Below are 54,737 nucleotides of genomic sequence, written 5' to 3' on the forward strand. Positions count from 1 at the left end.
TCCCCGGACACCGCGCCACCGGTCTCCCGGATCCCGGAGACGGTGCTGATGATCTCCTCCGACGCCTGCTGGTCCTGGTCGGCGGCCTCCAGACGCTCCAGATCCGCGGCCGAGACCAGCGCCGCGAGCGGCTTCCCGTGCCGGGTGACCACCACCCGCTCCTCGCCGTAGACGACCCGATTGATCAGCTCCGCCAGTTCGGCCCTCGCCTGCGTCACCGGAATCTCGTAAGCCATGTCCGCCATTCTAGGGCCGCCCACGGAACCGCAGGTCAGAGCTGGTATGCGGCGTACCGGGGGAAGAGTGTGGGCTGTCGGCACGGACCCGGGAGCCGGGCCGGGGTGCTTCGCCCGCAGCGGAATGCCCCCTGCGCAGGGGGCTGTTGGCGCCCGCTCATGGCACGCTACTCAACGTACATTCTGTACGTCCTGTACGTTTCTCGCGTGAGAGTGGAGTGCGACGCCATGCGGAACCAGCCACCAGCACCGACAGCCCGGTACGTCCTGCCGGAGTTCACCGAGCGCACCAGCAGCGGGACGCGGACGTTGGATCCGTACGCGAAGCTGCTCCAGGAACGGATCGTCTTCCTGGGCAGCCCGATCGACGACACCTCCGCCAACGACGTGATGGCACAGTTCATCCACCTCGAGCACGCCGCGCCGGACCAGGACATCTCCCTCTACATCAACTCACCGGGCGGCTCGTTCACGGCAATGACCGCGATCTACGACACGATGCGGTTCGTCAGCTGCGACATCGAGACCGTGTGCCTGGGACAGGCGGCCTCGGCCGCCTCCGTGCTGCTGGCGGCCGGGGCCCCGGGCAAACGGCTCGCGCTGCCGGGCGCGCGCATCCTCATCCACCAGCCGTCGCTTCCCGAACCCGTGCGCGGGCAGGCCGACGACCTCGAGATCCAGGCACGGGAGATGGCGCGCACCCGCGAACTGCTGGAGGAGCTGTACGCGCGCCACACCGGCCGGCCCCGCGACCGCATCAGCCAGGACCTCGAACGCGACACGATCCTCACGGCGCGGCAGGCCGTCGACTACGGCCTCGTCGACCGGCTGACCGCCACCCGCAAGCCGGCCCTCTCCCCGGCGCGGGGGTGAACCGGGGTGCCCCGCGACTGGCCGCCGGGCCTGCCGCCGCTGCCCGCGCTGACCCGTGCCGAGAGCGAGGTGGTCGACGCCTATCTGGAGGCGCTGGACCTGGTCGGCCGGATCAACCCGGCGCGCGGCCGCGACACCTACGGAGCACTGCGCGCCGCGCAGGGTCTGGCGAGCAAAGCGGTCCGACTGCGGGACGCGCTGGCGCTGATGCACGAACGCGGCGAGAGCACGCTGCACGCCACGACGCTGGAGCGGGCGCTCCGAGTACTGGACGGCGACCGGCGCGCGGAGCGGGTCCTGCTCCCGGCGCCGGAGCCGGGCGAGCCCGGCGGCTGAGGCAGCAGCACACAGCCGGCGCCTGCCGACCGGGATCCGGCGGCGTGCGGCGGCGCCCGAAATCCGGATGACGGCCGTGGCCCCGGTGGCTACGGTCCGGGTATGAACGCTGCTCTGGTGACCGTCTCCCCGCCCCCCGCGTAGGGCGGGCGGCCACGCGCGACCGCCGCGGCGGACGGACAACCTCCGCCGCGGGGGTCGGTGGTGCCCGCGCACGGGTCCATTCACCGACCTCTCCTCACGCGGAGCACATTCGTGTCGACTTCTTCCGCCGGTTCGACCGGCTCCTTCGGCCTGCCCGTCGGGCAGGGCCTGCTCTTCCTCGCCGCAGCCGGTGCCACCTGGGGCACCACGGGTGCGGCAGTCGATGTCCTCCACTCCTCCAGCGACCTGGGACCGCTGGCGATGTCCTTCTGGCGCTACGTCGGCGGCCTGGCCCTGCTGCTCGTGGGCCGGGCGCTGCTGCGGCGGCGGCCGGCCCGCCCCGGCCGGCCCGGCCGCGACACCCCGGCGCGCGGCCGATCCCGGTACGTGGTGCGGCTGTCGACCGGCCTGTGCATGGCCCTCTTCCAGACTGCCTACTTCGCCGCCGTACCGGCCACAGGGGTGGCCGTCGCGACGATCGTGACGCTGGGCGCGGCACCGGTGTTCGTGACCCTGGGCGCCCGGGTCGTGCTGCGGGAGCGGCTGGGCCGGGGCGGGATGTGCGCTGTCGCCGCCGCACCGGCCGGGCTCGCCGTCCTCGTGCTGGGCGGGGGCGGTGGCGAGGTGCGGCCGGCCGGTGTCACGCTCGCCCTGCTCTCCGCGGTCTCGATCGCGGTCTCGGTGCTGCTGGCCCGATGGGTGGGCAGTACCGGTTCGCCGGAGAGCGCCTTCACCCTCACCGTGTGGTCGCTCGGCGTCGGTGCGGTGGCGCTGCTGCCGTGCGCGGCCGTGGAGGGGGTGCTGCCGCACACCGGGGAACCGCTCCGGGTGGCACTGCTGCTCCTGTATGTGGGAGCGGTGCCGACGGCGCTGGCGTACCCGCTCTACTTCGCGGGTGCGGCCGTCGTCCGCGCGGCCACGGCGTCGGTGGTCATGCTGATCGAACCCCTCAGCGCGACCGTCCTCGCGGTGGGGCTGCTCGGGGAGCGGCTGACCCTGCCGATGCTCCTGGGCGCCACGGTGCTGCTGGCCGCGGTGGTGCTGCTGACCCGGGCGGAGACGGCACGCACCGCCTGCTGAGCGCCCGCTTCTGACACGGCGCTGGGCTCCGGCGGATGGACACGCTGGCGAAGATCCTCAAGTCGGCCGCACAGGGCGGATTCCCGCCGTCCGACGGCGGACTGACCGTACTCCCCCAGCCCTCGCCCCGGGACGCGGGGGTACTGGCACTGACCGGACACTCGGTCGTCTTCGCCGACGTACCGCCGGAGTGGGTGCGGCGCCAGGTGCCGCCCGACGACCTCGGCGCACCGATGGGGCCGCCCTTCCTCAGCGCACTGTGCGGCAGGACCGGCCGGGAGGCGGGCAGCATCGACGTGCTGCTCGTCCTCCCGCCCGGCACCGGTCCCGCACCGCATCGCGAGGAACCACGGGACACGCGAGCCCTGGTCGGCCCGCCGGACCGGGCACACCCCCGGGTCGCCGACGCCCTGGCGCACCGTTCGCACGTCCGTGTCCGGACGACGGCCGACGGGGGCACGCTGGTGACCGGAAGGGGCGTGGCCGGGCGGTGGGAGGTGGCCGTCGAGGTCGAGCCCTCGGCACGTGGTGCCGGGCTCGGCCGGGCGCTGGCGGCCACGGCCCGCGCCCTGGTGCCGCCGGACGAGGCGCTGTGGGCGCAGGTCGCGCCCGGGAACGCGGCGAGCCTGCGGGCGTTCCTCGCCGCGGGGTTCGTCCCGGTCGGTGCGGAGGTGCTGCTCCGGCCTACGGGCGACGGCGCCGAGACCGCCGGGTGACGGACCCTGCGGGCGCGTTCTCCGAGTCCGTCCGCCCTACGCGGCCGCTCACCCCGCCGGCAGCGGCAGCCAGGGAATCTCCACCCAGATGGTCTTGCCGCCGTCGGGCGCGGGCGCGATCCGCACGGTGCCGCCGGACTCGGCGGTCAGCGTACGGATGATGATCAGTCCGCGCCCGTGGTCCTGCTGTGCCGCGGCCGGGAGCCGCAGCGGCCTGCCCGGATGGCTGTCGGTGACGCCCAGGCGCAGCCGTTCGGTCTGCTCCAGGCGCAGATCGACGGTGAAGGTGGGCGACCTGCCGAAGGTGTGCTGGACGGCGTTGGTGGCGAGTTCGGAGACGATCAGGCGGAGCACGTCCATGGCGTCCGCGCCGTCCGGCAGCCCCCACGCGCGAAGGGCGTCGGTGACATGCCGGCGCGCGGCCGTGACGGAGGCCGGCGCACTCGGCAGGGTGATCGTCGCTTCCTGATGATCCGCCATGGCGAGGCCGTCCCTTCCCGGGGCCGTCGGCTCCTCGGTCGCGCGGCGGCGGGCGTTCCGCGCCCGCCCGGGAAGCGCGGGGAGCGCCCCGGGAACCGCTGCGCGACAGCGTGCCACTCCGCACGGCGCAGTGCGCCCGATCGCCCTGCCTGCCGGGAGTTGTGTCGCCCGAAGCGGTGAACTCTGCCGCGCCCGGCCCAAGGCAACTCCGCCGAGGGCGTATCACGGCTGCCCGCACGGATCGGGCATGCCGGAACCGCGGGCGCGGCCGGTATCGGGAACCGCCTCAGCCGGCGCGCGGCGCCGCGGCGATCACGGTGTCGGCCGCTTCGGCCAGCATCTGCTCGGTCAAGTCGCCACGGGCGGTCAGCCGCAGCCGCGAGATGCCGTCGGGGACGGACGGGGGCCGGAAGCAGCCGACCTGGATGCCCGCGGCACGGCAGGCGGCCGCCCACGCCACCGCGGCCTGTGGCGAGGGGGCATGTACCGAGACGACGGCGGCGTCCGGTCGGGTGGCCTCCAGTCCGGCGGCGGCCAGCCGGGCGTGCAGCTCGGCGGCGACGGCCCTGGTGCGGGCCGCGCGCTCGGGCTCCGCACGCAGCAGCCGCAGGGCGCCGAGCGCGCCACCCGCCGCTGCGGGGGCCAGCCCGGTGTCGAAGATGAACGTCCGGGCGGTGTTCACCAGGTGCTCGATCACGTGCGCGGGACCCAGGACCGCGCCGCCCTGACTGCCCAGCGACTTGGACAGGGTGACGGTCGCGACCGTGCCGGGCCTGCCGGCCAGCCCCGCCGCCCGGGCAGCGCCCCGGCCGCCGTCGCCCAGTACGCCGAGGCCGTGCGCGTCGTCCACGAGCAGACCGGCTCCCGCCGCCGAGCACACCGCGGCCAGCTCGGCCAGCGGTGCCGCGTCACCGTCGACGGAGAAGACGGAGTCGGTGACCACCAGCGCCGGCTCCCCCGCTGCCTGCCGGGGGCGCCCCGCCAACTCCTTGGCCACGGCTTCCGGATCGGCGTGCGCGGCGACGGCCGTGCGGGCGCGGGAGAGGCGGCAGCCGTCGATCAGCGAGGCGTGGTTGTGTGCGTCGGAGACCAGCAGCCCGCCGCCGCCCGGCGCGTTGGTGAGCGCGGTGACCGCGGCGAGGTTCGCGGCGTACCCGGAGGAGAGGACGAGTGCGGCCTCGAAGCCGCAGAAGTCCGCCAGCTCGGACTCCAGCCGTGCGTGCAGTTCGGTGGACCCGGTCACCAGGCGGGAGCCGCTCGCTCCGGCGCCCCAGCGGCGCGCCGCCTCGGCCGCGGCATGGACGACGTCCGGATGCCGGGAGAGACCCAGGTAGTCGTTGCCCGCCAGGTCCAGCAGCGGGGAGTCGGCGGGCCGGGGTGCCAGGGTGCGCAGCAGCCCTGCCGCGCGGCGCCTCCGGAGTGCCTCGGCGGTCCACGCGAAGGGGTCCTGGGACATGGGAGCTCTCTTCGGTCACCCGCGCCGCCGCCCGGGCGGCGGGAGCGCCCGGCGGGATGCGCGGCCTGGATGTTTGTAGGCAGTCAATAGAACCTAACCTGCCATAACGCCGGTCGACGTGTGACAACATCCACACCTCGCTCAAGCGGTCTTGTAGGCTTCCTCCATTACCCAGCAGGGTCGCATGGGCAAGGATCGTGCCCATGGACGACCTGCTGAACTCACTGGTGAACAAGGGGCTCCGCGGCGAGACGCCCACCCGGGACGAAGCACTCGCGGTGCTGCGGACCACCGATGACGACCTGCTCGACGTGGTGGCAGCCGCCGGAAAGGTGCGCCGTCGCTGGTTCGGGAAGCGGGTGAAACTCAACTACCTGGTGAACCTCAAGTCGGGGCTGTGCCCGGAGGACTGCTCCTACTGCTCCCAGCGGCTCGGTTCCGAGGCCGGGATCCTCAAGTACACCTGGCTCAAGCCCGAGGAGGCCGCCGAGGCCGCCGAGGCAGGGGTGCGGGGCGGCGCCAAGCGGGTCTGTGTGGTGGCCAGCGGCCGCGGCCCCACCGACCGCGACATCGACCGGGTCTCCAGGACGATCGGGGCCATCAAGGGGCGGAACGAGGGCGTCGAGGTGTGCGCCTGCCTCGGTCTGCTCTCCGACGGCCAGGCGGAGCGGCTGCGCCAGGCGGGGGCCGACGCCTACAACCACAACCTCAACACCTCGGAGTCCACCTACGGGGACATCTGCACCACGCACACCTACGAGGATCGGGTGGAGACCGTCAAGCAGGCCCGTGGTGCCGGGCTCTCACCCTGCTCCGGTCTGATCGCGGGTATGGGCGAGACGGACGAGGACCTGGTCGAGGTGGCCTTCTCGCTGCGCGAACTGGACGCGGACTCGGTGCCGGTCAACTTCCTGCTGCCGTTCGAGGGCACGCCGCTGGCCGAGGAGTGGAACCTCACGCCGCAACGGGCGCTGCGCATCCTGGCGATGGTGCGGTTCGTGTGCCCGGACGTGGAGGTGCGGCTGGCCGCCGGACGCGAGGTGCACCTGCGGTCGCTGCAGCCGCTGGCGCTGCACCTGGCCAACTCCCTCTTCCTGGGCGACTACCTCACCAGCGAGGGGCAGGCGGGCAGGGCCGACCTGGAGATGATCGCGGACTCGGGCTTCGAGGTGGAGGGCGCGGAGACGACCACGCTGCCCGAACACCGGCGCGGGGAGTCCGGCTCCGCCCCGCACGAGCGGGTCGCGGTACGGCTGCGGGGCACGGGGACGGAGCTGCCGCCCAATGCGTGAGGGCACCATGACGGCGGCGCCCGCCCGAGGGTGCGCCGCCACCGGGGAACTCCTCGCGCTGGACCGGCAGCATGTGTGGCATCCGTACGGGCCGATGCCCGGGACCGCGGAGCCGCTGGTGGTGGAGTCCGCCTCGGGGGTGCGGCTGCGGCTGGCCGAACCCGCGCACGGACAGCGGGAGCTGATCGACGGCATGTCGTCCTGGTGGTCGGCCGTGCACGGCTACCGGCACCCGGTGCTCGACGAGGCCGTGCGCGACCAGCTCGGCCGGATGAGCCATGTGATGTTCGGCGGGCTGACCCACGAGCCGGCGGTGCGGCTGGCGGCGCGGCTGGCCGAGGTGGCGCCCGGCGATCTGGAGCACGTCTTCCTGTCGGACTCCGGTTCGGTCGCGGTCGAGGTCGCCGTCAAGATGTGCCTGCAGCACTGGCGTTCGCTGGGGCGTCCGGAGAAGCGCCGGCTGCTGACCTGGCGCGGCGGCTACCACGGGGACACCTGGCAGCCGATGTCGGTGTGCGACCCGGAGGGCGGGATGCACCATCTGTGGTCCGGTGCGCTGCCGGTGCAGGTGTTCGCCGACGCGCCGCCGGCCGGCTTCGCGGCGGAACCCGACCCGGCCTACGTGGCGCACCTGCACGAGCGGATCGGGCGGCACGCACACGAGTTGGCCGCCGTCGTCGTCGAACCGGTGGTGCAGGGCGCGGGCGGGATGCGGTTCCACTCCCCCGGGTACGTCCGGGCGCTGCGCGAGGCGTGCGACGCGCACGGCGTGCTGCTGGTGCTGGACGAGATCGCCACCGGTTTCGGCCGCACCGGGGAGCTGTTCGCGGCCGACCACGCCGGGGTGGTCCCCGATGTGCTGTGCCTCGGCAAGGCGCTGACGGGCGGATATCTGTCGATGGCGGCCACGCTGTGCACGCCGCGCGTGGCGGAGGGGATCGCGCGCGGCTCGGTGCCGGTGCTGGCGCACGGTCCGACGTTCATGGGTAACCCGCTGGCGTCCGCCGTCGCGGGCGCCTCGCTGGATCTCCTGCTGTCCCAGGACTGGCGGGCGCGAGTGCGGCGGGTGTCCGAGGGGCTGCGCACCGGGCTGGCGGAGGCCGCCGAGCTGCCGGGGGTGCGGGAGGTGAGCGTGCTCGGCGCGATCGGGGTGCTGCGTCTGGACCACGAGGTGGACGTGGCGGCGGCGAGCCGGGCCGCGGTACGTGCCGGGGTGTGGCTGCGTCCGTTCCGCGACATGGTCTACGCGATGCCGCCGTACATCACCGGCGACGAGGACGTGGCACGGATCGCCGCCGCGATGTGCGCGGCGGCCCGGGAGGGCTGAGATGCGGGACGTGGCGGACATGCCGGTGGCACGGGGCGTGCTGTGCGTCTCCGGTGCCGGTACGGAGATCGGGAAGACGGTGACCACCGCGGCGGTGGCGGCGTGCGCGCTGCGGGCCGGCCGTTCGGTGGCCGTGCTCAAGCCGGCGCAGACGGGTGTGGCGGCCGGCGAACCGGGCGACGTGGCGGAGGTGCTGCGGCTGGCCGGCGGCAACGCGTCGGCATCCGGCGCGCCGACCGGCGCCGAGCTGGCCCGCTATCCGGAGCCGTTGGCGCCGGAGACGGCGGCCCGGCGCGCGGGGATGCCGTACGTGTCGGCCGGGGATGTCGCCGAGGCGGCCGGGAAGCTGGCCGCCTCGCACGACCTCGTCCTGGTCGAGGGCGCGGGCGGGCTGCTGGTGCGGTTCGACGGCGCGGGCTCGACGCTGGCCGACGCCGCCCGGCTGCTGGCCGCACCGGTGCTGGTGGTTCTCCAGGCAGGGCTGGGCACGCTGAACACGGCGGCGCTGACGGCGGAGGCGCTGCGGGCCCGCCGTGTGGAGTGCGCGGGACTGGTGATCGGCAGCATGCCGGCCGCGCCGGGTCTCGCCGAACGGTGCAATCTGACCGATCTGCCCCGGTACACGGAGCTACCGCTGCTGGGGGCCGTCCCCGAGGGGGCGGGCGCGCTGCCGCCGTCGCGGTTCGGTGCGGAGGCGCCGGGCTGGCTGGCGCCCGAACTCGGCGGTGAGGCGGTCCCGGCGGCGCTCGGCTGAGCACCGCCGCCGGTCTCTCACAGGGTCCAGGTGCGCAACTCGGCGGAGATCGCGGCCAGGCCGGCGGTGCCGTCCTTGACGAGCCGGGCCAGGTCGCGTATCCGCTCGGGAGAGGTGACCACCTTGAGTCCGCAGGCGACGAGGTAGCCGTAGGCCACGGCGGAGGCGAACAGGGCGTTGGAGCGTTCCAGCGCCGGTACGTGCAGCAGGAGTTGCAGCAGCGCGGCGGCACGGTCGTGCGGTTCGGGGTAGACAGGGCGGCCGAAGACGGCGGCCTCGTGGCGGCTGACGGCGGCGACGAGCGCGCCGTAGTCGGTGACCCGCGGGTCACCCGGGGTCTTCTGCTCGGCGAGGATCAGCAGCCAGGCGAGGTCGACGCGGACGCTCACGCCGCGGGCGGGCCTCCGGCCCCGCTCCCCGGGTTCCGCTCACCGGCCCCGGCCGCGTCGAGTTCCTCGGCGAAGACGGGCGCGTAGCTCTTCATGAAGTCGGCCGCCGCGTCCACGAAGGAGCGGCCCACCTCGGCCGCGTCCCGCTGGACGAGTTCCTCGATGTACCGGTTCACACTCACGCCGCGGGCCAGCGCCCGCTCCCTGGCGGCCTGCGCCGTGCCCTCGTCCACCCGGACGTTCAGTTGCGTCTTCGCCACACCACCACGCTAGCACCGTTCCGCTAGCAGTGAACAGACGTGCGAACGGGGCGCGGTCCATGGCCCGCCGTCTCCGGCCCGCCCGGAATCGGCCCGGTCCGCGCGTCGGCCGGCCCGGCGCTCCTGGGGCAGGCGCGCTGAGCCCGGCACCGCGAACCGACCGCCGACAAGCCGACCGCCGCAGACGAGTCCGCCGTCCGCGCGCGGTCCACCAGGCGAAACGGCGTCGCGGCCGGGGGTGGCCCGTGCTGGGATGCGGGCCATGACTGATCTTGCGATACGGGCGGCGGCCACGTCCGACGTCGACCGGGTACTGGCCTTCTGGCAGGAGGCGGCGGAGGGCACCAGCGTCAGTGACGACCGGGACGGGGTGGCCCGGCTCCTCGCCCGGGACCCGGAGGCTCTGCTGCTGGCGGAGCAGGACGGGCGGCTGGTCGGCACGGTCGTCGCCGGGTGGGACGGCTGGCGCTGCTCCCTCTACCGGCTCGCGGTGCTGCCCGCGCGGCGGCGGCAGGGCGTCTCCCGGGCCCTGCTGGCCGCCGCCGAGGAACGCTTCGCGGCGCTCGGCGGGCGGCGCGGCGACGCCATGGTGTTGGACGCGAACGAGCGGGCACACCGGGCCTGGCAGGCCGCCGGTTACGCTCCGCAGCCCGAGTGGAGCCGCTGGGTCAAGCCGCTGACCTCCTGACGGTTCCCGCCCGCGGGCGGGAACCGGGCAACCGGCCGGCCCGTTTACGCTGTACACGAAGCCGGTCCCGCACTCCCGCGGGCCCGGCACAGTCATCGGATCCGAAAGGTGTGAGCGTCCGCCCATGGGCGACCCTCCCAGTAGCAGCCTCCGACATCGCGCGTACCGGCCACCGCTGTCCCACGATGGGAAGGAGGTGACCGGTCGATGACGGAAGTCCTGCTGCTGCTCGTGGCACTGCTGCTGTCCCTTGCCTGCGGCGGATTCGTGGCGGCGGAGTTCTCCCTCACCACCGTCGAGCGCAGCGAACTGGAGCGCGCCGAGCAGCGCGGCGACCGGGGCGCCAGGAGTGCGCTGGCGGCCGTGCGGTCCCTCACCTTCCAGCTCTCCGGGGCGCAGCTGGGCATCACCGTCACCAATCTGGTGGTCGGCATGCTCGCCGAGCCGTCCGTGGCCAAGCTGATCGCCGGACCGCTGCGCTCGCTCGGCGTACCCTCCTCGGCCTCCTCCTCCGCCGCCCTGGTGCTCGGTACCGCGCTCTCCACCGTGGTGCTGATGGTGATCGGGGAGCTGGTGCCCAAGAACTGGGCGATCTCCCGGCCGCTTCGGGTGGCCCGGGCGGTGGCGACACCGCAGCGGGCCTTCTCGGCGGCCTTCCGCCCGCTGATCCGCCATCTGAACAACACCGCCAACCGGGTGCTGCTGCGGATGGGTCTGGAGCCCACCGAGGAGCTGGCCTCGGCCCGCTCGCCGCAGGAGCTGGTGGCGCTGGCCCGGCACTCCGCCAAGGAGGGCGCGCTGGAGGAGGACACCGCCGACCTGTTCGTACGCACCCTGCACCTGGCCGAGCTGACGGCGGAGAACGTCATGACGCCGCGCGTGCAGGTGACCTCGCTCGAGGTGCAGGCCACTGTCGAGGACGTCGCCAACGCCACCCGCGCCACGGGGCTCTCCCGCTTCCCCGTCTACCGGGGGAACCTGGACACCGTCGTCGGCATCGTCCGGATCAAGGACGTGCTGGCGGTACCCGCCGCCGAGCGGCGGCTGCGGCCGGTGACCGATCTGATGCGGGAGGCACTGCTGGTTCCCGAGTCGCTGACCGTCGACCGGCTGCTGGACCAGCTCTCGGGCGGCGACCGCAGCATCGCGGTCGTCATCGACGAGTACGGCGGCACGGCCGGCGTCGTCACACTGGAGGACATCATCGAGGAGGTCGTGGGCGAGGTGCGCGACGAGCACGACCCGCTGGAGACCCCCGACCTGGCCCCCGCCGGGGAGGACGCCGAGGGCCGGCCCGTCTACGTCGCGGACGGCGCCGCGCGCACCGATCAGCTCCAGACCATCGGACTGCGCACCCCGGAGGGCCCCTACGAGACGCTCGCCGGGCTGATCGCCACCGAGCTGGGACGCATCCCGGCAGCCGGGGACACCGTATCGGTCGCCGGCTGGGAGCTTGCGGTCATGGACGCCAGCGGCCGCCGCGCCGCGCAGGTGCGGCTGTACGGGCCGAAACCCGGTGACGACGACCCGGACGGGTCCGAGACCGGCGACCGGGCGGAGGCGCAGCGATGACGGCGCTCCAACTGCTGATCGGGCTGCTGACGCTGGTGGCCAACGCGTTCTTCGTGGGCGCGGAGTTCGCGCTGATCTCGGTGCGCCGCGCGCAGATCGAGCCGCTGGCCGAGGAGGGCGACAAGAAGGCCCGCAAGGTGCTGTGGGGCCTGGAGCACGTGGCGCAGATGCTGGCCGCGGCACAACTGGGCATCACGCTGTGCACCCTGGTGCTCGGTGTGGTCGCCGAGCCCGCCATCGCGCACCTGCTGGAGCCGGTCTTCCACGCGGTGGGTGTCGGGGACGGCGTGGCGCACGGTGTCTCGTTCGTGATCGCGTTGTCACTGGCGACGTACCTGCACATGCTGCTGGGCGAGATGGTGCCCAAGAACATCGCGCTGGCCGGGCCGGAGCGCACCGCGCTGCTGCTGGGCCCGCCGTTGGTGGCGCTGTCGCGGGCGCTGCGTCCGGTGATCTTCGCGGTGAACTCGTTCGCCAACGCGCTGCTCAAGCTGATCCGGGTCGAGCCGAAGAGCGAGGTCGAGGCGGCGTTCTCGGACGACGACCTCGCCCAGATGGTGGCCGACTCCAGTGAGGCCGGACTGCTGGACGACCGCTCGACCGAACGGCTGCGCGACGCGCTGGAGCTGGGCAGGCGGCCGATCGCCGAGGTGGCGCAGCCGCTGCACAAGGTCGTCACGGCAGGCCGCGGTGTGACCCCCGAGGGACTGGAGAACCTGTCGGCCGAGTCCGGGTTCTCCCGGTTCCCGGTGGTGGACGACGACGGGCGGGTGCTGGGCTATCTGCACGTCAAGGACGCGCTGGACGCCTCGCCCCGGGAGGCCGCGTTCCCGCTGACGGCGATGCGTCCCATCGCCCGGGTGCGGGCCTCGCTGCCGCTGGACGACGTGCTGGGAGCCATGCGCTCCAGCGGAACCCACCTGGCGGCGGTCACCGGCCCGGACGGGCGGGCGACGGGTGTGGTGACCATGGAGGACGTGCTGCGCGAACTGGTCGGCCAGGCGTAGCAGCAGCCCGCCGGCTCGTCGGCAGGTAGGTTCGTCGCCCCGGGGACACCGCAAGGTCGTTGCTCGGGGCAACGGGCTACCATGGGCGACCGTGACCAGTGCCGCTCCCGCCTCACCCGCCGACCCCGCCCGCCCACCGGCCGCCCTCCGCTCCTTCGTCGCCCTGGGCGACTCGTTCACCGAGGGGATGTCGGACCTGCTGCCGGGTGGCGGCTACCGGGGCTGGGCCGATCTGCTCGCGGCCCGCCTCGCGGCCCGGGAGCCGGAGTTCCACTATGCGAACCTCGCGGTGCGCGGCAAGCTGATCGGGCAGATCGCCGCCGACCAGGTCGCACCCGCTGCGGCCATGGAAGCCGACCTGGTGACCCTGGTGGGCGGTCTCAACGACGTACTGCGGCCGGGATGCGACACCGGGCGGGTGTGCGCGCTGCTGGAGGAGTCCGTCGCCACGCTGGCGCCCGCCTGCGGGACGCTGGTGCTGATGCGCAGCCCGGGGCGCCGTGGTCCGGTGCTGGAGCGCTACCGGGCCCGGATGGAGGAGCTCTTCGACTTCGTCGAGGGGCTGGCGGACCGGCACGGCGCGCTGGTGGTCGACCTGTTCGCCTCGGAGGCGCTGGGCGACCCGCGCATGTGGGCCGACGACCGGTTGCATCTGACGGCGGAAGGGCACAGCAGAGTGGCCGAGGCCGTCTGGCAGCGGCTCGGGCTGCCGCCCGGGAGCGACTGGAACACCCCGCTGCCGCCGGCCGCCGCGCCCTCCTGGACGGCGCGGCGTGCCGCGGACGCGCGCTTCGCCCGGGTCCACTTGCTGCCCTGGATCGGGCGGCGGCTGACCGGCCGCTCCTCTGGCGACGGCCGCGCCCCCAAGCGCCCGGAGCTTGCCCCGCTGGCCTGCGAGGACACCGTCGGCACCGGGGTCGCCCTCCCGCCGCCCCGGGGCGCCGGGGACCGCGCGGCCCCGTAGACTCGGGCGGCGTGAGTGACAAGCCGCGCATCCCGAACGTCCTGGCGTCCCGCTACGCCTCCCCCGAGCTGGTCCGCATCTGGTCCCCCGAGTCGAAGATCGTGCTGGAGCGGCGGCTGTGGCTCGCCGTGCTCAAGGCGCAGCGGGACCTGGGCATCGCCGTGCCCGAGGAGGCGCTGGTCGACTACGAGCGGGTGCTCGAGGATGTGGACCTCGCCTCGATCGCGGAGCGCGAGAAGGTCACCCGGCACGACGTGAAGGCGCGGATCGAGGAGTTCAACGCGCTGGCCGGGCACGAGCACGTGCACAAGGGCATGACCTCGCGGGACCTGACGGAGAACGTCGAACAGCTCCAGATCCGGCTCTCCCTGGAGCTGGCCCGCAACCGTACCGTGGCCCTGCTGCAGCGGCTGGGCTCGCTGGCGGGCGAGCACGCGGCGCTGGTGATGGCGGGCCGCTCGCACAACGTCGCGGCGCAGGCCACCACTCTCGGCAAGCGGTTCGCGACCGGAGCCGACGAGCTGCTGGTCGCCTTCGAGCGGGTGGAGGAGCTGCTGCGCCGCTATCCGCTGCGCGGCATCAAGGGGCCGGTCGGCACCGCGCAGGACATGCTGGACCTGCTCGGCGGGGACGAGCAGAAGCTGACCGACCTGGAGCGCAGGATCGCCGAGCACCTCGGTTTCGGCCGCGTGTTCACCTCCGTCGGGCAGGTCTACCCCCGCTCCCTGGATCACGAGGTGGTCGGCACCCTGGTGCAACTGGCCGCCGCGCCCTCGTCGCTGGCCCGGACGATCCGGCTGATGGCCGGCCAGGAGCTGGTGACCGAGGGGTTCAAGGAGGGGCAGGTCGGCTCCTCCGCGATGCCGCACAAGATGAACACCCGCTCCTGCGAGCGCGTCAACGGCCTCATGGTGACCCTGCGCGGCTACGCCTCCATGGCGGGCGAGCTGGCCGGGGACCAGTGGAACGAGGGCGATGTGTCCTGCTCGGTGGTACGCCGGGTGGCGCTGCCCGACGCCTTCTTCGCGTTCGACGGAATGCTGGAGACGTTCTTGACGGTGCTGGACGAGTTCGGCGTCTTCCCGGCCGTAGTGGCCCGGGAGCTGGACCGCTACCTGCCGTTCCTGGCGACGACGAAGGTCCTGATGGGCGCCGTGCGGGCCGGGGTCGGCCGGGAGGTCGCGCACGAGGCGATCAAGGAGCACGCGGTGGCCGCGGCTCTGGCGATGCGCGAGGGCGCGGAGCACAACGAGCTGCTGGACAGGCTCGCGGCGGACTCCCGCATCCCGCTCGACCGCCCCGCGCTGGACGAACTGATGGCGGACCGGCTGTCGTTCACCGGCGCCGCGGCCGCGCAGACCGCGGAGATCGTCAGCCGCGTGCAGGAGGTCGCCGCGCTGCACCCCGAGGCGGCCGGTTACCGGCCCGGAGCGATCCTCTGAGCCCGCGGTTCACCGCCCGGGAGCTGGAGGCGGCCCGCGGCAAGCTGGTGCCGGACGTGGCCGCCGAGGGGCTGCGGGTGCTGTTCTGCGGCATCAATCCCGGGCTGCTCTCCGCCGCCACCGGCCACCACTTCGCCCGCCCCGGCAACCGGTTCTGGCCCGCCCTGCACGCCTCGGGGTTCACCCCGAGGCGGCTGCTCCCCGAGGAGGAGCGGGAGCTGCTCGCCTACGGGCTGGGCATCACCAACGTCGTCGCCCGGGCCACGGCGCGCGCCGACGAGCTGACCCGCGCGGAGTTCGCCGAGGGCGGGCGGCTGCTGGAGGCGAAGGCGGCACGGCTGCGGCCGAAGTGGCTCGCGGTGCTGGGCGTCACCGCCTACCGCGCGGCCTTCGACGATCCGCGGGCGGCGGTGGGGCCGCAGGAGCGACTGGTGGGCGGCGTGCCGGTGTGGCTGCTGCCCAACCCCAGTGGGCTCAACGCGCACTACACGCCGTCCGCGCTGGCCGAGAAGTTCGGCGAGCTGCGGGCGGCGTCAGCCGAGGACTGACGGTGCGCTCCTGCCTCGCTCCCCCGCGGCTGCCAGGAGCTGCAGCGGGATGTCCTCGCCGTGCCGGGCCAGCCCGACGCCCATCCAGCGGTCTCGCACCGGCCACACGGCCAGCTCGGCGACCCGCCAGCACACCGTCCGCTCGGGCTCGGGCAGTGTGGCGCCCTCCGCCGCTGCCAGCAGATGGGGGCCGAGGTCGACCGTCTCCGGCTCCCCCCACTGCCGGGACAGCAGGACGATCAGCGCTTCGTGGTCTGCGCGGACCTCTCGCTCGGCCTCCAGGAGTTCGAGCGGGTCGCCGTCGGAGTGCGGATCCGCGGTACGTAACACGGCGGTCCGGGCGGCGGGGTCGGCCCGCAGTCCGTCGAGGGCGGCAAGGTGGTGCGCGAGGTGCATAGGAGCAGTCAACCGTGCGGCACCGACAGCCGGTTGGGCGGCCCTACGGCCGCCGGCCGCCGCGGTCCGGCTGCGCGGGGCCGTCGCGCCGCCGGGCCGTGGTCGGCCGGCGCGGTCCGGCCGCCGCTCGCCGTGTCTCCCCGCAGCGGTTACGATCCGCACCACGCGCACAGGCAGGGAGGCGGAGCGTGAGCAAGCTGACCGGACGGGATCCCTCCCTGCTGCGGCGGATCAACTCCACGGTCGTGCTGCGGGCGCTGCGCGGGACGACGGCTCCGGTGGCGCTGACGCTCACCGAACTGGTGCAGGCCACCGAGTTGTCCCGGCCCACGGTCGAGGGCGTGGTGGAGGATCTGATCGAGGCGGGGCTGGTCGCCGAGGCCGCCGACGCGGCGGCGCGGCCGGGCGGCACGGCGCGCCGCGGGCGGCCGGCCCGGAGCTTCCGGTTCCGCGCGGAGGCGGGGCGGCTGCTGGGCCTGGAGATCGGTCCGCACCGGGTGGCGGCCGTCCTCTCGGATCTGACCGGTCGGCTCACCGGCTCCCTGACCCGCGAGGTGGACGAGGCGGCGGAGGCCGAGGCGCGGCTGGAGCGGATCCGGGGCACCGTCGCGGAGCTGCTGCGGCGGACCGGCACCGCCCGGGACGCGCTGCGCGCGGTCGGAGTGGGCACTCCGGGCATCGTGGAGGCGGACGGGACGGTGCGGCTGGGCACGGCGCTGCCCGGCTGGACGGGGCTCGCGCTGGGTGAGCGGCTGCGGCGCTCGTTCCGCTGCCCGGTGCTGGTGGAGAACGACGCGAACGCCGCGGTGCTGGCCGAGCACTGGAAGGGCGCGGCGCGCGGCGTGGACGACGTGGTGATGGTGCTCGCCGGGCTGAGCCCCGGGGCCGGCTCACTGATCGGGGGACGGCTGCACCGGGGCTTCGGCGGTGCGGCCGGGGAGATCGGGGCGCTGCACCTGCTGGGCCGGGAGGTCACACCCGAGCGGCTGCTGTCCACGACCGACGAGCCGTTGCACCCGCTCGACGAGGCCGCCGTCGCCCGGGTGTTCGCGGAGGCCCGGATCGGGGACGGCCGGGCGCGCCGGGCCATGGACCGCTTTCTCGCCCGGCTGGTGCACGACGTGGCGGCCCTGGTGCTGGCGCTGGATCCGGAGCTGCTGGTGGTCGGCGGCTGGGCCTCCGGGCTGGACGGAGTGCTGGACCCGCTGCGCGCCGAGTTGGAGCGCTACTGCCTGCGCCCGCCGCGGGTGGCGCTCTCCCGGCTGGGCGACACGGCGGTGGCGACAGGCGCCCTGCGGGTGGCCCTGGACCGCACGGAGAGCGAGCTGTTCACCGTGGAGGGCGCCGAGACCGTCGGTTGACCGCCGCACCCCGCTCGCGCCGACCCTCCGTTACCGGTTCCGGGTCAGCCCGCCAGGACCGGCACCGGGTCCGCGTCGCTGAACGAGAGCCGGCAGGTGTCGGCCCGGTAGGTCGCGACGGAGACCGCGGCGGTGCCGCCGTCGGACAGGAAGCGCGTCGTGACGATCAGCACGGGCGCGCCGGGCAGCCGGTCGAGACGGCGTGCGTCCTCAGCCCGTGCGGAGCCCAACTCGACCGTGCGGTCCTGCCCGCCGAAGGGGAGCCGGTGCAGCTCGCGCAGGACCGTGCGGGCGCGCGCCGCCTCGGATCCGTCGTCGGCGGTGACGGGGGGAACTGAAGCGGTGGGGACGTAGAGCACCTCGGAGGCGACCTGCTGGCCGCCGGTCGTCCGGCTGCGGAGCACCGCGTGCACGGGTGCGTCGGCTGCCACGCCGAGGGTGCGGGCCACCGCGGCGGGGGCCGGGCCCGCTGCGTACTCCTCCGCGTGCCAGGCGTCGCCCGGGGCGCCCGGCCAGGTGTGCGGGCCGGACTCGGAGCCGACGTCGACGCCCACCCGGGGTGGTGCGACCGTGGTGCCGACCCCGCGGCGGCGCTGCAGTCGCCCTTCCAGTTCGAGCTGCTCCAGGGCCTGGCGGAGTGTCGCGCGGGCGACTCCGAAGCGGGCGGCCAGTTCGCGTTCGTTCGGCAGGATCTCGCCGACCGCGAACTCCGAGTCGAGCGCCTCGGAGAGCACCGTCCGCAGATGCCAGTACTTCGGCTCCGGCACCGTCTCCAACTGCGTGGTCCCCACCCTTGCCTCCGCAATCCCCGTACACCCGACGGACGGTGTGCGGCCGGTGTTTATGCGTCCTTGTTTTTTAAAGGTCCTTGCGTATGCCTTCCGACCTTAGGACGCCCCCCACCCTTGGTCAAGACCAATGCCCCGGGGTCGCCCCCCTTGCCGCCCGCCGGACCGGCTGCGATGATCGATCATCGATCAGAGTTGCCGGCAGCTGCCCCGGAGGACCCCCATGCCTCGCCCCCGCACCCCCACCTCGCTGCGGCGTGTCACCGTCGTCACCGGTGCAGGCCGCGGCATCGGCGCCGCCACCGCGCTGCGGCTCGCGCGGGACGGCCACCACATCGGTGTCAACTACGTGGCGGACGAGGAAGCCGCGGCCCTTACCGCGGAGGCCGTCCGGGCCACCGGGCGCGAGGCCGTCACCGTCCGGGCCGACACCGGCGACCCGGACGCGGTGGACCACCTGTTCGACACCGTGCGAGACGCCCTCGGCCCCCTGACCGGACTGGTCAACAACGCCGGTGTCTCCGGTCCGCTCGGCCGGTTCACCGAGACCTCCCCCGAGGTGATGCGGCGGGTCGTGGACGTCAACGTGACGGGGGCGCTGCTGTGCGCGCGGCGCGCCCTGCGGGAGCTGTCCACCGCACACGGCGGGCCGGGCGGCGGGATCGTGAACATCTCCTCCTGCGCGGCCACTCTCGGCTCGCCCGGCGAATACGTGCACTATGCGGCGTCGAAGGCCGCCGTCGACGCCATGACGGTGGGGCTGGCCAAGGAGTTCACCGGCGAGGGCGTACGCGTCAACTGCGTGCAGCCGGGGTCGGTTCTCACCGAGATGCACGCGCGGATGGGCGACCCGGACCGAGCATGGAAGAAGGCCGAGATCACCCCGGCCCGGCGCCCCGGGGAACCCGAGGAGATCGCCGACGCCGTCGCCTGGCTGCTCTCCGACGAGGCGTCCTACGTCTCGGGCGCGGTCCTCAGAGCCGCGGGCGGCCTGTGACGCCGGGCTGCTCGCCCGCTCCCGCCAGGTGGGCGAGCTTGGCCGGGTTGCGGATCAGGTGGACGGTCCGCACCAGCCCGTCGGCCACCTCCAGCGAGAAGACCGTGTCCGGCCGTCCGGCGACGGTCAGCAGCACCGCCGGACCGCCGTTGAGTTCCGGGAAACTGATCCCGAGGGCCGGATCCCGCATCCCGTCCGGGGCGACGGCGGCCAGGAACCGGCTGATCCGGTCGGCGCCGACGACGACCCGGCGCGGCGCCTTGGCCGCCCCTCCGCTGTCGGCGACGAGACGCGCGTCCGGCGCCAGCACCGAGACCAGCCCGTGCACATCTCCCTCCGCCGCGGCCTTCAGGAACCGCTCGGTCAGCTCCCGGCGCAGCGCGGGGTCGACCTCGAAGCGCGGCTTGCGCTCGGCCACGTGCCGCCGGGCCCGCCCGGCGAGCTGACGCACGGCCGTCTCGCTCCGCTCCAGCGTCCCGGCGATCTCCGCGTAAGGGAAGCCGAACGCCTCGCGCAGCACGAACACCGCGCGCTCCAGCGGCGAGAGGGACTCCAGCACCACCAGCACCGCCAGCGAGACCGATTCGGCCAGCATCGCGCGCTCGGCGCCGTCGGGACCCTGCGCCGCCGGGCCCGGGCCGGTGAGCACCGGCTCGGGCAGCCAGGAGCCGACGTACGCCTCGCGCCGGGACTGCACCTGGCGGAGCCGGTCCACGGCCAGCCGGGTGGTGACGCGCACGAGGTACCCGCGCGGCTCGCGCACCTGCGCACGGTCCACCGCCGCCCACCGCAGCCACGCCTCCTGCACCACGTCCTCGGCATCGGCCACCCGGCCCAGCATCCGGTAGGCGACGCCCTCGAGCACCGGGCGGTGCTCCTCGAAGACCTCGGTCGCGTCAGCGGTCACGGCGTCATCATGCCATCGGGGGCCGGTCCGCGGGACACGCGGGGCTTCCCTGGACGAGCGCTTGCTGACATCGTGTCAACGAGTCGCGGCGCGCCCCCGAGACGGGGCGCCGCGCCGCCGCCATGCCGCGCAGCACCGCAGGGACCCCAGGAGTGGCCATGCCCGCCGTCTTCACCCCGCAGACACCCGCGAGTGTCTCCACCTCCGTGGTCGAGGTCCCGGTGGCCGGAGGGGCACCGGTCGAGATGGCCTACGAGCGGCGCGGCTCGGGCGAGCCGATGCTGCTGCTGCACGGCATCGGGCACCACTGGCAGGCCTGGGAGCCGGTGCTGTCGGTGCTCGCGGGAAGCTACGACGTGATCGCCCTCGACCTGCCCGGCTTCGGCAGCTCCCGGCCACTGCCGGACGACGCCTCCTACGGGCTGCGCCGTGTGGTGCCGCTGCTCGCCGCGACCTGCACGGCCCTGGGAGTCGAGCGCCCCCACGTGGTGGGCAACTCGCTGGGCGGACTGCTGGCCCTGGGGCTCGGCCTGCACGGCGCGGCGCGTTCGGTCACGGCCCTCTCGCCCGCGGGCTTCTTCACCCGCCCCGAGCGGCTGTACGCCTACGGGGTGCTGCGCGGCATGCGGGCCGGGGCGCGGGCCTTGCCCGACCCGGTACTGGAGATACTGGCCCGCACCTCTGCCGGGCGCGCCGCCCTGACCAGCACCATCTACGCCCGCCCCGGGCGGCGTCCGGCCGACGCCGTGGTGGCCGAGACCCGCGCCCTGCGGCAGGCGGCGGGCTTCGCCCCGGTACTGGCGGAGGGCCGCCGCCCCGGGGCGCGCTTCGACCAGGACCTCGGCAACCTGCCGGTGACGATCGGCTGGGGCGACCGGGACCGGCTGCTGCTGCGCCGCCAGGGCGTCCGCGCCAAACGCGCGATGCCCGGCGCCCGCCTGGTGCGGCTGCGCGACTGCGGCCACGTACCGATGAACGACGACCCGGCCACCGTCGCCCGCATCGTCCTGGACACGGCCCGGCAGGCGGACGCGCGGCCGGGAACGGGTGCGAAGCTGTGGCCATGACTCCTCCCCCTGCATCCGGCGGTGTCACCACCCGGACCGCACGTCCGGAGGACTACGACGCGATCATCGCGGTGGTGGACGCCTGGTGGGGCAAGCCGGTGACGGGCCTGCTCAACCGGCTGCACCTGGACCACTTCCACAGCACCAGCCTGATCGCCGAGGACGCGGGAGGCGAACTCGCCGGCATCGTCGTCGGATTCCTGTCCCCGTCCCGCACCGACGAGGCCTACATCCACTTCACCGGGGTCGCCCCGGCGGCGCGGCGCACCGGGCTCGCGAGGTCGCTCTACGAGCAGTTCTTCGCCTGCGCGCACCGGAACGACCGCAGGGTCGTCGAGGCGATCCCCTCGCCGCAGAACAGCCGCTCGATCGCCTTCCACACCGCCATGGGCTTCGAGTGCTCGGAACCGGTCGCCGACTACGACGGGCCGGGGCAGGACCGCGTCGTCTTCGTCCGCCGCCTGTGACATGCCGGCCCGCGGGCAGCCGGACCCGCGCCCTCCGCGGGCCGACGGAGGCCGTCAGCTCAGGGCCGTCTCGATGCGCAGCTCCAGCGCGCCCGCCTCGCTGACCCGCTCGGCGACGGTGCCGTGCGGATCGGGGCGCCCGGCCGGGTAGGCGGCCCGCACCCGGGTGAGCCGGGTGACGGCCTGGTCGTAGCGGCCCAGGTCGACCTCGAGCGCGGCGGCCCGCAACTCCGCGCTCGTCGCCTCGTGCAGGCCGGCCTCGCCGCAGGAGTGAAAGGCCGCGACGGCACGCTCGGCGTACTCGATGCCCCGGGCGTAGCGCTCCACCGCGGAGGCGCCCAGCTCGCCGGGGGCCGGCACCGGCAGCGGTTCGACCAGCAGTTCGGCCGTCTGCCGGTAGGTGTGGCCCACCTCCAGGCGCAGCCTGAGGCGCTGCTCCTCGTCCTGGGGGCCCTCCGGGGAGCGCAGCACCCGGGCGATCTCCTCCTGGGCCGCGGCCATGCATCCCAGCGCCTCCTCGACCGGCGCTCCCGACTCCATGGCCAGCCAGCCCCGGGCGTGCAGCGTACGGATCACCGCGTGCGGATCCCCCAGCTCCCGCCACAGCTCCTCGGCCCGGCCGTACAGCTCGCCCGCCGCGGTGTGCCGGCCGCAGGCACGGTGGGTGTCGGCCGCCAGGTGCGTGACGACGGCGCAGCCGTGCCGGTCCCGCCACCGGTGCGGCGACTCGGCCGCGCGGCGCAGCAGCCGGGCGGCGGCCCGCAGCTGCTCGGGGTGGGTGCAGGACTGGCCGAGCCAGACGCACGCCTGCACGATGCCGGGTTCGTCCTCGCGCTCCAGCAGGCCGCCGAGGGCCTCGACCAGGACGGCTGCCGCCTCGTCGGTCCTCTCCAGGACGAGCAGGCAGCCGCCGAGCCGGAGACCGGCCCGGGTGGCCTCCGCGGCACTGCCCGAAGCGGCCAGCGCGTGCGCCGCGTGCCGGAGCGATTCGGCCTCCTCGGCCAGCAGGCCCTGGGCCGCGTGCACGTCGGCGTGCAGCAGGTGGAGGCGCGCGAGGTCGGCGGACGGACGCCCGTCGGCGCCCGGCCGGTCCTGCAGGGCGCCGCGCAGCACCTCGGCGGCGCGCTTGTGGTCGCCGGTCTCCATCAGCAGCCGGACCAGGCCCAGTTCCGGCCCGGTGGCGGACCAGGGACGGCCCGCCTCGTGGAAGAGGTCGGCGGACTCGGCCAACAGTTCACCCGCGCGCACCGCGTCGCCGCGCCGGGCCGCCAGCGTCCCCCGGGTCTCGACGGCCTCGGCGATCCCTGCCCGGACTGCGGGGTCCCCGCGGTCCGGCAGCGCGAGCGCGACCAGGCCGGCGAGTTCCGCGTCGAGCGCGTCGGTCCCCGGGCCCAGCAGGTCGGCCCGGCCCTCCGTACGCGCCGGTCCGGCGGCGTACTCCGCGTCGGCCGTCGGCGGCCGGTCGGCGCGGTTGGCCGCGTCGAAGGGAGTGCCGCCCTCGTCTCCCCCGCCGTCCTGCGCGCCGCCCAGCTCGTGCGCGCGCAGCCGGGCCCGGGTCAGCAGCACGGCGAGGACGTGCCGGGTGTCGACGCACCCCGCGGCGTGCAGATGCTCGGCCTCGGCGCACAGCGCGTCGAGGGACTCGGGCGGCACGGCCGCCCCCTCGGCGGCGCCGTAGGCGGCGGAAGCGGCCCGCGCGCGGCACACCAGGGCTTCGCCCGGCCGATCGGCTCCGGCGAAGAGACTGGCGGCCTCCGCGAATCCGGCGGCACCGGCCGCCGGATCGGTCCTGACCTCGGCGGCGGACCGGTGGTCGAGGACTTCGGCCCGCTCCACCTCGTCGAGCCGCAACCCCGTACGGGCGACGGCGTCGACAGCCGCGGCCCACCGCTCGGCCGCCTCCGGGTGGCCGACGGCGCTCAGCCGCCGTGCCTGGGCCAGCAGCCGGTGCACTTCCGGCGAACCGGCTCCGGATCCGGCACCGGCCTCCGGACAGGGCTCGGTTCCCTGTCCCGCCACCGGCCCGCCCTCGGCTCCCGCTGCCGCCGCCGGCCCGCCCGGCACAGCGGGGGCCGCGGGCAGCGCGGGGAACATGACGGCGCCGATCCCCAGCGGCAGATGCGGGATCAGCGGCCGGGCGGCGAGTCGGCGGCGCACAGCCGCGCGATGCCCGGTGGTGCCGGCGCGCCGGTCGAAGCGCTCCGCCGTGCCCAGGGCCTGCGCGGCGGCATATTCCAGCAAGGACTCCGCGCGCCAGTCCCGTCCCGGAGGGCCGGGGACCGGAAGGGCCGCGTGCCCCAGGTCGCCGAGCCGCCGCATCAGCAGGGCGACGGCGGACATCCACGCCTGGTGGCCGGCCGCGTCCTGTTGCTCCTCCCACCGCGCCCCGTCCTGCTCGGCGAGGATCTCCAGGCCGCGCGGCTCGTTGCCGGTGCGGGAGCAGAACTCCAGATGCCGGGCGAGCGCGCCGCGCCCGGTCGGCGCCTGACGGACCAGCAGGCAGCCCGCGAGATGCCGGCTCCGCGCCTCCGCGGCGCGGCCGAGGCGCAGCAGCGGCCCCAGTGAGGCGGCCAGCAGGTAGGGGCGCCGGTGGGCGCAGGTGTACTCGCCGCGCAACACCGGTTCCCACATCCGCAGCGCCGCCTCGTCCTGGGCTGCTCCGGCGCCCGGTGCAGCCGCCTCGGCCTCCTCCGCGCGCACGGCGTACGCACGGCCGCGCCAGGCCAGTTCGCAGCCCGCACAGTCGGCGCTGCGGTCGCGTTCCGCCTCCAGCCAGGCGCTGTAGGCGCGCGCGGCCCGCTGCCGGTCGCCGAACCACTGCGCGACCAGGAACTCACGCGCGTACACCGCGCGGCGGGAGAACCCGGCGCGGTCGTGCTCGCGGGCCAGCAGGGTGAGCCACTCCTCGACCTCCGCCACCGGGACGGCCGGGTCGGCGGCCAGGTCCGCCACGACCCAGCGGAGGGACCACAGCAGCGCGAAGGCGTCCTCGGGGTCGAACGCCTCCGGGTCCTCGTCCCGCAGCCGCAGGGCGCGTGCGACGGGGACGGGCGTGGTGCGGGCCGCGGTCCCGAAGGTGCGGCCGGCGGCCAGGTGCAGCAGCGCCGCACCCAGGACGCCCCGGCCCTCCCGAGTGCCCGCCTCCGCTGCCGCCTCGGCCTCCGCGACCAGTTCCTCGGCGCGGGCGACGCGCTCGGGACCGTGCGGGGTCAGGCCGTTCGCCCGGATGTCCGTACGAAGCTCGGCAGGCGTACGGCTGCTGGTCATCGAGCTCTACCTTCTTCCTGGGTCTGCCCCAGCCATTCGTAGGGTTGTGGCACCCAGGGGAGCCGGGTGTGGCTTTCATCGGGCTGCCGATCATGGTTCAGGAGGCTTGGCCGCCCGGTTCCCCACGACGACTCGGCCGCCGATTGGGAAGTGCGAGAAGGTCGCTGTGTAGAGCAATGCCGGCGAGGTCGTCCGTGGTACGAACTGCACCGACGATCTGACGGAGTGCGATGAGCCGGATATGGGCCGGGACCGACTGCGGCAAGACCCACCACCACACGCTGGTCCTGGACGCTGAGGGCGGCACGCTGCTGTCGCGCCGCGTGGCCAACGACGAGCCCGAGCTGCTGCGGCTGATCGCCGATGTCCTGGGCCTCGCGGACGGCCGGGCAGTGACCTGGGCGATGGACATGACCGGCGGCGAGCCGGGCCTGCTGATCAACCTCCTGGCCAACCACGCCCAGGAACTCCTCTACATCCCCGGCGTCGCGGTCAACCGGGCTACCGACAGCTACCGCGGCCAGGGCAAGACCGACGCCCGCGACGCCCGGGTCATCGCTGACCAGGCCCGCATGCGCCGCGACCTGCTGCCCATCCGGCTCGACGATGAGGCAGTCGTCGAACTGAGGCTGCTGACCGACCGCCGCACGGACCTCGTGGCCGAGCGGACTCGCGTCATCAACCGGCTCCGTTCCCTGCTGAACAGCATGTTCCCTGCGCTTGAGCGAGCCCTGGACCTCGACAACACCGGGCCGCTGCGGCTCCTGAGCGGCTACCAGACCCCCACCGCGATCCGGCGGGCCGGCACCAAACGCCTCACGACGTGGCTTCGCAACCGGAAGGTCCGCAGTGCCCAGGCCCTTGCCGAGAAGGTCGTTGAGGCCGCCGAGCGACAGCACACCGCCGTCGCCGGGGAAAACGCCATTGCCACGATGGTCCACACCCTGGCCGGGGAGGTGATGACCCTCAACGAGAAGATCGCCGGGACCGACAAGCTCATCGAGGGCCGGTTTCGTGAGCACGATCTCGCTGAAGTGATCACCTCGATGCCAGGCATCGGAGCCACTCTCGGCGCGGAGTTCCTCGCCGCCGTCGGCGGCACACTGGACGCCTTCCCCACCCCGGACCGCCTCGCGGCCTTCGCCGGAGTCACCCCGGCCCCGAGGGACTCCGGGAAAATCAGTGACAACCTCCACCGGCCAACGCGCTACCACCGACGCCTGCAACGCGTCTTCTACACCTCCGCACTGATCAGCATCCAGTCCGACCCCAACTCCCGCGCCTTCTACGACCGGAAGCGCGCAGAAGGAAAACGCCACGTCCAGGCAGTCCTCGCTCTGGCCCGGCGCCGCGTCAACGTGCTCTGGGCCCTGATTCGTGACCGACGGTGTTACCAGGTGACACCACCCGTTACCACAGCGGCTTGACATCAGCATTGGGAAGCCTCCTGGGCCGGGGTGGAACGGGTCGGGCGGGGTGCGGGTGGGGTGGTGCGCGAAGGGGCAATCCTAGGCTGCGGTGAGCGGTCGGACACACGCGGTCGCGTGCCGCCTCTTCTGTCCGGTGTGGCACCGGTGTTCACTGGGGCTTCGGATGTACGGCACACGGAGGGAGCTGACACACCAGGGGAACGGGATACAGCTCGCACGGGTGACGGGTGACGGGTGACGGGCGGCGCGCGGCGCCGTGGCGGATCTCCGGCGCGCAGGAGTGGTCCTCCGCCCGCGGCCGGGTCCGTCTCCGTCGCACGCTCCGAAGGCGCACACTCGCAACCTCTCGAGGAGGCCCGCACATGGCACAGGACGATCCGACCGGCAGTCACCCCGCACGGCGGGCCCTACTGCGCGGCACGGCGGGCGCGGGCGCGGCGCTGTCGCTGCCGCTGCTCGGCGCCGCCGCCCCCGCGCAGGCGCGGCGCGGCAGGCCGTCAGCGGACTGGGGCGTGCAGACGGGCGACGTGACGGCGTCCTCCGGTCTGGTGTGGGTGCGCGCGGACCGCCGGGCGCGGATGGTGGTGGAGACATCAGCGACCGAGAACTTCCGCAACCCGAAACGATGGCTCGGTCCGGTGGTGGGAGCGGAGACCGACTTCACCGGCCGCACCGCGCTGCACGGGCTGCCCGCGGGCGAGCAGATCCACTACCGGGTGCTCCTGTCCGACCCGGACGATCCGCGGCGCGCGGGCCGGCCGGTGCACGGAACCTTCCGCACGGCACCGGCGCGCCGGCACGATGTGCGCTTCCTGTGGTCGGGCGACCTGGCCGGGCAGGGCTGGGGCATCAACCCCGACCGGGGCGGATATCCGATCTTCGACCGGATGCGGCGGCTGGATCCGGACTTCTTCCTCAACAGCGGCGACACGATCTACGCCGACTCCCCCATCCAGGAGCGGGTGGAGCTGCCGGACGGCAGCATCTGGCGGAACGTCACCACCGAGGAGAAGTCCAAGGTGGCCGAGACGCTGGCGGAGTTCAGGGGAAACTTCCGCTACAACCTGCTGGCCCGGAACCTGCGCCGGTTCAACGCGCAGGTTCCCTCGATCGTGCAATGGGACGACCACGAGGTGCTCAACAACTGGTACCCGGGCGAGATCCTGGACGACGACCGCTACACCGAGAAGGACGTCTCCACCCTCGCGGCGCGCTCGCTGCGGGCCTTCGGCGAGTACTTCCCGGTCGGCACCCTGCCGCCCGGTGACGAGGACGGGCGCGTCCACCGGGTGGTGCGGCACGGTCCGCTGCTGGACGTGTTCGTGCTGGACATGCGGGCCCACCGGAACGCGAACTCGCCCGGCCGCAGCACCGACGACCGCCAGGGCATCCTGGGCGAGCGGCAGTTGCGGTGGCTCAAGCGGGAGCTGTCGCGCTCGCGCGCGGTGTGGAAGGTGATCGCCTCGGACATGCCGCTGGGCCTTGTCGTACCGGACGGCAGTACCGACTTCGAGGCCGTCGCCCAGGGCGATCCGGGCGCTCCGCTGGGCCGGGAGCTGCAGATCGCCGAACTGCTGCGGCACATCAAGCACCACCGCGTCACCGGCACGGTGTGGCTCACCACGGACGTGCACTACACCAGCGCGCAGCGGTACGACCCCGGGCGCGCCGCCTTCGGGGACTTCGCCCCGTTCTGGGAGTTCGTCTCCGGACCGCTGAACGCGGGCGGGTTCAGGGCGCTGAAGCTGGACGGCACCTTCGGGCCCGAGCAGCGGTTCATCCGGGCCCCGGAGCGCGCCAACACCCCGCCGAGCGAGGGAGGGCAGCACTTCGGGCAGGTGGACATCGACGGCTCCACCGGGGAGCTCACCGTTCGGCTGCGCGAGGAGAGCGGCGCGGTGCTGTTCACCAAGACGCTCCGGCCCGGCCGGGTGGGCCAGTGAACCGGGCCGGGTGACGCCGTGACCGCACCGCGGGCCGAGTACAGCTACGCGCCGGTCGGCCGTACCGCGTACGGCGTGACCCCGCCCGGATTCCGCGCGCTGCGGGTCCGCACCCGGCTCGGTACCGGCGGAGCCGTCTTCGCGGCGGCCGCGCGGGCGCTGCTGGAGTGGCGCATGCACCGTGCGATGGGGGTCGGCGTCGAGGCGGCGGCCGACCGCGCCGCACCCGGTGTGCGGGTGACGGTCGGCCTGGGCGTGGGAGCGCTGCGGGTGGGCGGACCGTGCCGAGTGGTGTGGGCCGTCGAGGAGGAGCGGCGCGCCGGATGGGCGTACGGAACGCTGCCGGGCCACCCGCAGCGCGGCGAGGAGGCCTTTCTGGTCGAACACGCGCCCGATGACAGCGTCCGGCTGACCGTGCGGGCTTACAGCGTGCCCGCGGTGTGGTGGACGCGGGCGGCGGGGCCCGTGCTGCCGGTGGTGCAGCGGGGCTACGCCCTCCGGTGCGGACAGGTGCTGCGCAGGCTGGCCCGGGGGTGACAGGTGCGCTCCGCGGGATTCGGCCCGAGGTCCGCGGCACGGCCCCGGATGGCGTGCCGGGCCTGCCGTCGCACGCCCCTGCGCAAATGGGGCGTTTTCCCGGCAGGCACTCCTTTTACGCACCTGTCATATGACGTTCGTGGTCAGGCAATGACCGTCCGCGAGGGTGTGCGTATGGCTGATGACCCTGCCGTGAGGAAGACGGACACCACGACCGGCGGCCCCGCGCGCCGCCGGCGGCGCGCGGCTTCGGCCGCTCGGCGCGGTCTGCGGGTCTGGCGCGTCCGGCCGGGCCGCGGCCGACGGGGACTGCGGGGCGCCGCGGCGGCGGTGCGGCGGTCCCCCGGCCGCGCCACCGCGCTGTGGCGGGTGCGCACGACCGTGCGGGAGGAACCCGGCGCGCTCGCCCGGATCTGCGCCGCCCTGGCGGCGGGCGACGTCGACATCCTCACGCTCCAGACCCACCCGCTCGGCGACCGCACGGTGGACGAATTCCTGCTGCGCGCATCCGACGCGGTGGAGCCGCGGGAACTGACCCGGCTGCTCTCCGAAGCGGGCGGTACCGACACCTGGGTGGAGCGGGCCGACGCGCACGACCTGGTGGACACCCCGACCCGGGTGCTCAACCTGGCCACCAGGGCGGCCCTGGACACGGCCGAACTCCCGTCGGCCCTGCGAGAGCTGCTGGGCCGCTGCTCGATCCGCTCGGTCCCCGGCGACACGCCCGCGGAAGGCGCGCTGGAAGGTACGCTGCTGCGCCTGCCCGACCCTGCCGGAGGAGAGATCGTCGTGGAACGGCACCATGTGCCCTTCACCCCCACCGAGTTCGCGCGGGCGCACGCGCTGGTGGAGCTGGACGCCCGGCTGGGGCGCCGCACCCCGGGGAAGCGGCAGCCGCTCACTCTGCCCGGCGGCCGTGCCGTCACCATCCGGCGCGCCGACGAGGAAGACCTGGAGGCCGCGCTGGCCATGCATGCCCGCTGCTCGAAGCAGACGCTCACTCAGCGGTACCACGGCCCCGTCAAGGACGCCGACCGCTATCTGCGGCATCTGCTCTCTCCCCGGTTCGGCCGCACCCTGGCGGTGGAGTCGGCCGCGGGCGAGCTGGTGGCGCTCGGGCACCTGCTGTGGGACGGCGACGAGACCGAGGCGGCACTGCTGGTCGAGGACGACTGGCAGCACCGCGGCATCGGCACCGCCCTGCTGCGGCGGCTGACCGGCATGGCCCGCGAGGCCCGCTGCGAGAGCGTCTACGCGGTGACCCGGTCCTCCAACACCGGCATGGTCGCGGCGATGCGCGGGCTGGGGCTGCCGCTGGACTACCAGATCGAGGAGGGCACGTTGGTGGTGACCACGACCCTGGTACCCGCCGCGGTCGCGCCCCGCTGAGCCCCTGCCCCGCCGCGGCGCCCGCCGGCCGCACCCGGGCGCCGGCCCCGTGCCCCACCCGGGTCGGCCCGGTGCTGACGGAACGGGTTCCGGCGTACGAGGATGGGCCCATGTCCGATGCGATCAACACAGCGACCCCCGGCCCCCTGCCCCGCCAGGTGGCAGACACCTACGTCGACGCACTCGTCGAGCTCGACCCGCTCACCGGCACCTACCTCGGGGTGCCCGAGTGCCACGGCAGGCTGCCGGACTTCTCTCCCGCCGGGCAGGAGGCGACGGCCGTCCTGAACCGCACCACGCTGGAGGAGCTGACCGCTGCGGAAGCCCGGCCGGGCGCCGAGAGCGACGAGGAGCGGCGCTGCGCCCGGCTGCTCCGCGAGCGGCTCACCGCCGAACTGGCCGTCCACGAAGCCGGCGAGGGACTGCGCGCCGTGAGCAACCTGAACTCGCCGCTGCACGCGGTGCGCGGCATCTTCACGGTGATGCCCTCCGAGACGGAGGAGGACTGGCAGGCGGTCGCCGCCCGGATGCGGGCGATGCCGGTCGCGCTGGACGGATACCGGGCCTCGCTTGACGAGGGGCTCGCCCGGAAGCTGTACGCCGGGCCCCGCCAGGTCGCCACCGTGCTGGAACAGCTCGCGCAGTGGCTGGGCGAGAAGGACGCGGAGGACGACCGGGGCTGGTTCGCGGAGTTCGCCGGCGGCTGCCCCGACAGCCTCCGGTCGGAACTGGGCGAGGCTGCGGCCGAGGCCACCCGCGCCGTCGCTGAACTGCGCGACTGGCTGCGGGACGTGTACGCGCCGGGTGTCGCCGGCACACCGGAGACGGTGGGTCGCGAGCGGTACGCGCGCTGGGCGCGCTACTGGAACGGCGCGGACCTGGACCTGGAGGAGTCCTACCGCTACGGCTGGCAGGAGTTCCACCGGCTGCTGGCCGAGATGCGCACCGAGGCGGAGAAGATCCTGCCCGGCGCCCGGACCCCCTGGGAGGCACTGCGCCACCTGGACACCCACGGCGAGGCCGTGGAAGGCGTCGACGAGGTCCGCGAGTGGCTCCAGGCGCTGATGGACGAGGCGATCGCCGAACTGGACGGCACCCACTTCGAACTCGCCGAACCGGTACGCCGGGTGGAGGCCCGCATCGCCCCGACCGGCAGCGCGGCCGCGCCGTACTACACGCAGCCGTCGCTGGACTTCTCCCGGCCGGGCCGCACCTGGCTGCCGACCATGGGCGAGACCCGTTTCCCGGTCTACGACCTGGTCACCACCTGGTACCACGAGGGCGTGCCCGGACACCATCTGCAGCTCGCGCAGTGGACGTACGTCGCCGACAAGCTCTCCCGTTACCAGACGACCGTGGGCATGGTCAGCGCCAACGCCGAGGGCTGGGCGCTGTACGCCGAGCGGCTGATGGACGAGCTGGGCTTCCTGACCACGCCGGAGCGGCGGCTGGGCTATCTGGACGCGCAGATGATGCGCTCCACCCGGGTGATCGTCGACATCGGCATGCACCTGGAGCTGGAGATCCCCGCCGATTCGCCCTTCCACCCGGGCGAGCGGTGGACTCCGGAGCTGGCCCAGGAGTTCTTCGGCATGCACAGCGGGCGGCCCGCGGACTTCGTGGAGAGCGAGCTGGTGCGCTACCTGGGGATGCCGGGGCAGGCCATCGGCTACAAGCTGGGCGAACGTGCCTGGCTGGAGGGCCGCGCGGCCGCGCAGCGCGCGCACGGCGCCGCCTTCGACGCCAAGGCGTGGCACATGGCGGCCCTCTCCCAGGGCTCCCTCGGTCTCGACGACCTGGTGGCGGAGCTGTCCGCACTCTGAACCGGCGCGCGGTGCTGCCGGACCGGTCCCGGGGCGGGGCCGGCAGCACCGGGCCGGGCGGTCGGGCGGTGCGTCGGTCCTGGTCGTCCGCGCGGGCCCGGCCGCCGTCCGGACCGCGGGTCAGGTGTCGGCCGGGGCGGCCCGGTGGCGCAGGGTGGAGCCTGCGCGTGCCTTGACGACCTCCAACTGGGCGGGCACCCGGCGGCGCAGGTCGGCCACATGGCTGACGATGCCGACGCAGCGGTCCCGCTCGCGCAGCGAGTCGAGGACGTCCAGCACCTCGTCCAGCGTCTGCTCGTCCAGACTGCCGAAGCCCTCGTCGATGAAGAGGGTCTCCAGCCGGGTGCCGCCGGCCTCCTCGGTCACCACGTCGGCCAGCCCGAGGGCGAGGGCCAGCGAGGCGAAGAAGGTCTCGCCGCCGGAGAGGGTGGCGGTGTCCCGCTCGGCGCCCGTCCAGGCGTCCACGACGTGCAGCCCGAGCCCGGACCTGCCCCGCCCGCCGGACCGTTCGTCGGAGTGCACGAGCGTGTAGCGGCCGCCGGACATCCGGCCGAGCCGCGCCGAGGCGGCGGCCGCGACCTGTTCGAGCCGGGCGGCCAGCACATAGGATTCCAGCCGCATCCGGCGCTCGTTCTCCGGTGAGGTGCCGGCGGCCAGCCCGGCCAGCCGGGCGACACGCTCGTAGGAGCCGCGCAACGGCGCCACCCGCCGGGCGCGCTCGGCGCCCCGTTCGCCCAGTCCGTCCAGCGCCTCCACCCGGCCGCGCGCGGCGTGCAGTTCGGCATCCGCGGCCCGGAGCCGTCCCTCGGCGGCCTCGGCGGCTGCCCGTGCCGCCTCCGGCTCTGCCGCGGGCCGGTCCGCGGCGGCGGCGAGCTCGGGGTCGGCCAGCTCCTCCGCCACGGCGGCCTCCTCGGCCTGCCGGCGCTCCAGCCGGGTGCGCAGCTCGCGCTGCCGGGGCTCGGGCAGCACGGCATCCTCCGCTTCCCCGGGTGCGGCGAAGCCGGCGCGGCCGGCCGCCTCCGACCGCTGCGCGGCGGCCTCGGTGAGCCGGTCGGCGGTGTGGGCGGCCGCCCTTACCGCCTCGGCGGTACGGGAGAGCAGCCCGACCCGGCGTTCCAGCTCGGCGCAGCGGGCGGCGACGCTGGGCGCTTCGCCGCGCGCCCTGGTCAGCCGCTCGGTGAGCGCTACCAGTTCACGCTGGAGTGCCTCCCGGGTCGAGGTGCGCGCGGCGGCGCGGCGCTCGGCCTCCTGGCGGGCCGCGGTCCGCTCGGCGTGCTCCCGCTCGGCGGCGGCCAGCGCCTCGCGGGCCTCATGGGTGCCGGACGCCTGGGCGCGGGCCCGCGCGTGCTCCTGCTCCAGGGCGGTGACGGCATCGGCCAGTTGCTCGGTGCCGCCGTCGGGCGCGCCCCCGGCGTCGGCTCCTTCCCCGGTCGCGTCGGCCGCTGCTTCGGCTGCCGCCTCGGTGCGGCTGTCGCGCAGTGCGGCCAGCCGCTGTTCGGCCGAGCGGTGGTGCTCGGCCGCCTGCTGCGAGCGGGCCAGCGCCTCCTCCTCTGCCGCCCGGTCCACGTGGCCGGGCTCCGCGCGGGCCGGATCGGGGTGTTCGGTGGCGCCGCACACGGTGCAGGGGGCGCCCGCGGCCAGGTTCGCGGCGAGCTCCGCCGCGATGCCGCGCAGTCGGCGCTCCCGCACCGCGAGCCAGTGCTCCTTGGCGTCGGCGGCCTCCTCGCGGGCCCGGCGCCGCACCTCGCGGGCCGACTCGATCTCGGCGTCCAGCCGGTCCCGGCGGTGCGCGGCCTGCAGGCGGGCGCGGGCGGGGTGCAGCCGGCCCGCCAGGTGTTCTGCGCGGGTGGCTGCCTCCAGTGCCTCGGCCACCCGCCGTTCGAGCCCGTGCCGCTGCTCCTCCCAGCCGGCCAGCCACTCCCCCGTCTCGCGGAGCAGGTCGTCGTCGGTCCGGGACTCGGCCTCCAGTCGGCGCAGTTCGGTCTCGATCGCGGCGGCGCGCGGTTCCTCCTCGCGGGTGACCCGCAGTGCCCCCAGTTCCTGCCGCAGTTCGCCTTCCAGTGCTGACAGCCGGTCGGGGCCGGCGTCGGTGAGGGTGTGCGGGAGGTCCGCGCGCGCCTCCCGTTCCGCGGTCCGGGCCCGGGCGTGTTCCTGCTGTGCGGTGCTGTGCAGCCGCAGCGCGGGCAGCACCGTGTCGGCAGCCTGCGCCCGCTCCAGCCGCTGCCGCTCCGCGTCCCGCTCCGCGGCGCCGGCCGCCAGCTCCTCGGCGCGCTGCCTGGCATGCGCGAAACGCTGCTGGGCGCGAGCCAGGTCCCGGACCGCTTCCAGCTCCCGGGCGGCCTCCGCGTGGCGTGCCCGGGCATGGTCCGCGGCGAGCGCTGCGGCGGTGCTGCGTTCCCGCGCATAGCTCCTGGCCTGCGCCGCCCAGGCCAGGACCGAGTCGGTCAGACCGGGGGCGCCGGGGGCGAGCGCGTCACGCGCGGGGGACTCGGCGGGCGGCGCCGCTTTGCCACGGGCGCCGCCGCGGGCGCGGACGCTTCCGCTGCCGCGGGTGTCCGGCGCCGAGCCGCGGGCCGGGCCGGTGCGCTGGCCGGGAAGCGGGTCGGGAAGGGTGTGCGCGGGTCCTTCGGCGAGCTCCGCGGGGTCGCCGACTGCCTGCCGCATCCGGTGGGCGAGGGCCAGCAGTTCCTCGTCGGCAGCGACGACCTCGCGCTGGGCGCTCTTGCGCATCCGCGCGAGTTCCTCCTCGACGGCGGCGAACCGGCCGGTGTCGAAGAGCCGGCCCAGCAGCTTCGCGCGGTCCTCGGCCCCGGAGCGCAGGAACCGGGCGAAGTCGCCCTGCGGCAGCAGCACGACCTGGCAGAACTGTTCCTTGCTCATGCCGAGGGACTGCCCGATCTCCTCACCGATCTCCTGGTGGGAGCGGCTGAGCCCCTGCCACTGGGCTGCGGCCGGGTCCCAGGCGCGCAGTTCGCAGCGGGCGCGTTCGCGGGTGAGGCCGCTGCCCCGGGTCTTGGGCCGGAGCTGCTCGGGAGCGCGGGTGACCTCCAGCCGCCGGCCGGCGACGGTGAGGTCGAGGACGACCTGGGTGCGCACGCGCGGATCCGCGTGGTCGCTGCGCAGGGTGCCGCCGGGCTGCTGACGGGCGCCGGGCACGCCGCCGTAGAGCGCGAAGCAGACGGCGTCCAGCACCGAGGTCTTGCCCGCGCCGGTGGCACCGTGCAGCAGGAACAGCCCGGCCGAGGAGAGCGTGTCGAAGTCCACGGTGTGCGTGCCGGCGAACGGGCCGAAGGCGGTGAGGGACAGTCGGTGGAGCCTCAACGGGCCACCGCCCGGGCACCGTCCCGGCTCGGGCGCCGGCCGTCGGCCGGAGTCCGCGCCGTGCCCGGGGCGGCCGACGCGTCCGGCTCGGCCTCGGCGACGCGGACGGCCTCCAGCGCCTGTCCGAGCATCTCGCGCTCCTCGGGCGCCGCCTGCTGCCCGGGGCGTACATGGCCGACGAAGTCCTCGGCGATCTGCCGGTCGGTGCGGCCGCTGAGCCGTACGGCGTAGGAGCGGGCGTCGCCGTCCTCCTCCCGGTCGGGCGCGAGGACGAGACTGACGGTGTGCGGGAAGCGCGCGGCCAGCCGGGCCATCGGGTCGTGCGGGCGGGCCGCGTCGGTGAGGGTGGCCTCCACCCAGGAGTCGGCGTGCTGCTCGAGGGCCGGATCCTCCAGCAGTTCCGCCAGCCTGCCGCGCAGCCGGGCGAGCGGCCGGGGGACGGGGCAGGGCAGCCGCTCGGCCGCCGGTTCGCCCGCGGGGCCGAGGTCGACCAGCCACATGGACTTCGGGTGCCCGGCCTCGGAGAACGAGTAGGCGATCGGGGTGCCGGAGTAGCGGATCCGCTCGGAGAGGGTCTGGCAGTTGTGCAGGTGGCCGAGCGCGACGTAGTCGATCCCCTCGAAGACCGAGGCGGGCACCGAGGCGACACCGCCGACGGTGATGTCGCGTTCGCTGTCGCAGACTTCGGCGCCGGTCACGAAGGCGTGGGCCAGCACGACGGAGCGCGTCCCGGCCGGACGGCCGGCGAGGTCCGCGCGGATCCGGTCCGTCGCTGCGCGGAGCACGGCGGTGTGGCCGCCGCGCTCCGCGCCGAGCGTCTCCCGCACCAGCGAGGGCTCCAGGTAGGGCACTCCGTAGACGGCCACCGGACCGCCGCCGTCGGCGGGTTCGAGGAGTACGGGAGTGCCGCACTCGCGGGGGTCGGTGCGCAGGTGGATCCCGGCGCGGCCGAGGAGTTTCGCACCGACCCCCAGCCGGCGTGCCGAGTCGTGGTTTCCGGAGATCATCACGGTGGGTACGCCGAGGTCCGCGAGGCGGGAGAGCGTCCGGTCGAACATCTCGACGGCGGCGAGAGAGGGGACCGCGCGGTCGTAGACGTCGCCGGAGACCAGCACGGCGTCCACCGCCCGCTCCTCGACGGTGGCGACCAGGTGGTCCAGGAAGGCGCGCTGGGCGTCGAGGAGGCTCACGCGGTGGAAGCTCCGGCCCAGATGCCAGTCCGAGGTGTGCAGCAGACGCATGGTCAACGACCTTAAGGCCCACCACCGACATCGCGTGCCCGCGGGCCCGTTCCCCGGCCGCGCCGACCCGGCGGGCGCGCCGTGGGACGGCTCAGACCGTACCGAAGGCCTCGCCGCCCACCTCGACTCGCGCACTGCCCGCTGTCGCGTCGGCCAGCCAGCTGCGGAAGTCGGCCAGGTCGGCGTCGGGCAGGCCGATCTCGATGGCGACCTCCGCGCCGTAGCGCACCTCGCGCACCTGGCGTCCGGTGGCGCGCAGTTCGTTCTCCAGGCGCCCGGCGCGCTCGTGCCCGACCGTGACGGTCAGCAGCCGGAAGCGGCGCCTGGTGACGGTCCCCACGGCGTCCAAAGCCTCGCCGACCGCGCCTCCGTAGGCGCGGATCAGGCCGCCCGCGCCCAGTTTGACGCCGCCGAAGTAGCGGGTGACGACGGCGACCGCGTACCGCACCTCGCGGCGCAGCAGCATCTGGAGCATCGGCACTCCCGCGGTGCCGCCCGGCTCGCCGTCGTCGTTCGCCTTCTGGGTGCCGGCGTCGGCACCGATGACGTAGGCCGAGCAGTTGTGGTTGGCGCCGGGGTGCTGCCTGCGGATCCGGGCGATGAACTCCTGGGCCTCGGCCTCCGTGGCCGCGGGCGCGAGAGCGCACAGGAAGCGGGAGCGGTTGACCTCCGTCTCGTGCACGCCCTCCCCGGCCACGGTGACGTACTCCGCTGGTCCTGGGGGCTGCTCCTGCTGTGCGTGCTGCTCCTGGTGCATCCCGCCAGCCTATGGCCGCGGCCGCGGGAATCGGCGGGGGGTACCGTCCGTTGTGGCACAGAGCCGGCCTGCCGCGGAGGAGTGAGTGATGTACGGCGATACCGGGACGGTGCGGGAGATTCTCACCGGGCTGGGTGACACCTGGGCGGTGGTGGGGCTGTCGCAGAACGCCTCGAGGCCCGCCTACGGGGTGGCAGAGGTGCTGCAGCGGTTCGGCAAACGGGTCGTTCCGGTCCACCCGAGCGCGGAGACGGTGCACGGCGAGCGCGGCTACGCGACACTCGCGCAGGTCCCGTTCCCGGTGGACGTGGTGGACGTGTTCGTCCGCTCCGAGCTGGCGGGGCAGGTGGCCGACGAGGCGGTGGCGATCGGCGCCAGGGCTGTCTGGTTCCAGCTCGGCGTGGTGGACGAGGCGGCCTGGGAGCGTACCCGGGCGGCCGGGCTCCGCATGGTGATGGACCGCTGCCCGGCCATCGAGATCCCCCGGCTGGGCTGAGCGCTTCGCCCGTGCCTCAGGCCCGGATCCGCCTCCGACGTTCGTGGTGGACGACGAGCCCGGGCCGCCCGGCCGTCTCGCGGCGTGTGCGGCGGGCCGGATCGAGGATCGGCCGGCGGCGCGGGTCAGCCCGCGCGGGCTGTTCGGCTTCGTCTTCGACGTCTGCGCCGACGAGCGCTACCGCGCCCGGGGGTTCGCCAGGCCCTCCACGACCTCGGCGCCCGGCAGTGCGGCCAGGGCCTTGCCGGGCACGATCAGCTTCCCCCGGCGGCTGCCGCTGCCGATCAGCACCCAGGGCAGCGCGACGGCTTCGGCGTCCAGCAGCAGGGGCCAGCCGGCGGGCAGGCCGACGGGGGTGATACCGCCGTACTCCATGCCGGTCTCGGTGACCGCGGTCTCGTGCGGGGCGAAGGAGACCTTCCGGGCGCCGAGGCCGCGCCGGACCGCTCCGTTGACGTCGAGGCGGCCGCCGGAGGGCACCACGCAGCCCGCGAGAGTGCGGGTCCCGCTCTGTTTGGCGGCGACGATCACGCAGTTGGCGGAGGTCTGCAGCAGGTCCTCGCCGTACGTCTCGACGAAGACCGCGGTGTCGGCCTTGTCCGGATCGGTGTCGACGTACAGCAGGTGCTCGGCGGGAACAGTGCCGCTCCAGCCGCGGACCGCGGCGGCGACGGGGGCTGCCAGTCGGTCCAGGACCCCGGGGGCCGGCCTGGCGTTGTCGAAGTCTCCGATGGGCGCACGCATACCGGTACCCTAGCCAGCCCGCGCCGCCCGGTCAGCGCGGTGCGGGGACCGAGACGGCCATGGTCATCTCGACGCTCTCCGGCCCGTCGTTGCGGTAGCCGTGCGGGACGTGGGATTCGAAGCACGCGGAGGTCCCGGCCGGAACCGTGTACACGTCGCCGTCCACCTCGAGGACGAGCGTGCCGGTCGTGACGTGCACGAGTTCGGTGGTGCCCAGCGGGTGCGGATCGGAACTGCTGGCGTCTCCCGGCGCCAGCTTCCAGTGCCACAGCTCCAGTGGACCGGGCGCCTCGGTGCCGGCGAGCAGGGTGCTGTGGCTGCCCGCCTCGGTGGACCACAGCCGCACCGCCTGCTCCGGCGGCACCAGGCGGACCTGCGGCTCCTGATCGAAGTCCAGCAGCGAGGTGATGCTGACGCCGAGTGCGTCGCCGATCTTGACGACGGTGCCCACGCTGGGGTTGGTGCGGGCCTGTTCGATCTGGATGAGCATGCCCCTGCTGACACCGGCCCGCGCCGCGAGGGCGTCGAGGGTGAAGCCGCGCTCGGCCCGCAGATGTTTCAGGTTGCGGGCCAGCGCCTGCGTGAGGTGGTCGAGGTCCGTCACGATGTTCCACACCATCCAAAATATTAAATGACAGAGTGCATTGAGGTGTACTACGGTGTGCTGGACTTGAGCGTTCACCACACTGTACTGCGAGGGAATCCGCCATGACCGCTGTCTTCGCGCTGGCCACCAGCCTCCTGTGGGGGCTGGCCGACTTCGGCGGCGGGCTGCTCAGCAAGCGGCTGCGCGAGCTGACGGTGGTGGTCGTCTCGCAGGGCGCGGCCTGTCTGGTGCTCGGCGTCATCGTGCTCGTCACCGGCGCCTGGAGCGAACTGGACGCGCGCCTGCTGTGGTGCGCGGTGGCGGCCGGGGCGATCGGGCCGGTGTCGATGCTGTGCTTCTACCGGGCACTGGCCGTCGGTCCGATGGGCGTGGTCTCGCCCGTCGCCACCCTCGGCAGCGTCGCCGTGCCGGTGGCCGTCGGCATGGCCCTGCACGGTGAACGGCCGGGCCCGCTCCAGGCCGTGGGCACCCTGGTCGCCGTCACCGGAGTGGTGCTGGCCGGCGGCGTGGGCGGCGGAGGCGCACCCGTGCAGCGGCGCACAGTCCTGCTCACCCTGATCGCGGCCTCCGGGTTCGGCGCGACGATGAGCCTGGTCGCCGAGGCGTCCACGACACTCGCGGGACTCTTTCTGACGCTGTTCGTGCAGCGGGTGGTCAACCTCGTCGTGGGCGGCGGAACGCTCTGGGTCTCGGTGCGGCGCGGCACACCGGCGCTGCCCGAGGAGGGTCTGCGGGCGGTGTGGACGGCGCTGCCCGCGCTGGCCTTCGTCGGCCTGGCCGACGTCGCCGCCAACGGTACGTACGCCGTCGCCGCGCAGCACGGCCCGGTCACGGTCGCAGCCGTCCTGGCCTCGCTCTACCCCGTCGTCACCGCGCTCGCCGCACGGAGCGTGCTCCAGGAGCGGCTGCGCGCGCTGCAGACCACGGGCGCCGGGCTGGCGCTGCTGGGCACAGTCCTGCTGGCCTCGGGCTGACCGGAGCACCGGCTCAACCGCCGGCCGAGCCGCCGGGCGGCTCGGCGTCCGGCGCGGCGGGCAGGTCGGCGAGGGCGACCAGCTCCTGCGGACTGACCCCCTCGGGAACGGGCACCGGCGGCGGGGTGCGCAGCGGCGGCTGCCACCCCTGCTCCGGGTCCAGCCGGCGGACCACCTTGGCGGGGGCACCCGCGACCACGGCGTGGTCGGGTATCTCACCCCGCACCACGGCTCCCGCCGCGACCACCACGTTGCGCCCCAGCGTCGCGCCGGGCAGGACGACGGCCCCCGCGCCGATCCAGCTCCCCGCGCCGATCTCCACCGGTGCGGTGCGCGGCCACTGCTTGCCGACCGGCAGCTCCGGATCGTCGTAGGAGTGATTGGTGGAGGTGATGTAGACGTACGGGCCGCAGAACACGTCGTCGCCGAGGCTGACCCGGGTGTCCGCGATGACGTGGCTGCCCCGGCCCAGCACCACGCCGTTCCCCAGCCGCAGCACCGTCTCCGGTCCCAGCTCCAGGTCCGGCATCATGCCCGCCGTCAGCGTGACGTCCTGGCCGACAATGCAGTGGTCGCCGAGTTCGATCCATGGTGTCCCGAAGAGCGTCCCCTGCGGAAAGGCGAGCCGTGTCCCGGTCCCGATGCGGCGGAACGCGTACGGCCCCGGGCGTCGCGCGGTGACGGCCCCCGCCTGCCGGGCCCGACGCCAGAGGCCGTGTACGGCGCGGGAGGTGAGGGAGGAGAACGTGTTCCTGAGGGATGGCACGCCGTCACCGTAGCGCCCCGGCACCGCCCCGCCCCGGTGAGGTTCCTCACCGGTAACCTCGGGTGGCGCTTTCGCCGGGCGCGGGGTGCGCAGCCGCCGTGAACAGGGGCATGCCCGGGCGCGGAGAGGCTCAGGAGGCCGCCGGCCGTTCGCCGACGGTCGCACCGCGGTGCTGCTCGGCCAGGTCCACATAGCCGAGCGCGTTGAGGCGCACGCCCTCGAACTCCTCGTCGGTCAGCTCCCGCCGCACCTTGCCGGGCACCCCGGCCACCAGCGAACCGGGCGGCACCACGGTCCCCTGCGGCACCAGGGCCTGGGCCGCAACCAGGGAACCGGCACCGATACGGGCGCCGTTGAGGACGGTGGCGCCCATGCCGATCAGCACGTCGTCCTCGACCGTGCAGCCGTGCAGCACGGCGTTGTGGCCCACGGTGACCCGGGCGCCGACCTCGACGGGGAAGCCGGGGTCGCCGTGCACGGTGCAGTTGTCCTGCACGTTGCTGCCCTCACCGAGCACGATGGGGGCGGCGTCGGCCCGCAGTACGGCGCTGTACCACACGCTCGCCCCGGCCGCCAGGGTGACGTCTCCCGCGAGTACCGAGGTCGGCGCGTTGAACGCCGTGGGATCCAGTCGCGGTGCGTGCCCGCCGACCGTCACGATCAGCCCGTGCTGTGTCACGTTGCTCTCCACTCCGGATGTCTCGCCGTCCGGTCCCGCTCAGTCGCCGACCGGGGCCGACGGGGTGCCCTCGTGTTCGGGCCGTCGGGGACGGCCGTCCGCGACCGCGGCGGGGGCGTCCTGCTGGGCCGCGGCGTGCTCGGTACGGTGCTCCTCGACCGCTTCGGCGGCCACCTTCGCGGCCCGGCGTTTGACGAGCACCATGGAGGCGAGGCCGATCAGCACGGCGGCCACCAGCCCGAGCCAGGAGAAGCGCTTGAGCCATGCCTCGGCGACGACACCGACGTAGTAGATGACCGCTGTGGTGCCGCCCGCCCACACCACGCCGCCCAGCACGTTCGCGGTCAGGAACTTCCAGTACGGCATCTTCAGCACACCCGAGAGCGGCCCCGCGAAGATCCGCAGCAGGGCGATGAAGCGGCCGAAGAAGACGGCCCACATGCCCCACCGCTGGAAGGAGCGCTCGGCGGTGGCCACATGGCTGGGGCCGAAGTGCTTGGGGAACTTCCCGCCCAGCCAGTCCAGGAGCGGCTTGCCGCCTCTCCGGCCGATGGCGTACCCGATCGAGTCACCCACGACGGCGCCGACCGTGGCGCAGGTCCCCAGGATCAGCGGATCGATGTGCCCCTGCTGCGAGGACAGCAGCGCGGAGCTGACGAGGACGATCTCCCCCGGCAGCGGGATCCCCAGGCTCTCCAGCCCGATGACGACCCCCACCAGGAGGTACACGCTGACGGCCGGAACGTTCTCCAGCCAGTCCTGGATGTGCAACTGCGGCTTCCTCTCATGACATCGGAGCACGAGCTGCCATGACGGCACGAATTCGGAAGCCTACTCGACCGCGCGCCGGCCCGCGCCCACTGCCTCGCGCGCCGCTCTCCGGCCGGCGGGGGCTGGACCGGACCGGCGGCGCGGCGTGGCGTCAGTCGTTGGGCCGCAGGGTCCACACGACGGTCATCTCGCTGGTGACCGCGCCGTCGGGGCGGCGGAGCGCGACCCGGACCGGGAACTCGGGGCGCTCTCCCCGGTCCAGCTCGGCGACCACCTCGGCGGCCGGGCGGCCGAGCTCGGCGGTGGCGGTGACCACGCCCTTGGCGATCTTCTTGAAGTCCATCTCGGCGCGTACCGGCAGCGGGACGGCGCGGGAGAGCTGGTCGGCGAACGCGGCCAGGGTCACCGCCCCGGTCGCGGACTCGGCTAGCGTGAACATCGCACCGGCGTGCGGGCCGCCCACGTGGTTGTGGTACTCGCTCTGGTCGGGCAGGGAGACGACGACACGTTCCGGCGAGGTCTCCAGGTATTCCAGGTTGAGGGTGCGGGCCATGGGCACGGAGGCCCGCATCAGCTCACCGATGTCCGGCTGCGACTGTGTGGTCATGGCCGCACGTTACCACTGAGTAACTCGGCGCGGGAGAATCGTTCCTTCCCGCTTCGGCCCCATTCGTGTAGCGGGTCCGTACCGATCCAGGACCGGCCGTGGCCAGTGCTACGACCGCACCATAGGGTTGTCGCCCATGTGGCCAGGACAGCAGCCGCCCGGGGGCGAGCAGAACCCGCAGCAGCCGAACCCGTACCAGCAGCCCGGGTACGGGCAACCGAACCCGTACCAGCAACCCGGCTACGGGCAGCAGCCGTCGGGCCAGCAGCCCGGGCAGGGGCAGCCGCCGGGCCCGCCGGGCTACGGCCAGCAGCCCGGGCAGGCTCCCCACCCCTACGGGCAGCCGGGTGGGCCGGGACAGTCGGGACAGTGGGGCCCGGGGAGCATGCCGGGCAGCCCGCAGCCGCAGTCACCCAAGGGCGGAGGCGGCGGAGGCGGCCGGAACAAGACGATCGCCATCGCGATCGTCGCCGCGGTCGCGGTCATCGCCGCGACGGTGGCCGGGGTCGTCGTCCTCGGCGGCGACGACTCGGGCGGGGGCAAGAAGAACGAGGCCGACAAGACCTCCTCGCCCTCGGTGAAGACGAAACCGGAGAAGAGCGAGAAGGCCGAGCCGGGAGGCGGCGGCGCCTCCAAGGACCCCTCGGACCCGGTGGTGAAGGGCTGGCAGACCGTCGTCAACCCCAAGTGGTACTCGGCCTTCGACGTCCCGGACAACGACGACTGGACCCTCGCGAGCACGGGCACCATCACCGGATTCGAGGACGACAAGGGCAAGGTCCTGGTCGCCATGTCGGCGCCCGCCTACTACAAGGACGACTGGTGCAAGCGCAGCAGCCGCGCCGGCGTCGGCACCAAGGGCGCGCAGGGCTCCAAGGACACCAAGGAGGCGGCGCGGATCGCGGCCGGCAACTTCGCGATCGCCGGCTACGACCAGAAGCAGAAGGGCACCCTCAAGGTCTCCAAGCCCAAGCCGTTCAAGAACGAGCACGGCATCAAGGGCCACACCGTCACCGCCAAGATCACCGGAGCCCCCAAGGAGGACAAGTGCTCCACGAGTGCGGGCAAGGTCGTCACGGTCTCCTGGATCAACAGCAACGGTGACCTGGCGATCTGGGTCCTCTACACCGACGCCGGCGTCAAGGACGAAGTACCGGACGCCACCATCGAGAAGATGACGGGCAGCCTCCGCGACTACGACGGCGGCGGGGACGAGCCCCGCGGCTGACCGGGCAGACCCCAGGGGCCACGGGACCGGCTGCGACGGCGCCCTCAGTCCAGACTGAAGGCGCCGTCCGGCGGTTCGGGGGACGGCACGGCGTCGCCGTCCTCGACCGCACGAACACCCCGCGTGAAGCGCTCCAGCTCCGTCCCGTGCTCGACCCGGGCCGGGAACGGGTCGGCCGAGCAGCGGCGGGCCAGTTCCCCGACCGGCTGCTCCGCGTGCGAGGCGAGCAGCAGGATGTTGCCGAACCGGCGGCCGCGCAGCACCGCGGGCTCCGCGACGAGCGCGAGCTGCGGGAAGACCGCGGCGAACGTGGCCAGTTGGGAGGCGAGGAAGCGGAACGGCGCGGCGTCGGCGAGGTTGGCCACATACAGGCCGCCGGGCCGCAGCACCCGCGCCGCCTCGCGTGCGTACGGCAGGGTGGTCAGATGCGCGGGCATCCGCGAACCGCCGTACACGTCGGAGACCAGGACATCGGCACCGGCCGCGGGCGAGGACTCCAGCACGGCCCGCCCGTCGGCCGCCTCCACCGTGACCGCGGCACCGTCCGGGAGCGGCAGATACTCGGCGACGAACGCGCTCAGCTCCGCGTCCGGTTCGGCCACCCGCTGCCGGGAGCCGGGACGGGTCGCGGCGAGGTAGCGGGGCAGGGTGAGCGCTCCCCCGCCGAGGTGGAGCACGTCCAGCGGCGCTGCGGGCGGTGCGGCGAGGTCCAGCAGATGGCCGACCCGGCGCGCGTACTCGAACTCCAGGTGCCCGGGCTCGTCGAGGTCGACGTAGGACTGCGGGGCTCCGTCCAGCGTCAGCAGCCAGGCCCGGCTCCGGTCGATGTCCGGCAGCAGCTTGGCCGTGCCGCCCGCGACGGTTCGGATGCGGGGTATCTGCTCCCCGCCGGCGTCGGTCTCCACCTCTCCATTGTGCGGGCCCGCCGCAGCCTCAGCGCACCCCGGTCCCGGGGTGCCGAGGGCGCGGCACACGCTCCGGCAGCGGCACATAGGTGTCGACGGCGTCCAGCAGCGCCTCGATCGAGCCCGTCCAGCGCGGATCGCCCTCGAGGGCGCGGCGGGCGGAGACCCGCACGGCCGGGACGGCCGGGAGGTTCTCCCCGGCGAAGCCGTGCGTCGCCAGCAGCGCCCGCGCCTGGTACTCGACCCGTTCGCTCAGCTCGTCGCTGCCCGCGTCGGCCATGGTGAGGGCGACGACCAGATGGGCGAGGCCGCCGCGACGCGCGAGCGCGAGCTGCTCGGCGGTTCCCGGACGCACGCCCTCGCGCACGGAGACGACGAGCAGCGCACCGTCCAGCCCGGCGCGGGCCCGTGAGGCGTCCGTACGCGCCCGGACCGTCGTACCGCCGCCGGGGTACGGGCCGGTGCCGGGCACCGCGCGCAGGGCAGGGTCCAGCACGGTGTAGTGCCGCGTGTCGGTGGCGTAGCGGAAGCACCGGGAGCGCTGCCTGCGCGCCACCGGATGGCCGTCCGGGCGAGCGGCTGCCGCGCGCCCCGGCTCCGGCCCGCGGGGAGCCGCCCCGAGGCCGCGGGCGGCCAGCGCGGCGGCCAGCGTGGTCTTGCCGTGCCCGGGATGGCCCAGCGTGCCGATGGTGAGGTGGGGGACGGGGAACGGGGCGGTGCGCGGGTGGCTGAGGCCGGACATGGGAGCCCTCCAGGACCGGTACGGACGAGTCGGGACCCCGGAAAGCAGCCCGACCCTCCCCTGTGGGGTCCTCGGCCGGTCCGGGAGGGTCAGCGTCGGCGGGGACGGCCGCCGGGCGGAACGGAGTGGATGTGCGCGCCCGCCGTCGGCAGGAGGGCAGCCCGCGCGGCGGCCGCCACCGCGGCCGGAGCACAGAGAAGGGGCAGCCCGAGCACCCCGAGATGATCGCCCGTTCAACCACCGCCCGTCGAACGGTTTTCGGCAATCACCGCACGGCGGCTTTCCGGCCCTGGTCGAAGCGGACATGGCCACCCGGGGAACAGCTCTGCGGAACCGCGCCTTTCGGGCATTCCGCCCGGCTTCGACCGGCGGGGGAACCGATTCGTCGGTTACGCTCCCAGCGTGCCCGTCCCCGCCACGCAGCCAGACGGACTCCCCGGCCGTCTCACCCGGACGCTGCTCTCACCATGGTTCCGCCTCGCCCTGCTCGTCGCACTGCTGTGCGCGGCCGCGACGGCGATGCTGCTGTACGAACCCCAGCGCCTGCTCGCCCAGGGCTGGCCCCCGGAGATCGCCGGGGGCGCGGCCGTCGCCCTTTTCGGCGCCGCCTACGGGGTGTGCACCGCGGCCTTCGTCCCGCGCCCCGTACTCAACGTGGCGGCCGGTGTCCTCTTCGGCGCGCAGGCGGGCACCTTCTCGGCGACGGCCGGCACGGTGATCGGCGCGGGCATCGCCTTCGGGCTGGGCCGGATGCTCGGCCAGGACGCCCTGCGCACCCTGCTGCGAGGCCGCTGGCTGTCGTCCGCCGACCGGCAGTTGAGCCGGCACGGGTTCCGCTCGATGCTGATCATCCGGCTGCTGCCGGGCGTGCCGTTCGCGGCTTCGAACTACGGCGCGGCCGTCTCCCGGATGCGCTGGCTCGCCTTCCTGAGCGCGACCGCGCTGGGCTCGGTACCCAACACCGCGGCCTATGTCATCGCCGGGAGCAGCGCCGCGACTCCGACCTCGCCGGTCTTCCTGGCCTCGTTCGCCTTCATCACGCTCTCCGGGCTGGCCGGTGCTGTGATCGCCTGGCGCAAGCGCGCCCAGTTGCGGGGCACCGCTCAGGGCGAGGAGACGGCTCCCGGGTCCGCCAACCCGCCCGAGGCCCGCACCCCCGCCGCCCCTCCGGCACCGGTCCCCCACCCGTGACCCCTACTACCACAGGGACGAGCTCCGCAGCAGATGTCTTGGTTTGAATCCTTCGTCCTCGGACTCGTCCAGGGACTGACCGAGTTCCTCCCGATCTCCTCCAGCGCCCATCTCCGGCTGGTCGCCGCCTTCGCGGGGTGGCAGGACCCCGGTGCGGCCTTCACCGCCGTCACCCAGATCGGCACCGAGACCGCCGTCCTGATCTTCTTCCGGAAGGACATCGGCCGGATCCTCGCGGCCTGGTTCCGCTCCCTCTACAGCCCGGCGGCCCGCAGCGACCACAACGCGAAGACGGGCTGGCTCGTCATCGTCGGCTCCATCCCGATCGGAGTGCTGGGACTGACCTTCAAGGACCAGATCGAAGGCCCGTTCCGCGACCTGCGGCTGATCGCGTCCACGCTGGTGGGCCTCGGCATCGTGCTGGGCATCGCCGACCGGATGGCCGCCCGCGACACCAAGGGCGGCCGCCACCGGGCACGGCGGGAGCGGAAGTCCCTGGAACAGCTCAACGTACGCGACGGACTGATCTACGGCTGCGCCCAGGCGCTGGCACTGGTACCCGGGGTGTCCCGGTCCGGCGCCACCATCAGCGGCGGACTGTTCATGGGCTACCGGCGCGAGGCCGCCGCCCGCTATTCCTTCCTGCTCGCCGTGCCCGCGGTCCTGGCCTCCGGGCTGTTCGAACTGGCGGACATCGGCGAGGGCCACGTCTCCTGGGGACCGACCCTCTTCGCCACCGCACTGGCGTTCGTGGTGGCCTATGGCGTCATCGCCTGGTTCATGCGGTTCATCTCCACCCGCAGCTTCATGCCGTTCGTCATCTACCGGATCCTGCTCGGAGCGGCCCTCTTCGCCCTGATGGCGGCAGGCGTCCTCAGCCCGCACGCGGGCGAGTCGGTGGGCTGAGCGCACCGCGGCACCGGACGTCCGCGGCCCGCGCCCCGGACTCCCGGGGCTGAGCCGGGAAGTCCGGGCCGGACCGGGAAGGAGCGGGCCGGACCGGAAAAGGCTTCCGCAGCGCCCGCCGGTTCACCGGCGGCGCCGCTGCCGCTCCTGCGCCCGCCTGCGCCGGAGCACCAGCAGATCGATGGCCGCGATCAGCGCCAACGCGGCGCACAGCGCCGCCAGCACAGTCAGCACCCGGTCGCTGGGGGTGCTGTGGCTGTCCGAGGCCGCGGCCCACCAGGCGAACAGCGCGGCAGCCGCGGCGAAGAACGGCACTCCGACGGACGACAGCAGAGTGCGCAGCCACAGATCGCTGCGCGCGGTCACCGGTTCCGTGCCGGAGCGGGAACGCCGGAAGCGGCGGCCGTCGTTCCGGTCGGGCCCGGGCTGCGGTGGCTGGGACACGGGGAGCCGCCTTTCGCCGGTGTGCTCCCCCATGATTCCGGCCGCGCCCCGGAATCCCCGTGCAGACGCGCCAGGGGCCACCGGTCACAGCCCGGGCAGCACGTCCTGGTCGACCTCGTGCCGGGGCGGTTCGGGGGCGGTACGCAAGGACAGCTTGTACCGGCAGTCGGGCCCCAGGCCCCAGAGCCGGGAGGCGCGGTCGCGCAGCGGTTGTCCGCACATCCGGCACAGCACCCGTCGCCCCCCGACTGGCTGACTGTCGGGCAGGGCCACCGCCTCGGCGCGTTCGCCGCGCTCTCCTCCGCCGCCGTGCGGCTCCTCCTCCGCGGCCATCCGCGGCCCCCTTCCGCTCCGTCCGGGCGGTTCCCCGTCGGCCCGCACCGTACCAACGCGCCCACCCGTGCGGAGCAGGCCGAAGTGCGGGGGGCGGCGTGCACGCCCACGGTGGGCGTGGAGACAGAACAGCCACCTCTCACGGGAGAGCACATGCGTATCCGTACCGCCCTCGTGGTCGGCGCCCTCAGCGCCACCGCACTGCTCGGCTCCACCGGAACCGCCGTCGCCGGCGACGATCCGGTGGTGGGAGTGACCGGCAACTCGCCCGGCATCCTCTCGGGCGACAACGTCCAGGTACCCGTGAAGGTGGGTGCGAACGTCTGCGGCAACCCGCTGCTGGTCCCGCTGCTGAGCCCGGCGGCGCAGAACTACTGCAAGAACCACTTCTAGGTCACACCAGCGCAGCATCAGCACGTCGGCCGACGGACCCCGCCCCCGCCGCGCGGAGGCGGGGTTCCGTCGGTTTCGGGGAGCGATCCGCCCGCCCACGGGTTGTGCCGTCACGGGACCGGACTGCCACACTTGCGGCATGGACAACTTCTACCGCGGTCCCGCGACCCTGCTGACCGGGGCCGCCGAGGTGCCGGTCGACGTAGCGCTGTTCACGGAGACCACCGGCCCCGGCACCAAGTGGTCCGGCACCATGAGGCCCGAGGGCGGCCAGCGGCTGTGGACCGAACTGGAGGGCGACACGGCCCGGCTGCGGCTGGCCGACGGCCGCGTGTGCCGGGTGACCGTGCTCGGCAGCGGGTTCGGTCCGGTCGAGGTCTCGGGCGAGGGCCCGTTCCCCACGGAGCCCTGACGGGCGGTCTGCCGCGGCCCGCCGGCGGGGCCGGGCACCCCCGGCCGGGGGCCACCCGACCGGGCCGCCCCCGGCACACCCGGCGTCCATCGGGAGATATCACCTGACAGGGGGAGACGGGGCCGTGCCCGTACTCCGCTGGTGGTACATCAAGACTGTGCCGGCAGGTGACGACAGGCCGTCAGGAATACGGAACCGTGGAAGGCATGAACGCGATGCCCGACCGGTGCTGCACGGAGCGGATATGAGCGCGCTGACCATGGCGGTGCTGCTCTCGCTGGTATCCGCGGTGAGCTACGCACTGGCCGCGATCGTGCAGGAGAAGATCGCCACCTCGACCGAGCCGAGCCGATGGAGGCTGCTGGGGTCCGGGATGTGGTGGACCGCAGCGGCGCTGCAGGGGGCGGGAGCACTGCTGCATGTGGCGGCGCTCGCCCAGGGGCCGCTGACCGTCGTTCAGCCACTCGGCGTTCTCACGCTCGTACTCGCCGCCCCGCTGGCGGCGCTCCTGGGCCGGCGGCCGGTGACCACCTCCGCGTGGCGGGGCATCGTCCTGGTCTCGGCCGGCCTGGCCGGCATTCTGCTGCTGACCGGGGACACGGGCGTGGGTTCCCTCGACAGTGGCGGTCAGTTCCTCCTCGCGGGCTGCGTCCTGGGGCTGATCGCGCTGCTGGCGGGCGCGGCGTCTGCGCTGGGGCGTACGGTGCACGGCCGCCTCGGCGCCCTGCGGAGCACGGCGCTGGCGCTGGCCGCCGGGGTGGCGTACGGCGCTGCTTCGGTCTTCGTCAAGTCGCTCGCCGAGGGCTGGGCCTCGGCTCCGCTCTCCGTCTCCGTGCCGCTCGCGAGTCTGACGGTGGTGCTGGCAGCCATCGGGCTGGCGAGTTCGCAGGCGTCCTACCGGGACGGCGGTCTGGCGACTCCGCTGGCGACCGCCACCGTGGCCAACCCGGTGGTCGCAGCGGCGGCCGGGATACTGCTGCTGGAGGAGAGCTTCCGGTACGGCGCGACCGGCACGGTGCTGGCGCTGGCCGCGGGCGCGCTGACCACCTGGGGGCTGGTCGTCCTGACGTCCGACAGCGCACGGCAGGCACGCGCGGAGGAGACCGGGCAGCCCCGCCGCGCGTCCCGGCCGGGAAGGGCCGACGGACCGGATCGCGCAGACGGGCCGGATCGCGGCCCGGCAGCGGAGTCCGCTGTGCTGCGGGTGTCCGAGGCGGAGGTGCACACCGTGGTTCCCCGCCCCCGCACGTCGCCGGCGCATCCGACCGGTGGCCGCACCGTAACTCTGTCCGCGCCCTGACCCTGTCCGCACCGTGACCGGGCTGCACCGGCCGAGCGGCGTACGGCTGCCGCCCGAGCCCGGTGGCCCGCAGGACCGACCGGCAGCCCGGCGCCGACACCGTCGCGCCTCCGGGCGGAGGATCACGCCGCGCCCGTCCCGGCACGCCCCTCGCCTCCGCACCCTCCCTCCCGCACACTGGAGCGGACCACCGGACGAAGGAGGGCGCCCATGCCGCCGTGGCCGGCGTCCCGCTGGGCCCGTCGGGTGCTGCCGCCGGTGGCGGGCGCGCTGCCGGTGCTGGCGTTCCCGGCGCCCGCACTGTGGTGGCTGGCGTACGCGGCGCTGGTGCCGTGGCTGCTGCTGTTGCGCGCTGCGCCGTCGGGCCGCGCGGCCGCGCTCGCCGGATGGTCGGGCGGTACGGGGTTCATGCTGGCGATGCACCACTGGCTGATGCCGAGCCTGCATGTGTTCATCGTCCTGCTGGCCGCGCTGCTGGGACTGTTGTGGCTGCCCTGGGGCTGGCTGGTGCACCGGCTGCTGAGCGGCGCTCCCGGGGCCGGCCGGCTGGCGGCGGCCGTGGTGCTCGTTCCGTCGGGCTGGCTGCTGGCCGAACTGGTCAGGTCCTGGGAGTACCTGGGCGGCCCGTGGGGGCTGCTGGGTGCGAGCCAGTGGGAGGTGCGGCCCGCCTTGCGCCTGGCCTCTGTGGGTGGCGTGTGGCTGGTGAGCTTCCTGGTGGTGGCCGTGAACACCGCGCTGGTCGCGCTGACGGCGCTGCCGCGTGCCCGGGCGGCCGCCCTGGTGGCACTGGTGTCCGTCGCCGCCACCGGCGCGTCCGCCTGGGTGTGGGCGCCCCGGCCCGAACCGGCGGGCCACACCCGGGTCGCCGTCGTGCAGATCGGGGAGACGCAGTCGCGTCAGGAGCGGTTCGCGCGCGGCGAGGAGCTGACCCGCCGACTGGCCGACCGCGACCCGGACCTGATCGTGTGGGGGGAGAGCAGCGTCGGCTACGACCTGGCCGACCGTCCGGCGCTGGTGCGCAGACTGTCCACGCTCTCCCGGCAGACGGGGGCTCCGCTGCTGGTGAACGTCGACGCGCGGCGCAGCGACCGGCCGGGTATCTACAAGAGTTCGGTGCTCGTGGACGAACGGGGGCTCACCGGGCAGCGCTACGACAAGATGCGGCTGGTGCCCTTCGGCGAGTACGTCCCGGCCCGGTCGGTGCTCGGCTGGGCGACCTCGGTGGGCCGTGCGGCGGGTGAGGACCGCAGGCGCGGCGAGGAACCGGTGGTGATGCGGGCGGGTGGACTGCGGTTCGGTCCGCTGATCTGCTTCGAGACGGCCTTCCCGGACATGAGCAGGCAGCTGGCCGCCGAGCACGCCCGGATGGTGGTGGCACAGTCCTCGACCTCCTCCTTCCAGCACAGTTGGGCACCGGAGCAGCACGCGTCACTGGGGGCGCTGCGGGCGGCCGAGTCGGGGCGCCCCGTGGTGCACGCGACGCTCACCGGGGTGAGCGCGCTGTACGGCCCCGGCGGCGAGCGGCTGGGGGCTCCGATGGGCACCGGTACCAGCGCGGCGCGGCTCACCGAGGTGCCACTGGCCTCGGGGAGGACGCTCTATGTGCGCTTCGGCGACTGGACGGTACGGCTCGCGCTGACCGCGCTGGCGGCCTACGGGGTGGCGGAGGGAGCGCGTGCGGTACGCGCGCGCGGGGCGCGGGGCCGCACGCAGCTCAGCACGACTGCTCCAGTGCGTCGTTGACGACGCGTTCGCACAGCTCGTGGGTGCGCAGAGCGTCCCGCGCATCGGGCGTCCTGCCGTCCCGCACGGTCCCCAGGAAGGCGAGCACGCACTGCTCGATGCCGCGCTGCCGAGCGACGGGCACCCAGTCGCCGCGGCGGCGGACGCTGGGCTGGCCCTTGTGGTCGACGATCTCCGCCAGGTCGCGGACCTCGCGCTTGGCGTCCTGGCCGGAGACCTCCAGGACCTCCTGGGCCGAGCCGGAGAGCCGGTTCATGGCGCCGAGCGCGGTGAAGCCGTCGCCCGCGAGCTGGAGCACGACGTGGTGCAGCAGCCCGTCGCGGACCCGGGCCCGCACGTCGATCCGGTCCGGCTCGCCGGGGATGAGGAAGCGGAGCGTGTCGACGACGTGGATGAAGTCGTCGAGCACCGCGCGGCGGGGGTCCTCGGGCAGGCCCACGCGGTGCTTCTGCAGGAGGATCAGCTCCCGCGGGTGCTCCCGGCACTGCGCGTACCCGGGGGCGTGCCGCCGGTTGAAGCCGACCGCGAGGCCGGTGCCGCGGCGCTCGGCCAGCTCCACCAGGGCGCGGGAGGCGGCGAGCTCGTAGGCGAGGGGCTTGTCGACGAAGGTGGGCACGCCCGCCTCCAGCAGCCGCCGGACCAGCTCCGGGTGTGCGCTGGTGGCGGCGTGCACGAAGGCGGCGTCCGGCCCGGCGGCGAGCAGTCCGTCCAGGTCGGTGTGGCGGTGGGCGGCCGGGATCCGGTAGGCGTCGCCGACGGCGGCCAGGGTGGCCGGGGTGCGGGTGACCAGGTGCGGCTCCAGGTCCGGCTGGGCCATGAGTACCGGCAGGTACGCCTTTGTGGCGATGTCGCCGAGTCCGATCACGCCGATCCGCACGGGCTCTCCCTCGCTACTGCGGTGCTGACTGTGACTGGGCAGCATACGTGCGAGGCGGCGGCCGCCAGTCGGCGATCCCCGCGAAGGCGCGGAGCGCGGCGGCGGGGGCGAGGTGGTCGAGGGCGACGAGTGCCGCGTCGCGCAGCATGCAGCTCGCGGCGCCGGTCAGGGTCGTCGCACGACTGGCGCGGGCCGAGCGCCGCACGACCTCGGTGGTGCGGGGCAGCCGGTGCCGGGTGTAGCGCGCCAGCGCCTCGGCGGGCTCGCCCGCCGGGTCGGCGAACCGGGCCAGCACGGCCGCATCCTCCAGCGCCTGGTTGCCGCCCTGCCCCAGGCCGGGCGTCATGGGGTGGGCCGCGTCGCCCAGCAGCGCGACCCGCCCGGCGTGCTGCGAGGGCAGCGGATCGATCAGATGGTGGACGTCGTTGCGCAGTACGGCGCTGTCCGGCACCTCCGCGAGGAGCTGCGGGATCGGCCGGTGCCAGGTGCCGTACAGCCGCAGCAGCGCGGCGCGTTCGCCCTCCGGGTGCTGCTGCCCGGCGGGAAGCACGGCGGCCGCGTAGGCGTAGACCCTGCCGTCCGGGAGGGTCTGGGTGCCCCATATCCCGCCCCTCCCCCAGGTCTCGTGCGGCTCGACCTCGCCCGCGGGGCGCTCGGCGAGGAAGCGCCAGGTGGTGCAGCCCGCGTAGCGCGGACCCGGGTGTGCGGGGAAGAGGGCGCGGCGGGCCGGCGAGTGGATGCCGTCGGCGGCGACGACGAGATCGGCGGTGCGGGTCGCACCGTCCGCGGTGGTCACCGAGGCGGGGCGGGTGCGGGAACCCGGGTCGGCGAGAGTGGCGGCGGCCCCGGTGCGCAGTTCGACGGAGGCGGGCAGCCTGGCGCGCAGGAGGTCGACGAGGGCGGCGCGGGAGAGCAGCACCGTGGGGTCGCCGAAGCGCGCGGCTGCCCGGTCCGCGGTCGTCCGGGCGAGCCAGCGGCCCGACGGGGCGCGCACACCTCCCTGCCCCGTCCAGGTGCGCAGGTCGCGTACGGGGTCGCCGAGGCCGATCACGTCCAGGGCGCGCAGCCCGTTGGGGGCGAGGGCGATGCCGGCGCCGACGGACTCCAGCCGCGGGGCGCGTTCCAGGACGGTGACGGTCCAACCGCGGTCGCCGAGTGCGGCCGCGGCCGCCAGCCCGCCGATACCGGCACCGATGACGAGAGCGTGGGGCGGGCTCACGGGGCCTCCTCGATGTCGCAACTACAGATGTAGTAAGCGAGGCCCATCGTACTACAGGTGTAGTGATCCCGGTAGATTGCCCCCATGACTGCACGTGCGGCCGCCACTCCCCGCGCCACGCTGATCGCCGACACCGCCATCAGGC

The 54,737-nt window shown here is 74.4% G+C and carries 56 protein-coding genes (2 of these 56 cut by a window edge); 32 read left to right on the top strand and 24 right to left on the bottom strand.

The genetic code is table 11. The features are described 5' to 3' along the window. On the bottom strand, positions 1-236 hold the 5' portion of the coding sequence (locus tag P2424_RS02125) for a type II toxin-antitoxin system Phd/YefM family antitoxin (RefSeq protein ID WP_276474098.1). The gene continues 76 nt to the left of window position 1, outside the view; the window shows 236 of its 312 coding nt (coding positions 1-236); the start codon lies at positions 234-236; its stop codon lies off the left edge, out of view. Positions 237-464: 228 nt separating this feature from the next. On the opposite strand from P2424_RS02125, the gene P2424_RS02130 reads away from it, so the two are divergent. From P2424_RS02130 to P2424_RS02145, 4 genes are all read left to right on the top strand, one after another. Then, positions 465-1,109, top strand: a complete 645-nt coding sequence (locus P2424_RS02130; RefSeq protein WP_276478789.1) for an ATP-dependent Clp protease proteolytic subunit — start codon at positions 465-467, stop codon at positions 1,107-1,109. 6 nt (positions 1,110-1,115) lie between these two features. Continuing rightward, positions 1,116-1,445 carry a hypothetical protein gene (locus P2424_RS02135; RefSeq protein ID WP_276474099.1) on the top strand — a complete coding sequence of 110 codons (330 nt, stop codon included), beginning with the start codon at positions 1,116-1,118 and terminating at the stop codon, positions 1,443-1,445. Between the two features lie 255 nt (positions 1,446-1,700). Then, complete coding sequence (locus P2424_RS02140; RefSeq protein ID WP_276474100.1) at positions 1,701-2,669, top strand: EamA family transporter; 969 nt, start codon at positions 1,701-1,703, stop codon at positions 2,667-2,669. 35 nt (positions 2,670-2,704) lie between these two features. Then, on the top strand, positions 2,705-3,385 hold the full coding sequence (locus tag P2424_RS02145) for a GNAT family N-acetyltransferase (protein ID WP_276474101.1): 681 nt from the start codon (positions 2,705-2,707) through the stop codon (positions 3,383-3,385). 48 nt (positions 3,386-3,433) lie between these two features. On the opposite strand, the gene P2424_RS02150 is transcribed toward P2424_RS02145, so the two are convergent. Together P2424_RS02150 and P2424_RS02155 are read right to left on the bottom strand one after the other, a co-directional pair. Then, positions 3,434-3,865, bottom strand: coding sequence for an ATP-binding protein (locus P2424_RS02150; RefSeq protein WP_276474102.1), 432 nt, complete (start codon positions 3,863-3,865; stop codon positions 3,434-3,436). Positions 3,866-4,151: 286 nt separating this feature from the next. Then, positions 4,152-5,321 (bottom strand): 8-amino-7-oxononanoate synthase, encoded by a 1,170-nt coding sequence (locus P2424_RS02155; protein WP_276474103.1) that lies wholly within the window; start codon positions 5,319-5,321, stop codon positions 4,152-4,154. Between the two features lie 203 nt (positions 5,322-5,524). On the opposite strand from P2424_RS02155, the gene bioB reads away from it, so the two are divergent. From bioB to bioD, 3 genes are read left to right on the top strand one after another with little or no spacing between them, the layout of a single operon-like run. Then, positions 5,525-6,613 (top strand): biotin synthase BioB, encoded by a 1,089-nt coding sequence (gene bioB / locus P2424_RS02160; protein WP_276474104.1) that lies wholly within the window; start codon positions 5,525-5,527, stop codon positions 6,611-6,613. Between the two features lie 7 nt (positions 6,614-6,620). Next, the gene (locus P2424_RS02165) at positions 6,621-7,940 is read left to right on the top strand and encodes an adenosylmethionine--8-amino-7-oxononanoate transaminase (protein ID WP_276478790.1); all 1,320 of its coding nucleotides are present in this window, start codon (positions 6,621-6,623) and stop codon (positions 7,938-7,940) included. A gap of 1 nt (position 7,941) precedes the next feature. Continuing rightward, positions 7,942-8,694, top strand: a complete 753-nt coding sequence (bioD, locus tag P2424_RS02170; protein WP_276474105.1) for a dethiobiotin synthase — start codon at positions 7,942-7,944, stop codon at positions 8,692-8,694. A gap of 17 nt (positions 8,695-8,711) precedes the next feature. Here the strand turns inward: bioD and P2424_RS02175 are convergent, their stop codons facing one another. Continuing rightward, positions 8,712-9,083 carry a fic family toxin-antitoxin system, toxin component gene (locus tag P2424_RS02175; protein ID WP_276474106.1) on the bottom strand — a complete coding sequence of 124 codons (372 nt, stop codon included), beginning with the start codon at positions 9,081-9,083 and terminating at the stop codon, positions 8,712-8,714. Further along, positions 9,080-9,343 (bottom strand): toxin-antitoxin system HicB family antitoxin, encoded by a 264-nt coding sequence (locus P2424_RS02180; protein WP_276474107.1) that lies wholly within the window; start codon positions 9,341-9,343, stop codon positions 9,080-9,082. The genes P2424_RS02175 and P2424_RS02180 overlap by 4 nt, the downstream gene beginning before the upstream one ends. A 262-nt stretch (positions 9,344-9,605) precedes the next feature. Between P2424_RS02180 and P2424_RS02185 the strand changes: the two genes are divergently transcribed. The 6 genes from P2424_RS02185 to mug all read left to right on the top strand — a co-directional run bounded on the left by P2424_RS02185 (position 9,606) and on the right by mug (position 15,564). Beyond that, positions 9,606-10,031: a GNAT family N-acetyltransferase gene (locus P2424_RS02185; RefSeq protein WP_276474108.1), complete on the top strand. Its 426-nt coding sequence runs from the start codon at positions 9,606-9,608 to the stop codon at positions 10,029-10,031. 207 nt (positions 10,032-10,238) lie between these two features. Beyond that, positions 10,239-11,603, top strand: a complete 1,365-nt coding sequence (locus tag P2424_RS02190) for a hemolysin family protein (RefSeq protein WP_276474109.1) — start codon at positions 10,239-10,241, stop codon at positions 11,601-11,603. Further along, positions 11,600-12,610: a hemolysin family protein gene (locus tag P2424_RS02195; RefSeq protein WP_276474110.1), complete on the top strand. Its 1,011-nt coding sequence runs from the start codon at positions 11,600-11,602 to the stop codon at positions 12,608-12,610. The genes P2424_RS02190 and P2424_RS02195 overlap by 4 nt, the downstream gene beginning before the upstream one ends. 91 nt (positions 12,611-12,701) lie before the next feature. Further along, a complete protein-coding gene (locus P2424_RS02200; protein ID WP_276474111.1) occupies positions 12,702-13,574 on the top strand; it encodes an SGNH/GDSL hydrolase family protein in 873 nt (290 codons plus the stop codon). 11 nt (positions 13,575-13,585) lie between these two features. Continuing rightward, complete coding sequence (purB, locus tag P2424_RS02205) at positions 13,586-15,016, top strand: adenylosuccinate lyase (protein WP_276474112.1); 1,431 nt, start codon at positions 13,586-13,588, stop codon at positions 15,014-15,016. Positions 15,017-15,063: 47 nt separating this feature from the next. Further along, the gene (gene mug, locus P2424_RS02210; RefSeq protein ID WP_276474113.1) at positions 15,064-15,564 is read left to right on the top strand and encodes a G/U mismatch-specific DNA glycosylase; all 501 of its coding nucleotides are present in this window, start codon (positions 15,064-15,066) and stop codon (positions 15,562-15,564) included. Here mug and P2424_RS02215 read toward each other — a convergent pair. Then, positions 15,550-15,960, bottom strand: coding sequence for a hypothetical protein (locus tag P2424_RS02215; RefSeq protein ID WP_276474114.1), 411 nt, complete (start codon positions 15,958-15,960; stop codon positions 15,550-15,552). The two genes, mug and P2424_RS02215, sit on opposite strands and share 15 nt — an antisense overlap. Positions 15,961-16,148: 188 nt before the next feature. On the opposite strand from P2424_RS02215, the gene P2424_RS02220 reads away from it, so the two are divergent. Beyond that, positions 16,149-17,321 (top strand): ROK family protein, encoded by a 1,173-nt coding sequence (locus tag P2424_RS02220; RefSeq protein WP_276474115.1) that lies wholly within the window; start codon positions 16,149-16,151, stop codon positions 17,319-17,321. A gap of 44 nt (positions 17,322-17,365) precedes the next feature. Here P2424_RS02220 and P2424_RS02225 read toward each other — a convergent pair whose 3' ends face one another. Then, positions 17,366-18,112: a GntR family transcriptional regulator gene (locus P2424_RS02225; RefSeq protein WP_276474116.1), complete on the bottom strand. Its 747-nt coding sequence runs from the start codon at positions 18,110-18,112 to the stop codon at positions 17,366-17,368. A gap of 220 nt (positions 18,113-18,332) precedes the next feature. Here P2424_RS02225 and P2424_RS02230 point away from each other — a divergent pair, with 220 nt between their 5' ends. Next, positions 18,333-19,106, top strand: a complete 774-nt coding sequence (locus P2424_RS02230) for an SDR family oxidoreductase (RefSeq protein WP_276474117.1) — start codon at positions 18,333-18,335, stop codon at positions 19,104-19,106. Here the strand turns inward: P2424_RS02230 and sigJ are convergent. Next, the gene (gene sigJ, locus P2424_RS02235; protein WP_276474118.1) at positions 19,084-20,013 is read right to left on the bottom strand and encodes an RNA polymerase sigma factor SigJ; all 930 of its coding nucleotides are present in this window, start codon (positions 20,011-20,013) and stop codon (positions 19,084-19,086) included. The genes P2424_RS02230 and sigJ overlap by 23 nt on opposite strands. A gap of 158 nt (positions 20,014-20,171) precedes the next feature. Between sigJ and P2424_RS02240 the strand changes: the two genes are divergently transcribed. Together P2424_RS02240 and P2424_RS02245 are read left to right on the top strand one after the other, a co-directional pair. Then, a complete protein-coding gene (locus tag P2424_RS02240; RefSeq protein ID WP_276474119.1) occupies positions 20,172-21,080 on the top strand; it encodes an alpha/beta fold hydrolase in 909 nt (302 codons plus the stop codon). Next, complete coding sequence (locus P2424_RS02245; RefSeq protein WP_276474120.1) at positions 21,077-21,547, top strand: GNAT family N-acetyltransferase; 471 nt, start codon at positions 21,077-21,079, stop codon at positions 21,545-21,547. Before P2424_RS02240 ends, P2424_RS02245 begins: the two co-directional genes overlap by 4 nt. 54 nt (positions 21,548-21,601) lie before the next feature. Here the strand turns inward: P2424_RS02245 and P2424_RS02250 are convergent, their stop codons facing one another. Then, on the bottom strand, positions 21,602-24,814 hold the full coding sequence (locus P2424_RS02250) for a hypothetical protein (RefSeq protein WP_276474121.1): 3,213 nt from the start codon (positions 24,812-24,814) through the stop codon (positions 21,602-21,604). A gap of 230 nt (positions 24,815-25,044) precedes the next feature. On the opposite strand from P2424_RS02250, the gene P2424_RS02255 reads away from it, so the two are divergent. The 5 genes from P2424_RS02255 to P2424_RS02275 all read left to right on the top strand — a co-directional run bounded on the left by P2424_RS02255 (position 25,045) and on the right by P2424_RS02275 (position 31,936). Then, positions 25,045-26,241, top strand: a complete 1,197-nt coding sequence (locus P2424_RS02255; RefSeq protein WP_276474122.1) for an IS110 family transposase — start codon at positions 25,045-25,047, stop codon at positions 26,239-26,241. 365 nt (positions 26,242-26,606) lie between these two features. Further along, positions 26,607-28,187: an alkaline phosphatase D family protein gene (locus P2424_RS02260; RefSeq protein WP_276474123.1), complete on the top strand. Its 1,581-nt coding sequence runs from the start codon at positions 26,607-26,609 to the stop codon at positions 28,185-28,187. 18 nt (positions 28,188-28,205) lie between these two features. After that, the gene (locus P2424_RS02265; RefSeq protein ID WP_276474124.1) at positions 28,206-28,724 is read left to right on the top strand and encodes a DUF1990 domain-containing protein; all 519 of its coding nucleotides are present in this window, start codon (positions 28,206-28,208) and stop codon (positions 28,722-28,724) included. Positions 28,725-28,898: 174 nt separating this feature from the next. After that, positions 28,899-30,113: a GNAT family N-acetyltransferase gene (locus P2424_RS02270; RefSeq protein WP_276474125.1), complete on the top strand. Its 1,215-nt coding sequence runs from the start codon at positions 28,899-28,901 to the stop codon at positions 30,111-30,113. Positions 30,114-30,223: 110 nt separating this feature from the next. After that, positions 30,224-31,936, top strand: a complete 1,713-nt coding sequence (locus P2424_RS02275) for a DUF885 domain-containing protein (RefSeq protein WP_276474126.1) — start codon at positions 30,224-30,226, stop codon at positions 31,934-31,936. A 120-nt stretch (positions 31,937-32,056) separates the two neighbouring features. Here the strand turns inward: P2424_RS02275 and P2424_RS02280 are convergent, their stop codons facing one another. The 3 genes from P2424_RS02280 to P2424_RS02290 all read right to left on the bottom strand — a co-directional run bounded on the left by P2424_RS02280 (position 32,057) and on the right by P2424_RS02290 (position 37,255). Continuing rightward, positions 32,057-35,257: an SMC family ATPase gene (locus P2424_RS02280; protein WP_276474127.1), complete on the bottom strand. Its 3,201-nt coding sequence runs from the start codon at positions 35,255-35,257 to the stop codon at positions 32,057-32,059. Continuing rightward, positions 35,254-36,498 carry an exonuclease SbcCD subunit D gene (locus P2424_RS02285; RefSeq protein ID WP_276474128.1) on the bottom strand — a complete coding sequence of 415 codons (1,245 nt, stop codon included), beginning with the start codon at positions 36,496-36,498 and terminating at the stop codon, positions 35,254-35,256. The genes P2424_RS02280 and P2424_RS02285 overlap by 4 nt, the downstream gene beginning before the upstream one ends. 91 nt (positions 36,499-36,589) lie before the next feature. After that, a complete protein-coding gene (locus tag P2424_RS02290; protein WP_276474129.1) occupies positions 36,590-37,255 on the bottom strand; it encodes a YigZ family protein in 666 nt (221 codons plus the stop codon). Positions 37,256-37,343: 88 nt separating this feature from the next. Between P2424_RS02290 and P2424_RS02295 the strand changes: the two genes are divergently transcribed. Beyond that, the gene (locus tag P2424_RS02295; RefSeq protein ID WP_276474130.1) at positions 37,344-37,751 is read left to right on the top strand and encodes a CoA-binding protein; all 408 of its coding nucleotides are present in this window, start codon (positions 37,344-37,346) and stop codon (positions 37,749-37,751) included. 177 nt (positions 37,752-37,928) lie between these two features. Here the strand turns inward: P2424_RS02295 and P2424_RS02300 are convergent, their stop codons facing one another. Next, positions 37,929-38,495: a YbaK/EbsC family protein gene (locus P2424_RS02300; RefSeq protein ID WP_276474131.1), complete on the bottom strand. Its 567-nt coding sequence runs from the start codon at positions 38,493-38,495 to the stop codon at positions 37,929-37,931. Positions 38,496-38,526: 31 nt separating this feature from the next. Then, complete coding sequence (locus P2424_RS02305) at positions 38,527-39,114, bottom strand: XRE family transcriptional regulator (protein ID WP_276474132.1); 588 nt, start codon at positions 39,112-39,114, stop codon at positions 38,527-38,529. Positions 39,115-39,203: 89 nt separating this feature from the next. On the opposite strand from P2424_RS02305, the gene P2424_RS02310 reads away from it, so the two are divergent. After that, complete coding sequence (locus P2424_RS02310; RefSeq protein ID WP_276474133.1) at positions 39,204-40,076, top strand: DMT family transporter; 873 nt, start codon at positions 39,204-39,206, stop codon at positions 40,074-40,076. A 13-nt stretch (positions 40,077-40,089) separates the two neighbouring features. On the opposite strand, the gene P2424_RS02315 is transcribed toward P2424_RS02310, so the two are convergent. From P2424_RS02315 to P2424_RS02330, 4 genes are all read right to left on the bottom strand, one after another. Continuing rightward, on the bottom strand, positions 40,090-40,842 hold the full coding sequence (locus P2424_RS02315; protein WP_276474134.1) for an acyltransferase: 753 nt from the start codon (positions 40,840-40,842) through the stop codon (positions 40,090-40,092). Between the two features lie 130 nt (positions 40,843-40,972). Next, on the bottom strand, positions 40,973-41,521 hold the full coding sequence (locus P2424_RS02320) for a gamma carbonic anhydrase family protein (protein WP_276474135.1): 549 nt from the start codon (positions 41,519-41,521) through the stop codon (positions 40,973-40,975). Positions 41,522-41,560: 39 nt separating this feature from the next. Continuing rightward, positions 41,561-42,292, bottom strand: coding sequence for a DedA family protein (locus tag P2424_RS02325; protein WP_276474136.1), 732 nt, complete (start codon positions 42,290-42,292; stop codon positions 41,561-41,563). A gap of 151 nt (positions 42,293-42,443) precedes the next feature. Further along, positions 42,444-42,899, bottom strand: a complete 456-nt coding sequence (locus tag P2424_RS02330; RefSeq protein WP_019357259.1) for a DUF4442 domain-containing protein — start codon at positions 42,897-42,899, stop codon at positions 42,444-42,446. 136 nt (positions 42,900-43,035) lie between these two features. Here P2424_RS02330 and P2424_RS02335 point away from each other — a divergent pair, with 136 nt between their 5' ends. Next, positions 43,036-44,127 (top strand): hypothetical protein, encoded by a 1,092-nt coding sequence (locus tag P2424_RS02335; protein ID WP_276474137.1) that lies wholly within the window; start codon positions 43,036-43,038, stop codon positions 44,125-44,127. A gap of 44 nt (positions 44,128-44,171) precedes the next feature. Here the strand turns inward: P2424_RS02335 and P2424_RS02340 are convergent, their stop codons facing one another. Both P2424_RS02340 and P2424_RS02345 read right to left on the bottom strand, forming a co-directional pair. Beyond that, positions 44,172-45,032: a fused MFS/spermidine synthase gene (locus P2424_RS02340; RefSeq protein ID WP_276474138.1), complete on the bottom strand. Its 861-nt coding sequence runs from the start codon at positions 45,030-45,032 to the stop codon at positions 44,172-44,174. 28 nt (positions 45,033-45,060) lie between these two features. After that, positions 45,061-45,774, bottom strand: a complete 714-nt coding sequence (locus P2424_RS02345) for a GTP-binding protein (protein ID WP_276474139.1) — start codon at positions 45,772-45,774, stop codon at positions 45,061-45,063. A 402-nt stretch (positions 45,775-46,176) separates the two neighbouring features. Here P2424_RS02345 and P2424_RS02350 point away from each other — a divergent pair, with 402 nt between their 5' ends. After that, positions 46,177-46,965, top strand: coding sequence for a TVP38/TMEM64 family protein (locus tag P2424_RS02350; RefSeq protein ID WP_276474140.1), 789 nt, complete (start codon positions 46,177-46,179; stop codon positions 46,963-46,965). 33 nt (positions 46,966-46,998) lie between these two features. Next, positions 46,999-47,871 (top strand): undecaprenyl-diphosphate phosphatase, encoded by an 873-nt coding sequence (locus tag P2424_RS02355; RefSeq protein ID WP_276474141.1) that lies wholly within the window; start codon positions 46,999-47,001, stop codon positions 47,869-47,871. Positions 47,872-47,994: 123 nt separating this feature from the next. Here P2424_RS02355 and P2424_RS02360 read toward each other — a convergent pair whose 3' ends face one another. Both P2424_RS02360 and P2424_RS02365 read right to left on the bottom strand, forming a co-directional pair. Continuing rightward, positions 47,995-48,315 carry a DUF6343 family protein gene (locus P2424_RS02360; protein WP_276474142.1) on the bottom strand — a complete coding sequence of 107 codons (321 nt, stop codon included), beginning with the start codon at positions 48,313-48,315 and terminating at the stop codon, positions 47,995-47,997. An 84-nt stretch (positions 48,316-48,399) separates the two neighbouring features. Further along, complete coding sequence (locus tag P2424_RS02365) at positions 48,400-48,648, bottom strand: DUF6011 domain-containing protein (protein ID WP_276474143.1); 249 nt, start codon at positions 48,646-48,648, stop codon at positions 48,400-48,402. Between the two features lie 153 nt (positions 48,649-48,801). On the opposite strand from P2424_RS02365, the gene P2424_RS02370 reads away from it, so the two are divergent. From P2424_RS02370 to lnt, 4 genes are all read left to right on the top strand, one after another. Further along, positions 48,802-49,041: a chaplin gene (locus tag P2424_RS02370; RefSeq protein WP_276474144.1), complete on the top strand. Its 240-nt coding sequence runs from the start codon at positions 48,802-48,804 to the stop codon at positions 49,039-49,041. 139 nt (positions 49,042-49,180) lie between these two features. Continuing rightward, positions 49,181-49,453 carry a hypothetical protein gene (locus P2424_RS02375; RefSeq protein ID WP_276474145.1) on the top strand — a complete coding sequence of 91 codons (273 nt, stop codon included), beginning with the start codon at positions 49,181-49,183 and terminating at the stop codon, positions 49,451-49,453. A gap of 244 nt (positions 49,454-49,697) precedes the next feature. Next, positions 49,698-50,753, top strand: a complete 1,056-nt coding sequence (locus P2424_RS02380; RefSeq protein ID WP_276474146.1) for a DMT family transporter — start codon at positions 49,698-49,700, stop codon at positions 50,751-50,753. A gap of 210 nt (positions 50,754-50,963) precedes the next feature. Further along, positions 50,964-52,496: an apolipoprotein N-acyltransferase gene (lnt, locus tag P2424_RS02385; protein ID WP_276474147.1), complete on the top strand. Its 1,533-nt coding sequence runs from the start codon at positions 50,964-50,966 to the stop codon at positions 52,494-52,496. Here the strand turns inward: lnt and P2424_RS02390 are convergent. Together P2424_RS02390 and P2424_RS02395 are read right to left on the bottom strand one after the other, a co-directional pair. Then, positions 52,468-53,373 (bottom strand): Gfo/Idh/MocA family oxidoreductase, encoded by a 906-nt coding sequence (locus tag P2424_RS02390; protein WP_276474148.1) that lies wholly within the window; start codon positions 53,371-53,373, stop codon positions 52,468-52,470. The two genes, lnt and P2424_RS02390, sit on opposite strands and share 29 nt — an antisense overlap. A 13-nt stretch (positions 53,374-53,386) precedes the next feature. Then, positions 53,387-54,592, bottom strand: coding sequence for an FAD-dependent monooxygenase (locus tag P2424_RS02395; protein WP_276474149.1), 1,206 nt, complete (start codon positions 54,590-54,592; stop codon positions 53,387-53,389). Positions 54,593-54,676: 84 nt separating this feature from the next. Between P2424_RS02395 and P2424_RS02400 the strand changes: the two genes are divergently transcribed. Then, on the top strand, positions 54,677-54,737 hold the start of the coding sequence (locus P2424_RS02400) for a TetR family transcriptional regulator (protein WP_276474150.1). It continues 548 nt past the right edge of the window; only the first 61 of its 609 coding nucleotides appear in the window; its start codon is at positions 54,677-54,679; its stop codon lies beyond the right edge, outside the window.

The organism is Streptomyces sp. WMMB303 (assembly GCF_029351045.1).
Classification (GTDB): domain Bacteria; phylum Actinomycetota; class Actinomycetes; order Streptomycetales; family Streptomycetaceae; genus Streptomyces.

Excerpts from the sequence above, each read along its gene's own strand:
- P2424_RS02255 (WP_276474122.1), top strand. The coding sequence starts at position 25,045 with ATGAGCCGGATATGGGCCGGGACCGACTGCGGCAAGACCCACCACCAC.
- P2424_RS02190 (WP_276474109.1), top strand. The coding sequence starts at position 10,239 with ATGACGGAAGTCCTGCTGCTGCTCGTGGCACTGCTGCTGTCCCTTGCC.
- P2424_RS02145 (WP_276474101.1), top strand. The coding sequence starts at position 2,705 with ATGGACACGCTGGCGAAGATCCTCAAGTCGGCCGCACAGGGCGGATTC.
- P2424_RS02230 (WP_276474117.1), top strand. The coding sequence starts at position 18,333 with ATGCCTCGCCCCCGCACCCCCACCTCGCTGCGGCGTGTCACCGTCGTC.
- P2424_RS02250 (WP_276474121.1), bottom strand. The coding sequence starts at position 24,814 with ATGACCAGCAGCCGTACGCCTGCCGAGCTTCGTACGGACATCCGGGCG.
- P2424_RS02295 (WP_276474130.1), top strand. The coding sequence starts at position 37,344 with ATGTACGGCGATACCGGGACGGTGCGGGAGATTCTCACCGGGCTGGGT.
- P2424_RS02275 (WP_276474126.1), top strand. The coding sequence starts at position 30,224 with ATGTCCGATGCGATCAACACAGCGACCCCCGGCCCCCTGCCCCGCCAG.
- lnt (WP_276474147.1), top strand. The coding sequence starts at position 50,964 with ATGCCGCCGTGGCCGGCGTCCCGCTGGGCCCGTCGGGTGCTGCCGCCG.
- P2424_RS02290 (WP_276474129.1), bottom strand. The coding sequence starts at position 37,255 with ATGCACCAGGAGCAGCACGCACAGCAGGAGCAGCCCCCAGGACCAGCG.
- P2424_RS02260 (WP_276474123.1), top strand. The coding sequence starts at position 26,607 with ATGGCACAGGACGATCCGACCGGCAGTCACCCCGCACGGCGGGCCCTA.
- P2424_RS02245 (WP_276474120.1), top strand. The coding sequence starts at position 21,077 with ATGACTCCTCCCCCTGCATCCGGCGGTGTCACCACCCGGACCGCACGT.
- P2424_RS02150 (WP_276474102.1), bottom strand. The coding sequence starts at position 3,865 with ATGGCGGATCATCAGGAAGCGACGATCACCCTGCCGAGTGCGCCGGCC.
- bioD (WP_276474105.1), top strand. The coding sequence starts at position 7,942 with ATGCGGGACGTGGCGGACATGCCGGTGGCACGGGGCGTGCTGTGCGTC.
- P2424_RS02165 (WP_276478790.1), top strand. The coding sequence starts at position 6,621 with ATGACGGCGGCGCCCGCCCGAGGGTGCGCCGCCACCGGGGAACTCCTC.
- P2424_RS02130 (WP_276478789.1), top strand. The coding sequence starts at position 465 with ATGCGGAACCAGCCACCAGCACCGACAGCCCGGTACGTCCTGCCGGAG.
- P2424_RS02305 (WP_276474132.1), bottom strand. The coding sequence starts at position 39,114 with ATGGTGTGGAACATCGTGACGGACCTCGACCACCTCACGCAGGCGCTG.
- P2424_RS02195 (WP_276474110.1), top strand. The coding sequence starts at position 11,600 with ATGACGGCGCTCCAACTGCTGATCGGGCTGCTGACGCTGGTGGCCAAC.
- P2424_RS02270 (WP_276474125.1), top strand. The coding sequence starts at position 28,899 with ATGGCTGATGACCCTGCCGTGAGGAAGACGGACACCACGACCGGCGGC.
- bioB (WP_276474104.1), top strand. The coding sequence starts at position 5,525 with ATGGACGACCTGCTGAACTCACTGGTGAACAAGGGGCTCCGCGGCGAG.
- P2424_RS02185 (WP_276474108.1), top strand. The coding sequence starts at position 9,606 with ATGACTGATCTTGCGATACGGGCGGCGGCCACGTCCGACGTCGACCGG.
- P2424_RS02365 (WP_276474143.1), bottom strand. The coding sequence starts at position 48,648 with ATGGCCGCGGAGGAGGAGCCGCACGGCGGCGGAGGAGAGCGCGGCGAA.
- P2424_RS02370 (WP_276474144.1), top strand. The coding sequence starts at position 48,802 with ATGCGTATCCGTACCGCCCTCGTGGTCGGCGCCCTCAGCGCCACCGCA.
- P2424_RS02345 (WP_276474139.1), bottom strand. The coding sequence starts at position 45,774 with ATGTCCGGCCTCAGCCACCCGCGCACCGCCCCGTTCCCCGTCCCCCAC.
- P2424_RS02215 (WP_276474114.1), bottom strand. The coding sequence starts at position 15,960 with ATGCACCTCGCGCACCACCTTGCCGCCCTCGACGGACTGCGGGCCGAC.
- P2424_RS02355 (WP_276474141.1), top strand. The coding sequence starts at position 46,999 with ATGTCTTGGTTTGAATCCTTCGTCCTCGGACTCGTCCAGGGACTGACC.
- P2424_RS02375 (WP_276474145.1), top strand. The coding sequence starts at position 49,181 with ATGGACAACTTCTACCGCGGTCCCGCGACCCTGCTGACCGGGGCCGCC.
- P2424_RS02330 (WP_019357259.1), bottom strand. The coding sequence starts at position 42,899 with ATGACCACACAGTCGCAGCCGGACATCGGTGAGCTGATGCGGGCCTCC.
- P2424_RS02380 (WP_276474146.1), top strand. The coding sequence starts at position 49,698 with ATGAGCGCGCTGACCATGGCGGTGCTGCTCTCGCTGGTATCCGCGGTG.
- P2424_RS02285 (WP_276474128.1), bottom strand. The coding sequence starts at position 36,498 with ATGCGTCTGCTGCACACCTCGGACTGGCATCTGGGCCGGAGCTTCCAC.
- P2424_RS02155 (WP_276474103.1), bottom strand. The coding sequence starts at position 5,321 with ATGTCCCAGGACCCCTTCGCGTGGACCGCCGAGGCACTCCGGAGGCGC.
- P2424_RS02335 (WP_276474137.1), top strand. The coding sequence starts at position 43,036 with ATGTGGCCAGGACAGCAGCCGCCCGGGGGCGAGCAGAACCCGCAGCAG.
- P2424_RS02310 (WP_276474133.1), top strand. The coding sequence starts at position 39,204 with ATGACCGCTGTCTTCGCGCTGGCCACCAGCCTCCTGTGGGGGCTGGCC.
- P2424_RS02300 (WP_276474131.1), bottom strand. The coding sequence starts at position 38,495 with ATGCGTGCGCCCATCGGAGACTTCGACAACGCCAGGCCGGCCCCCGGG.
- P2424_RS02240 (WP_276474119.1), top strand. The coding sequence starts at position 20,172 with ATGCCCGCCGTCTTCACCCCGCAGACACCCGCGAGTGTCTCCACCTCC.